Here is a 56,145-nt window from a genome sequence, read left to right as displayed (position 1 = left end):
TCGGATGCAGGATGCGGCTGCGCGGGCGCCCGTCGGCGTCGACAGTGGCGGCCGACGCCCACACGATCGAATGGGCCATCTCGACGAAGGCAGGCGCGATGCGCTCCAGTGAGGTCACACGAGCGAGGTTATTACCCGTCGTCGCCCTTGTCGGCGTCTTTACCGGCCTCCTTGTCCGTCTCCTTGTCGGCTTGGCCGTAGATGGGCTTGCCCTCATCGTCGAGCCAGTCGTTGACCGCAGTACCTGAGACCGTGCCCCCGGTTCCGGGCATGGTGACGGTGGGCCGGGTGTCGTCATACGACTTCATGACCTCTTCGGCCTGTCTGTGGTTCTCCTCGGTGATGTGGAGCTTTTTCTCGGTAGTCATGGGGTAACGGCTGCCCGCAAAAGCCGATAACCAAACGGCTCAGGCCGAGACGGTACGCACCGCGGCGGGCAGGCTGGGCAGGAAATGCCGGGCCGCGAACGCCCGGATCTCCTCGGCGGTCTGCACCGGTTGGACGCCGGGTAGCAACAACACCATCGCCGCGTAGCGCAGGATGGTGTCCGCCAGGTCGTTGACTGCCTGCGGCCCGATGCGGTCGGCGAATCCGTCCGGGAAGATCACCCGCAGCGCGGCGGCCATCCGCTCGATGGCCGCACCGTAATGCCGGTGCATCAACTCCAGCACCAGCGCGGGCTCGTCGACGATCATCTGGTTGAGCACGTGGTGTTTACGGAATCTCAGGATCGACAGCGTGAACGCTTCGACATAGTAGTTCGATTGCGGCCCAGCATCTTTGAGTTCGCGCGCGATGTCGGCGAACAGTGCCACGTTCTCCCGCTCGATGACGGCGGCCACCAACTCGTCACGGTTGGCGAACCTGCGGTAGATGGTGGTGCGGCTGACGCCGGCGCGGCGGGCCACGTCGTCCAGCGCGACGCGGCGGAAACCGTGCCGTTCGAATTCGACCAGGGCCGCGTCCAGGATCCGCCGCGTCGAAGAAGACCCCGTCGCGTCAGCCGCGGGCATAGCCCCTCTGCGCGAACCGGTTGTAGCGCACGCTCATCGGCAGATGGTCCCACACCCAGTTGACCGGGGCCGACCGCCAGAACGCGGCGAACCGCTGATAGTTGCGCTCCTGACGCTCCGACCACGGCAGCTGCAGCAGCTCCCGGGCGCGGGGCGGCAGGCCACCGGTGGTCAGGAAGGCCGCGACCGGATCGAACACCGTCGCCACCACCCGCCACACGACCGGGTGCACCGCCTTGGGGCACGGGAACCCCTTGGTGACGTAGCCGACGCCGTAGCGCGCGCTCTTGTGGGCGACGGCGACCTCGTTCATCATCCGGTCCCAGTACCGTTCGAACTCGGCATAGTCGGCGGGCATCGGCCGGTCGCTGACGCCGTAGCGGCGATACCAGGTCTTCGATTCCAGGTAGATCTGTTCCTTCTCCTCGCGGGTCAGTCGCTTGACGAAGGTGTCGGCGAAGTACAGCACCTGCTCGACGAATGTCGCGTGCGCCCAGAAGTAGGTCTCGGGGTCCAGCGCGTGGTAGCGCGAACCGTCGGGCATATCGCCCTTGACGTGGTGGTGAAAGTCGCGGACCTGGGTGCCCGCGTTATCGTCCTCGGCCCCGTACACGGTCCGGAAGATCGGCGGCACAGTGCGTTTGAGCCGCTCTGCGGTATCGGAGAAGAACGTCGAATGATCCAGCACGCCCTGGCCGAGCTCGGCGAGCATGTTCTGCAACACCGCGGGCCGAGGACCGATCAGGTACATCCGGTTGTCGCCGAAGTACTTCCACACCAGCGATTGCGGGCCCAGCGGCAGGGCGTCGGCCCGCTGCGACGGTTCGGCCAGTTCGGTCATAGGAACAGTGTTACAAATTTTGAACTTTGTTCCAAGGCGTGTGGTGCAACTCACGGCAGGCTTCCACGAGGTTTCTCATCGCCGCACTCCAGCGGGCCTGGCTCACTACGATGAGTGCACGTTTGCGGGGGGCGGAAGGAACGGTGGCCGTGACCGCTCCGGTACTCGACCTCGACGGCCGCGTCGTCGGACGGGCCGCGGAGTCGACCGCGCTGCGCGCCGCCATCACCGACGCCGAACGCAACGGCGGCCGGTGTGTCCTGGTCAGCGGTGCCCCCGGGGTGGGCAAATCGACCCTCATACAGGCCTTCGGTGTCGAGCTTGCCGACCGCAACTGTGTCTTCGCCTACGGCCGGTGCCGCGACGGCGCCCCGGCGCCCTATGCGGCACTGGGAGACGCCTTCAGCTCCATCGTGCACACCATGGAGACCACCGGCCCGGCCGAACGGGACAGCTGGCGGGCCGACCTCGCCAACGGAATGGCCGCGCTGTCCGGCGTCCTGTCCGAGCTCGTCCCCGACCTGGGGCAGGTGCTCGGGCAGCCGCCGGCAACCGGCGACCGCGAGCCCTCCGATCCTCGCCGCCGGCTGCACCGCGCCGCCATCAGGTTGATCTCCGAAACCGCCTCCTACCGGCCGGTGGTGCTCGCGGTCGACGATCTGCAATGGGCCGACCACGATTCGCTGCTGATGCTCTCCGAGCTACTCGCGGTGTCGTTGCGCAACGTGCTGGTGCTCGGCGCGCACCGGGCCGGCGAATTCGATCCCAACGGCGCCGGCCTGCCCACGGCCGGGTTGTCCAGCATCCGGCTCGCGCCGCTGTCCCGCGACACCGTCGAAGAGCTGCTGGCCGCCGTCTGCGGCCGCGGCGTCGAACTCGGCGACGTGGCCGCCGAATTCCATCACCGCACCGGCGGCAATCCGCTGCAGGTGCGCCAGCTGCTGTATCGCGCCCAGCGCGAAGGTGCGCTCACCCCGGTCGGCGCGAGCGGGCGACCGAGCTGGGACCTGCGGGTGTTGTCCTCGATCGAGGTGACCGACTCCGCCGCCGAGTTCCTCAACCGCTACCTCGACCAGCTGCGCCCGGCAGACCGCGCCGTGCTGAGCACGCTGACCTGCATCGGGGGTGAGTTCGACCTCGCCGACGCGACGACGGCAGCCGCGCAGCCCACCGACGTCGTCGCGCAGGCACTGTGGTCGGCCCTGGAGCTGAGACTGCTCGAAGCCGTCGACAGCCGCGGTCAGCGGATCGCCAACACGATCAGCCACGACGCCCGCTACCGGTTCAGCCACGACCGCGTTGCCGAGGCGGCCCGCGAAAACCTCTCCGACGATGTCGCACGCGAGACGCACCTGCGGATCGGTAGGCAACTCGTCGAGCTGGGCGACGCGCGCCTGTTCGAGGCCGCCCGGCACCTCGGCATCGGCGGACACGCGCTGGCCGACGACGCCGAGCGCATCCGGTTCGTCGACGTGCTGCGGCGCGCAGCGCGCAAGGCCCGGGCGCAGGCGTCATTCCCCTTGGCGTTGACGTACTGCCGCAACGGGCTCGATCTCCTGGGCGACGAGCGTTGGACCCGGCACTTCGACATCGCGCGGGAACTGCAGCTCGAGGCGGCCGAGGCCGCGCTGCTGGTCGGCGACGTGGCAGCGCTGCACACACTGCTCGACGAGGCCGAGACCGCCTTGCGCGAACCGGCCGATCGCAGCCGGCTGGCCTACCTGCGGCTCAAGGGACGGATGGCGCAGAACAGGCTGCAGGAGGCGCTCGACACCGGGTTGCAGGCACTCGACGAGCTGGGTGAGCCGCTGCCGCGTGACGCGGGCAAACCACGAATGGCCAACGCGCTCTTGCGGATGCGCTTCACGGTGCGGCACTGGAGCACCGACCAGCTGCTGCAGTTGCCCCGGTGTGCGGACCGGCGGGTGGTGGAGATCCAGCGCATCCTCGCCGAACTGCGCAGCCTGTCCTACATCGCGCGGCCCAACCTGTTTCCCCTCATCGTGCGCAAGCAACTGGACCTGACCCTCGCGCACGGCCACACCCCGTCACTGCCCCTGGTGCTCGTCAGCTACGGAGTGCTGCTGGTGCTGACCGGGGACCGCGCAGGCGCGCAACGGTTCGGTGAGACCGCACTGCTGCTCACCGAAAGACCCGAGTTCCGCGACGCCCGGCCGGAGACGTTGTTCATGCACCTGAACTTCATCCGGCACTGGCGCCACCCACTGCGCGACGGCTTCGGTCAACTACGCGACGCGGTGACCGAGGCACTCGACCACGGCGACCAGGAATACGCGGGATTCCTTGGCGCCGTACTACTTTCGCAGTACTTCTGGATCGGCCGGCCACTGGCGGAGATCGACGAACTCGCCCAGACCCTGATCCCCGAGATCTGGTCGCAGCCGGTCCCCCGTGGCCTGTGCCAAGCCGTCCAGCAGATCTGCCTGAACATGATGGGGCGCAGCGAGGATCCGTTCCTGCTGGCCGGCGAGAGTGGTTACGACGAGCGGGTGGCCCTACCCGCGGCCCGCCGCGAAGGCGACGAGGTGGCCCTCGGGGCGGCCGCGACGATGCGCCTCGGCCTGCACTTCTGGGCCGGTGACTACGCCGGGGCCGTCGAGGTCGCCGACGACGCACTGGCACACATCGCAGGCATGGAGGGCACCGCCATCATGCAGCTCGTACACCTGACGAGCGCGCTGAGCCGCATCCACGTCGCACCGAACGCCCGGTCGACCCGCAGCTGCGCACACCGCGCCCTGGCACTGCATCGCAAGTGGGCGGCCGAATCCCCCGCCAACTACGCGGCGCCCTGCGCGCTGATCGAAGGCACCTGGGCACACGCCCGCGGCAGGCACCAGACCGCCGAACTCGCCCTGCACCGCGCCATGGAACTGGCCGACGAGCACCAGCTGCCGCTGATCGCCGCGGCGGCCCACGAGGAAGCCGCCATCCTCTACGCCGACACCGGCCGCAACCGGCTCAGCGAGCACATGCTGCGCACGGCATATCAGCGGTTCTCGACTCTGGGGCTCACGCTGCGCACCGAGCGGCTGGCCCACGCCCATCCGTGGCTGCTCAGCCGCGACCTCGTCACGCCGGATTCGGCAGGAATCGATCCGGCCGGCGCCCACCATCTGGCACGGGCCCTGTCCGCGGCGCGCAGCGCGGACAGTCTGGCCGATATCGTGCTTCGGACCGTCGCCGACACCACCGGTGCCCACCGCGTCCTGCTGCTCACCGGTGAGCCGGAGCATCTCAGTGTGCGGACCGTGCTCGACGGCGGCGAGATCACGACCGTCGACGGGCCATGGACCGAAGTGGCCTACGACCGCACCCTGGTGCGCCGCGTCGTCGACTGCGGCACGCCGCTGATCGTGGCCGCCGACTCGAGCCGGCGGCCCGGGCCGAACGGCATGCGCCGCCCGGTGCCGTCGGCACTGGCCGCACCGATTCGCCTGCAGGACAACATCATCGGCATGGTCTATGCCGAACATGGCGACCCAGCACAACATTTCGGCGCACATCACGAAGAAGCCGTCTCGTTCGTGTGCGACCAGGCCGCCGCGCCCATGTGGAACTTCCAGCTCGAGGCGCAGCTGCAGGCCGCCGACGAATACCGCCGTTCCCTGATGGATGCGCAGTCCAAGTTCGTGCCCAACGAGCTGCTGCGCATCCTCGACATCGACGATCTGCGCCGCGTGCACAGCGGCTACCGCGTCGAGCGGGAGATGACCGTGCTGATCTCCGACATCCGAGGCTACACAACCCTTTTGGAGGACATGAACGTCTCCGACGCCAGCAATCTGGCGATGGGGTTCCTGCGCGCCGTCGAGCTGCCGATCATCAGCTGCAACGGCATGATCCAGGACGTCCGCGGTGACGAGATCGTCGCGGTGTTCGAATCCGAAACCGACGCCGTCCGAGGCGGCCTGGCGATGCTGCGGTCGCTGCGTGAGCACAACCGCGACCGGCTCGCGCACGGATCGGAAGAGCTGCAGGTCGGCATCGGCATCAACACCGGGCCGGTCGGGGTGGGCCTGGTCGGCGGCGTCAACCGCATGGTCCTGACCATCATCGGCGACGCCGTGAACGTCGCCGCACGTATCGAGAGCACCAACAAGCGTTACGGCACCGCGCTGCTCATCTCCGACGCGACCTACGCGCGCCTCGCCGCGCGAGGCCAGTTCGCGATCCGCCGGATGGAGCGCGTGATGGTGGTCAACCGGCGCCGGCCGGTGACCATCTACGAGGTGTACGACGAGGATCCGGCCCCGCTGCGGGACGCGAAACGCGCGGCGGCACCGATGTTCGACGAGGCGTTCGGCCTGTTCGACGCGGGCGACGCGGCGCGGGCGCGGGCCGCGTTCGAAAAATGCCGCCTGCTGCTGCCCGAGGACACCGTCGCCACGCTGCACCTCGCGCACTGCGATGCCGTCGCCCGCGGCGACATGTCCCCTGGTCAGGACGTCGCACTCGCGCAGAAGTAGCTGCGTCAATCGGCCCTCGACGGCCCGGGTCCTCTGCCATGATTTGGACCACACTCGTCGAGGGGGTCGCAGCCCATGTACCTGAGCGCCGAGCGGTTGGCCGTGGCCGACCGGGCCGTACGCGAGACGTTCGAACAGACCAGCGTTGCCTGGCAGGCGATCCCGCACTGGGACACCGGCGATCCCGGGCAGACCTGGGTCCGCAGCGACACCATTCCGCCGGGCTTTCTCGAGGTCGACACCCTCAACGAGAAGTTCGCGGTGACACTCGCGCAGGCGGGCGCGCCGACGCCGGATCCGCTGCTGGCGGTCCTGATGGCGAAGACCGTCGAGCTCGCCGCGAGGATCGACACCGCGGTCCTGGCAAAGCTACGAGCCGAGAACCCCAAACCGCTGAAGACGGCAGGCACCACCACGCAGGACTTGTTGGACACCCTCGTCGACGCCCGGGCCAAAGTCGAGACGGCCGGGTACCGGGCACCGTCGTGCTTGTTCCTCAGCACCGACGGCCTCAAGCGGCTCAACCACATCGAGAGCGGAGAGGACATCGCCGAGGCCGTGCTCAAGGCGGCCGCTGTCACCGGCGTCTACCGCGTCGACGGAACCAGGATGATCATGCTGGGCCGTCGGCAACGCATCGCACAGGGGGCGGCCGCGACGGCGTCTCCTGGCGAGGAGCCGGTGGACCTCGCCGTCGCCGTCGCGCCCAGCCTTGAGGTCATCGGCGAGAACGCAGACGGCGCGATCGAACTGGCGGTGCGGATCCGGTACGTGCTGCGGATCAAGGATCCGCGCGGCGTCGTCGGCATCGCTTTCTGATCCGCCCATGCCTGCCGTCGCTGAACTGCCGCAGACATCGGGACTCGACGACTACCTCGCCCGGTGCAAGCAGGCGTGCGACGGAGAGATCGAAAGACTGTACGGCCCAAGCGATCACGGCACGAGCGGACTGCGGGAGCTGATCCTCGACTACCCGTTGCGCGGTGGCAAGGCCCTGCGGCCTGCCCTGAGCATCGCGACGTGTCTCGGGCTCGGCGGCCATCTCGATGCCGTCCTGCCGACCGCCGCGACCTTGGAGCTCTACCACAACGCCTTCCTCATCCACGACGACATCGAGGACGATTCGTGGCGCCGGCGCGGCCGTCCCACCCTGCACATCGACCACGGCATCCCCATCGCCGTCAACGTCGGCGACGCCATGCTGTCACTGTCACTGCAACCGCTCCTCGACAATGTGGAACGCATCGGGCTCGGCCCGGCGCTGCGGGTCCTGCGGGCCGTCGCCCACATGACCCGCCAGACCGTCGAGGGCCAGGCCATCGAGCTGGAATGGGTACGGTCCAACGTCTGGCGCTTGGACGACGCCGACTACCTGCGCATGGTGGAGCTCAAGACCAGCTGGTACTCGTTCATCACCCCGCTGCAGGCCGGGGTGATCGCCGCAGGCGGCGGTGGCGACCGGCTGGCACCGCTGGAAGTCCTGGGCCGCCATCTCGGTGCGGCATTCCAGATCACCGACGATCTGCTGAACCTGCGGGCCGATCCGCAGGACTATGGCAAGGAGATCGGCGGCGACCTGTGGGAGGGCAAGCGGACGTTGATGGTGCTGCACGCGTTGCGTCGCGCCGACGCCGAGGACCGCGAACGCGCCGTGGCCATCCTGTTCAAGCGCCGCCCGAGCGCCGCCGGGGGTGAGCTGGGGCTGGCCGAACTGCTCGACCGGCTCACCGCCCGCGGCGAGCTGTCCCGCTTCGGGCGTGACGCGATCGCGGCGCAAGTGCTGGGCCGCCGCGATGCAGAGGCCAAGACGCTCGACGACATCCGGTGGCTGTACCGCCTGCTACACCAGACCGGGTCACTCGCCCACGCCCGCGACGTCGCGGCAGGCCACGCGCGCGACGCCGCGGCCGTGCTGGCCGGCCTCGACTGGTTGCCGCCGAGTCAGCACCGCGACATGCTCACGGACCTGGTCGCCTACGTGCACGGGCGCACGCGATGACGCCCGAAACCCTGGTCGGCATGCTTGCCGAGTTGGACCGGATCCGGGCCCTGACGCTGGACCTCGTCGAGCGCAGCGCTCCGCAGCTGCTGCCCGCCCCGCCGCAGAACGCCTGCGGGCACGAGCGGGCGGTGTACGAGCTGCTGCTCGGGGCGCGGCGTGCGGTGCTCGGCAACCCCGCCGCCGCCCGCGGTGTGCACGACCTGCTGGTGGCCGAGGGGGTTCGTTACGCGCAGACGCCGGAAGGGGCGCGGCTGCGTGACGCACTGACCACGTCCGCGGCCGTCGAGAACCTGCGGCGGGTATGGGAGACCGTGAGCCTCAACGTGCTCGACGGTCCGGCGTCACCTGCCGCCGCGCCGACCGCCTGGATCGAGCTGCTCGCCGACGCGATCATCGGGGCCTCGCGCGCCGACGATCCGGTGCTGGCCCGCTTGCGCCCCGAGGGGTTCGCATGACGAGGCTGGACGATGCGCGTCCCGCACTGGCCGAGAACGCCGGCCTGATCGACTATCTGGTAGGCCTGGCGGGCCTGGGCCGACTCGTCCGCACGCTGGGCACCGGCGGCAGCGAACGGCGGGACGCCGACGACTTCGTGCACGTGCTACTCGGATTGGCAGCCCTGGGCGCTCGGGTGGAACGGCTCGCCCCGCCCCTGCCGCCGGCGCGGGCCGGTGCGGCACCCGACTCCTCAGCGAGGTGGCTGCGATGACGCTGGCGGCCAGTGATTTCCTGCGGGCCCCGGTGCTGGCCGCCGCCCAGCCCACAGGCTTCAAGGAGTGGCACCACTTCGTGGTCCACGGACGCACCGGCCGCTTCCTGATCAACTTCAGCTTGACCTGCGAAGAAACCCCGAACGGGTGCACCCGCATGGTGCCGCGCGTCATCGTCATCGCCCACGACCGCCAGTGGACCGGGGCCGTCGAACGCTTCGCCGAGACGGACCTGGACATCTCCGCCGATCTCGGGGCGTGCGCCATCGGCGCCAACCGCATGACCGTGCGGCCCGACGGCTACGAGGTGCTCGTCGACCTGCCCGGTGTCAGCGGGGAGGTGCGTCTCACCCCGGTCAGCCGACCGTTCGCCGTGAACAACCAGCCCGTCGGGCAGGGCCGGATGTCGTGGCTGTTCGTGCCAAGGCTGCGGGCCGACGGGTGGCTGCACATCGCTGGCCGGGAGCATCGGCTGGATTCCGACCTGGCGTATCACGACCACAATTGGGGCCGGTTCCGGTGGGGCGACGACTTCGGCTGGACGTGGGGCACCATCCTGCCGGTCGAGCCCGGCGACCCGTGGTCGGCGGTGTTGCTGCAGATGACCGACCGGCACCGGTTGCGGTTCCTGTCGCAGGCGCTCTACGTGTGGCGCCATGACGAGCCCGCCGTGATCTTCCGGCATGCGGAGGTGCGCATCCGCACGTCGGGGCGGCTGGGCCGGGCGCCCGACTGCACCCTGCCCCCGCCGATGCGGCTGCTGATCGACGGTGACGTGCCGGGCGTCCCCGAGCAGGTCGAACTCGGCGCCACCCGGGCGGGCGACACCATCCACGCCGAGTTCCGACCCCAGTCCTACGCCCGGCTGGCCCACCCCAGCGAGGTCAGCCTGGAGAGCTCGACCGTGCTGTGCGAGGCGAGCGGCACCACCCGGATGACCGGGTCCGTCAACGGCGAAGCCATCGACTTCACCGGCACCGGCGTATTCGAGTTTCTTCATGGCTGAGCCGGTGGCGGCGCTGCTGCGCCGGTCGGTCGGGCATCTCGCGGACGAGGTACCCGAGAGCTACCGCCTGGTGCTCGACCGGCTCGGGGCGCTGGTGGTCGCACTCGACGTCGACGGCGAACAGTTCGTGCTGCGCGGTGGGCCCCGCCTCGAGGTGGCCGACGGCCCGGTGTCCGGCGGCCCGCGGATCACCACGTCGCGCGGCGCGATCCTCGACGTGCTCGACGCCCGCATCGGGCTGCACGACGCCGTGCAGGCGGGCACGGTGACCGTCGACGGCTCGCTCGACGACATCCTGCAGGTGCACGACACCCTGCTGGCCTACGTGCACGCCGCCGTCCGGGCACCGGCACTGCCGGGGCTGCTCTCCGCGCTGAGGGAGGCGGTGCCGTGACGAGCGAGGTCATCACCACACCCGCGTCGTGCCCACGTCGCCCGACGGTCGCGGTCTTGGGCGCAGGCATCGCGGGCCTGACCGCCGCGCACGAACTGGCGCAGCGCGGTTTCGACGTCACGGTGTACGAGCCCCACGTCGACGAACGCGCCGGACTCGGCACGGCACCAGCCGACACCTACCCGCCCGTCAAGCTCGGCGGGCTGGCCGCCTCGCAGTACTCGACCGTGGGCACGCACGACGGCAGCGCCGCCGAGCTGCGGCCCTTCCCCGGCCGCCGCGGCGACCCGCGTCCACCCGCGCGGGCCGTCGCCGGTGAGCACGGCTTCCGCTTCTTCCCCGCGTACTACCTGCACACCTGGGATCTGTTCCAACGGATCCCCGTCTACCAGCGCATCGACGGCCCCGGCGGCACAGTCGACTGGGTGCCCACCGCCCGGACCATCATGGACAACGTCCGGCGCGTGGTCACCCAGGGCACCACCGTGGACGGCAAGCCGTCGCTGGTCTTCCCGCGCGAAGCGCCGCGCACCCCGGCTGAATTCCTCACCATCGCCGGCCAGTTGACCCAGCTGGGTTTCACGGCGTCGGACATCGACCGGTTCGTCAGCAGGCTCCTGCGTTACCTCGTCACGAGCCCGCTGCGCCGGGCCAGCGAACTGCAGAACCTGTCGGCCTACGACTTCTTCGTCGGCCGCGACGACACGGCCGAACAGCCCCGGTTCGCCTACTCGCCGCGGTTCGACTCCCTGCTGCTGGAGATGCCCCGCGTCCTGGCCGCCTTCGACACCCGCTGGGGCGACGCCCGCACCAACCTGACCACCTACCTGCAACTGCAACTGCAGATGGACCGCCGCGACAACAAGGCCGACGGGGTGCTCAACGGCCCCACCACCGAATCGTGGTTCGACCATTGGCACCGCCACCTCGTCGAGCTCGGCGTCCGCTTCGTCCGGGCCGGCGCGGGCCGCCTCGAACCGCCCGCGTCGGATCCGGGACAGCAGCCGCACCTGCGGCCGCGGGTGCAGGTGACGCTGGCCGACGGCACCCGGCTCACCCCCGACTACACCGTCGTCGCGGTCGACGCCCCGGCGGCCGAACAGATCACCGCGGCGTTGCGCGCGGCGGGCACGGGCGGCACCGTGGCCGAGCTCGACGGGTTCACCACATCGGCCCCGCCGAACGACGGCCCTCTGGAACCGGGCCACACCCGCCCGCAGACCCGGCGCGACCCGTACGCCATGGACGAGATGGGTCGGGTGCCGTGGGACCGGTTCCAGACACTCGGCGGCATCCAGTACTACTTCGACACCGAATTCCAGCTGCTGCGCGGCCACATGTACTACTCGGGCACCGAGTGGGCGCTGTCGTCGATCAACCAGCACGGGCTGTGGGAACGCCGTCCGACCCTGGCCCGCGACGGCCACGTCTCGGTGCTGTCGGTCGACATCGGCGACTTCAACACGCCCTCGCGGTACCTGCTCGACGAGTCCGGGCGCGGCAAGGCGGCCCGCGACTGCACGGCCGACGAGATCGCCACCGAGGTGTGGCGCCAGATCGTGTGGGCCCTGACCAGCGACGTCGACAACGTCGCCGAAGCGCTCATGCCGTGGCCCACCTGGTATGCGCTCGACCGGGGGCTGGTCATGGGCGACGGCCCCGGCCAGGGGCACGGCAAGGCCGTCCGCAACGAGACGCCCTACCTGGTCCCGATCGTCGGCGACTGGGAGAACCGGCCCGGCCCGGACCCGTGGAATCCACACGGCGGATCCTGGGGCACCCGGCCGACCGAGGAGACCTGGCTGCAGGACCTGCGGCAGCGCAACGTCTGGCAGGCCCGGCACGGCGGCTACCAGGTGCACCACAACTCGGTGGTGTTCGCGGGCACCTGGACCAAGACGTTCACCCGCATGACGTCGATGGAGGCGGCCTGCGAATCGGCCCGCCATGCGGTCAACGCGATCCTGGACCACTACATCTGGGTGGCCTCGGGAGGCACCGATCACCGCGAGAACACCACGCTGGACTGGCGCTTCCCCTACGACTTCCTCGACCAGGGCTACTCCAGCCCCGTTCGGATGCCGTCCCCGGCCGGGGACTACTGCTACGTCTTCGACATCGAGAACCGCGAACCCGCCGACGCCCGTCCCCTGCGCACGCTCGACGGCCAGTACTGCCGGGAGGCGCTGCCCCACCCACTGGACACCGCGGCCCCGCTGCTGCTCACCGCCGGAGGAGGCCTATCCATGACCCAGCCGATCATGCCGCCCGAACCCGGCCTGCAGCTGCTGACCTACCTGCAGTCCTGGCGGCAGTACCTGCAGCAGGCGGGGCTCGGGGGCCTGGGTGGTGCACTGCTGACCCCGCCGGGCACCCCGGTGACGACCGCGCCCACCGACTACGCCGAGCAGCTGCTCACCTATCTGCAGGCGTGGCGGCACTACCTGGAGCAGACCGTGGGCGAGGCGACGGGCCGACCCAGTGAGGGCGACGGACCGCCGGGCCGGCCGCCTTATCCCGGGGAGGAGGTCATCGCACCCGCCGACGACTACGGAATCCAGACCACCGCGGGGGCTCGGCCGCGGCGCGAACCGCAGCCGGACCGGCCCAAGCAGGAGCCGGCCTCCCCACCACCGCCACCGCGACAACCGGCAGGTTCGGCTCATCGCCGGTTCACCGAGACCGAGAATGCGCCGCCGTCCACGCCTGCGCCCCGCTCGCTCTACGCCAGGACGCCCGAACCTGGGGCAGCGCCGTCGGCGTATCCGGAGATCACCGAGCCGGACTGGCTCGACCCGCAGCGTTAGCCGCGGCGCAACCGCGCGATGCCCAGCACGGCGAGCACCCCGGCGACGGTCGCCAGCAGCAACGACAGCACCAGCAACGGGGCGGAATGCACGACCGACGTGGTCGACGGTTCACCGGGCAGGATCGGCGCGACGTCCACGGTGGTACTGGCGGCCAGCCAGCTCACCACACACCCCGCAGCCGCGCAGACGGCCAGCACCAGCTCGATCACGGCACGGATCTTCATGGTGTGCGCTCCTCGATCAACGCATCCAACTGCTCGCGCAGCTGCCGATGCCTGCGGGCCCACGCCTGCACGGTGCGGTCGCCCTTGAGTTTGAGGCCGATACCGGTCCGGCCGCGGGGCACCCCGGTCAGCTCACCGAGCGCCCGGGCGGACTGCCATCTCGGCATGTCGGCGCCGCTGGCCTCGGGATAGAGCTTGACGACATCGTCCAGGTCGAGCTTCTCGGTGCCCTGCCGCAGCGTGTCCCTCGTCAGCTCCACCGAGGTGTGAATCCTGGCGGCCTTGATCTGGATGGCGACGAAACCCGACACCAGGACCAGGAACAGCAGCGGGATCCACGGGTCACGTCCGTAGCCGCCGGTCATCTGCAGCAGCGCCATGCCGATGCCGGCGAACGGCCCGAGCAGTAACCACAGCCACCTGCCGCCCGGTTCGTAGAACAACCGCTGCGGCGTGGATTCGTCAGTCACCGGCCCCCCTGGCGATCTGTGCGTTCAGCACGGTCCCGGCGATCAACAGGATCACCCCGGCCAGCGTCAGCATGTGCACCGGAACGAGGCTGAACGCCGCCGCTATGGCGATCAGCACGGCAGCGGCGAGCGCCAACGCCATCGCGGCCCGGCGAAATCTCGGGTCACCGCCGCGGCTGCGACCGGCCAGGAACGCCATCACGACCCCCACGATCACGGTCAGCACCCCGAACCGCGGTACAGGGTGTTGACGGTGCCGGGCCAGGACACCGTCGCGGCGATCAGGCCACCGACGATCAACAACACGGACGCGGCCAACCAGCAACTGAAGGCGATGGTGGCGCGCAGCGACCGCGGCGACGGCTGCTTTTCGGACGGCGACGACGGTGCAGGCATTGCCGGGAAGCCTAGAGGGTCGCGGGTCAGGCCAGCCATCCGGCCACGTCGGCCGCCCAGTAGGTGAGCACGATGTCCGCACCGGCGCGCCGGATGCCGACCAGCGATTCCAGCGCGGCGGCCTCCAGGTCGATCCAGCCGTTGGCGGCCGCGGCACTGATCATCGCGTACTCGCCGGAGATCTGATAGGCCGCAACGGGCACCGGCGAGATGTCGGCGGCCGCGCGGACCACGTCGAGGTAGCTCATCGCGGGCTTGACCATCACCATGTCGGCGCCCTCGTCGATGTCGAGCTCGATCTCGTGCACAGCTTCGCGGATGTTGCCCGAATCCTGTTGGTAGGTACGGCGATCGCCGCTGAGGCTGGAGGACACCGCCTCGCGGAACGGGCCGTAGAACGCCGAGGCGAACTTCGCCGCATAGGCCAGGATCGCGACATCTGTGTGCCCCGCCGCGTCGAGTCCGTCGCGGATCGCGGCCACCTGCCCGTCCATCATGCCGCTCGGCCCCACCACCTGCGCACCCGAATTAGCTTGCGCCACAGCAAGTTCCACATACCGGAGGTTGGTGGCGTCATTGTCCACCCGGCCCGCGGAGTCAAGCACGCCGCAGTGGCCGTGATCGGTGAACTCGTCGAGGCAGGTATCGGCCATCAGCACCGTGGCGTCGCCGAGATCCTTGGCGAGGTCGCGCAACGCGACGTTGAGGATGCCGTCCGGATCGGTGCCGACCGAGCCGACGGCATCCTTGGACTCGTCACGCGGTACCCCGAACAGCATCAGACCACCCACGCCCGCGGCGACCGCGGCGGCGGCGGCGCGGCGCAGCGAGTCCCGGGTGTGCTGCACCACGCCCGGCATCGACGAGATGGGCCGCGGCTCCGAAAGACCGTCGGCGACGAACATCGGCAGAACCAAATGCCTTGGCTCCAGCGAGGTTTGCGCCACCAGCCGGCGCATCGCCGGCGTGGTGCGCAGCCTGCGGGGCCGGTGCCTGGGGTACCCCATCTAACGCCGGCGGCTCTTCTTGCGCGGCGGGGGCAGCGCCCCCTCGGCACGCAGCCGGGCGGCGTGCTCGGCGAGCGCCTCGACCAGCGGTCCCACCGCGGCGGTCTCGGGCTGCACGTCCACGCGCAACCCGAATTCGGCGGCGGTCTCAGCGGTTTTCGGCCCGATGCAGGCGACGATGGTGCGGGCGTGCGGCTTGCCCGCGATACCGACCAAGTTGCGCACCGTCGAGCTCGAGGTGAAGCAGACCGCGTCGAAACCGCCGGTCTTGATCATCTCGCGGGTGTGCGCAGGCGGCGGGGCCGCGCGCACCGTGCGGTAGGCGGTGACATCCTCGATCTCCCAGCCACGTTCGCGCAGCCCCTCGGCCAGCGTCTCGGTGGCGATGTCGGCGCGCGGAAGCAGCACGCGGTTCACCGGATCGAAAATCTCGTCGTAGGGCGGGAATTCGTCGAGCAGGCCGAGTGAGGACTGCTCACCCGACGGCACCAGCTCGGGGTTGATACCGAACGCACGCACCTTGTCCGCGGTGGCCTGACCGACGCAGGCGATCTTCACGCCGGAGAACGCGCGGGCGTCGAGGCCGAACTCGCTGAACTTCTCCCACACCGCACGCACCGCGTTGGTGGAGGTGAACACGACCCACTGGAACCGGCCGTCGACCAGACCCTTGACCGCACGCTCCATCTGCGCGGGGCTGCGTGGCGGCTCGACCGCGATGGTCGGCACCTCGATCGGCAGGGCGCCGTGGCCCACCAGCTTCTCGCTCATCTCGCCGGCCTGGTCCTTGGTGCGCGGCACCAGCACGGTCCAGCCGTACAGGGCGCGGCTCTCCCACCAGTTCAGCTTGGCCCGGTTGGCGACGGTCTTGCCGATGGTGACCACCAGCGGGCCTGCCAGCGGACCGGCCGGGTCCGAGGCGGCGTGCTTTTCCAGCATGCCCTTGTCGATCAGCCCGCCCAGGGTCGTCTCGACCGAGCGCTGCTGGCACGTGGTGCCGTTGGCGGTCACCACCGCGGGGGTGGAATCGGCCAGGCCGTACTCGATCAGCGTGCGGGCGGCGTCCGGCAGGTGCGACGTGGTCGCGTGCAGGATCAGCGGGCCCGGTGCGGCCGCCAGCGCGGCCCAGTCGACGTCGCCACGCACATCGGCGACGGTGTGCGACGAGCCGAGCGGCAGGCCGGCGTAGGTCGGCACCGCCGTGGTGTCGGGCAGGCCCGGCACGATCTCGAAGTTCAGGTGGGTCTTGGCCAGCGCACCGATCTCGGTGATCACAGCATCGACCGACAGCGGATCACCCGCGACGAGTCGCACCACGTCGAACCCGTGGCGTGCCTCCGCGGCCAGCGTCTTGGCCACCTCGGCCGGGTCGCCGAGGGCGGGCCGGATCTCGGGGCCGCCGGGGATGACGGCCGATGCGGCGTCAGCCTGGCCGGCGTCGGCGCTCGCGGCGTCAGCATCGGCACCGTCAGCGGATTTGGCCGGTGCGGCCGGAGCCGGACCGGAGGCCGGCGGCAGATCGGTGCCGACCATCGCCAGCACGGCTTCGGGCACATCGGGGTCGGTGAAGACCATCTCGGCGTGCGCCAGCACGGACTGCGCCCGCGCCGTCAACAAACCTGGATCCCCGGGGCCCGAACCCACGAAGGTGATGCGGCCGGGCTTTGCCTTGCGGCCTCGCATGGTCATGTTTCACTCCCGCGCTCTACCAACAGCTCGCGTGCCCCCAGTTCGAAAAGCTCCGTAGCCACCGAGACGCCGAGGTCGGCGGCCCGTTCCGGAGTCCCGATGCCGGACGCACGGATCACGTCGGATCCGTCCAGCGTCGCCACGCAGCCGCGCAACGACAGCTCCTCGAAGACATTGCCGTCCTCATCGATCGACTCGACCACCTCAGCGATCGCGCCCACCGGTGCGGAACAACCCGCCTCCAGTTCGGCGAGCAGGACCCGTTCGGCGGTGACCGCGGCACGCGTGTCGGCGTCATCCAACTGCGCAAGCACCGCGATCAGCTCGGTGTCGCCGGCGCGGCATTCCACCGCAAGCGCACCTTGAGCCGGCGCTGGCAACATCTGCACCGGCTCGAGCGTCTCGGTGACAACGCCTAGCCGTCCGATGCGGGAGAGACCCGCCCGGGCGACCACGATGCCGTCGAGATCACCGCTCGTAACCCTGTTCAACCTGGTATCTAGGTTGCCTCGTAGGGGGCGGATTTCCAAACCGAGACCCAGTGCTCTAAGCTGCGCCTCCCGCCGCGGGCTCGAGGTGCCGATCACCGAGCCGGCCGGCAACTCTCCGAGCACCAGTCCGTCGCGGGCCACGAGCGCGTCGCGGGGGTCCTCACGGGGCGGTATCGCGGCAATGACGAAACGCTCGTCGGCCGCGGTCGGCAAATCTTTGTAGGAGTGGACGGCCATGTCGACCCTGCCGTCGTGGATGGCTTCACGCAGTGCTGCGGTGAACACGCCGACGCCGATCTCGGCAATGGGGGCACTGGAGCGGTCCCCGTCGGTGGAGATGATCACCAACTCGCAGGGATGACCTGCGGCCAGTAGAGCGTCTCTGACGTGTCCGGCCTGGGTGGTGGCCAGCAGGCTACCGCGGGTGCCGATCCGGATTACTGTGTCGCGAGCTTCAGGAGAGATGGGCAAGCTTTACTCAGACTTATCGAGTTCTGTTGTCATAAAGGGCAGTTCACTGGCTGCGACGGCGTCGACAGCCTGCGGGTCGAGCTCGAAGAGCTCACGCAGCGCCTCGGCGTAACTGTCTCCGCCGGGGGCGCTGGCCAGCTGTTTGACCCGCACCGTGGGGGCGTGCAGCAGCTTGTCGACGACGCGGCGCACGGTTTTGGCCACCTCGTCGCGGTGAGCCGCCTCCAGGCCCGGCAGCCGGTTGTCCAGCCGCAGCAACTCCGCCTCCACCACGTCGGCGGCGCGTTGCCGCAGTGCCGTGACGGTCGGGGTGACCTCGGCCATCCGCTGGCCGGCCAGGTAGTTGGCAACCTCGGTGGCGACGATGTTGCGGGCCGCGTCGGCGTCGGTCGCCGCGGCCCGCGCGGTGGGTTCGCGCTGGATGCGGTCCATGTCGACCACCCAGACGCCGGGCAGCCCGGCGACCGCGGGATCGACGTCGCGGGGCATGCCGAGGTCACAGATCACCAGCTGGTGTTCGGGCCCCGCAGCATTGCGCTGGGCGAGCGCGTGGTGCACGTCGGCCAGCGACACCACCGGACGCACGGCGCCGGTGCTGCTGATGACGACGTCCACGTCGGCCAGTGCCCCGGACACGTGGTCGAGGGTGAAGGCACGGGCCTGGACACCCTGTTCGATCAGTTTCTTGGCCAGCCGCTGGGCGCGCGGCAACGACCGGTTGACCACGTGCACGCGGTCGATGCCCGCGCGCACCAGGTGGGCGCCGGCCAGCGCACCCATCGATCCGGCGCCGACGACGGCCGCGGTGCGGCCCGTCAATCCGCCTGCGAGTTTCGTCTCGGCCATGTCGAGTGCCACCGAGACCACCGACGCGCCTGCGGCGTCGATCCCGGTCTCGGAATGCACCCGCTTGCCGACGGACAGCGCCCGTTGCGCCAGCTCGTGCAGCGTGCGGCCTGCGGTGTGATTGGCCTCGGCAGAGGCATACGCGCGGCGTACCTGGCCGAGCACCTGCTGTTCACCGATGACGGCCGAGTCCAGGCCGCTGGTCACGGCGAACAGATGCTCGACGGCGGCCTCGGCGTAGCGCACATAGGCGTACTTGGTGAGGTCCCCGAGACCCATCCCGGAATGCTCGGAGAGCACCTGACCGATCACCGACAGACCACCGTGGAAGGCCTCCACCACCGCATAGACCTCGACGCGGTTACAGGTGGAGAGCACCATGGCCTCGGTCACCAGCGACGACTGAAGGATCTGGTCGATGATCTTGGCCTGCTCAGCCTCGTCCGTGCTCAATTGCTCCAGGACGGACACCGGCGCGCTGCGGTGCGAAACTCCGAACAGCAACACGCTCACGGCTTCATCACCACGTCATCTAAGGTAAACGTTTTACCTCTGGCCACCAAATTTCTCCTAGTCAGCGCACTGCTGGCCGGTTCCGCCGTGCGCCGACTCACCGGAGACTCACAGGGTGGCGAGGTCGTCGCGCAGCTGCGCCTCGTCGACCTCCCAGTAGCCGTGCTCGACGCCGTTGAGCAAGACCACCGGCAGCAGGTCCCCGTACTGGGCCCGCAGGGCGGTGTTGCCCGCGGCGGCCTCGCTGTCGACGTCGGTGGTCAGCAGCGTGAAGCCGAGCTCGTCGCGCAACGCGGCCAGCTGTTCGGCGGCCCGCGCGCACAGGCCGCAGCCGGCCCGGGTCAGCAACGTCACGGTGTGCCGGCTGCCTGCGCCGGGCTGCGGATGCTCCACACCGCCAGTATCCGGGCGCGGTGACCTAGGGTGAATCCGTGTCCGAAACCGGTAGTGCCGATGCGCCAGATCAGGAGCTTGCCGCCGAGGCCAGCGCCGAGGTGGCGGTCGCCGGCCTGCAGGCCGAAGCAGCCGAATCCGGCACGGGCGCCACACCTGCCCCGCCTCCGCCCGACCTGACCGCGGCGGCGTTCTTCGACGTCGACAACACCTTGGTGCACGGTTCGTCGCTGGTGCACTTCGCCCGCGGGCTGGCCGCACGCAAGTACTTCACCTACACCGACATCCTCGGGATCGTCTATGCGCAGGCCAAGTTCCAGTTCACCGGCAAGGAGAACAGCGACGACGTCGCGGAGGGCAAGCAGAAGGCGCTGGCGTTCATCGAGGGCAGGTCCACCGCCGAGCTGACCGAGCTGGGCGAGGAGATCTACGACGAGATCATCGCCGACAAGATCTGGCCCGGCACCCGTGCGCTGGCGCAGATGCACCTCGACGCGGGCCAGCAGGTCTGGCTGGTCACCGCGACGCCCTATGAGCTGGCCGCCACGATCGCCAAACGCCTGGGGCTCACCGGCGCGTTGGGCACCGTCGCGGAGTCGGTCGACGGGGTGTTCACCGGCAGGCTGGTCGGCGACATCCTGCACGGCACGGGCAAGGCCCACGCGGTGCGGTCGCTGGCCATCCGGGAGGGTCTGAACCTGCGTCGCTGCACGGCGTATTCGGACAGCTTCAACGATGTGCCGATGCTGTCGCTGGTGGGCACCGCGGTGGCCATCAATCCCGATGCCGCGCTGCGCGACGTGGCCCGCGAACGGGGCTGGGAGATCCGCGATTTCCGCACCGCGCGCAAGGCCGCCCGGATCGGGGTGCCGTCCGCACTGGCCCTCGGCGCCCTCGGCGGTGCCCTGGCCGCGGTCGCCTCCCGGCGTCACGACATTCGCTGAGCAACCCGGACGCGCTGATAGGCTTCTCACCCGCCAGGCACGTTTGAGCGGAGAGCGCAGATACATGAGCATCGCCAGCGACATCATCGGGACCCATTTCCGGTACCCCGACTATTTCGAGGTCGGCCGGGAGAAGGTCCGTGAGTTCGCCAAAGCGGTGAAGGACGACCATCCCGCTCACTACAGCCAGGAGGCGGCCGAGGAGCACGGGCACGACGCGGTGGTGGCGTCTGTGACCTTCCTGGCAGTTGCCGGGCGGCGGGTCCAGCTGGAGCTGTTCGACAAGTTCGACGTGCCGATCAACCTGGAGCGCGTGCTGCACCGCGATCAGAAGCTGATCTTCCACCGCCCAATCATGGTGGGCGACCGCCTGTGGTTCGACTCGTACCTGGACTCGGTCATCGAGTCGCACGGCACGGTGATCTGCGAGGTCCGGGCCGAGGTCACCGACGACGACGGCAAACCTGTGGCCACCAGCATCGTCACCATGCTCGGCGAGGCCGCGCACCCCGAAGAGGCGGGCGAGATCAGCTCGCAGATCGCTGCGGCGCGCGATGCCGCGATCGCCAAGATGATTGCTGGGCAAAACGCCTGAGCGCGCCGGTTTCTTTGCGCGAACAGTCCCCCGCAAGCGGGAGGGGCCCCCAACTTGAGTACGCGACACGCCGGTTTTCCGGTACCGCTATGTCTGCTCAGCGAGCGAAAACTCAGCCGAAGAACATGTTCCGGCGGCCCGCCAGCAGCTGGTAGAGCGTCTGCTGGATGGTCTCGCGGACCTGGTCGGTCAACTCGAAGGTGACCATCGGGTCGTCGGCCGCGGTCTCGTCGTAGTCCGCGGTGTCGATCGGTTCCCCGAACTGGATGTGCCACTTGGACGGCAGCGGGACCAGCCCGGCCGGGCCGGCCAACGGGAACAGCGGCGTGATCGGGAAGTACGGCAGACCCAGCAGCCGGGCCAGCAGTTTGACGTCGGCGACCATGGGATAGATCTCCTCGGACCCCACGATCGAGCACGGCACGATGGGTGCTTTGGCCCGCAGCGCTGCGGAAACGAAGCCGCCGCGGCCGAATCTCTGCAGCTTGTAGCGGTCTTTGAAGTTCTTGCCCAGGCCCTTGAAGCCTTCGGGGAACACCGCGGTGAGCTCGCCGTTGGCCAGCAGGCGGTGCGCGTCGGTGGTGCAGGCGACGGTATGGCCGGCCTTGCGGGCGAGCTGCCCGACCATGGGCAGGTCGAAGACCAGGTGGGCGGCCAGCAGGCGCAGGTCGCGGTGTGCCGGGGTGTGATCGTGGACGGCCACCTGGGTCATCAACCCGTCGAAGGGCAGGGTGCCCGCGTGGTTGGCGACGACGAGCGCCGCACCGGTCTCGGGCAGGTTCTCGATGCCGGAAACCTCGACCCGGAACCATGACCGGAAGAGCATTCTCAGCAAAGGCAGGAAGATAGCGTTGTTGAGGTGCTCGTCGAACCCGAACTCGTCGACCGAGTAGTCGCCGGCCATCCGTTTGCGAAGGAATTCACTCGCCGCGGCGATCTGCTTGGCAAGCTCCGTGGGGGTGTTGTCGACGGTCGCGGACCCCGATACGGCACCGCGCCGCTCGTCGATTTCGCGCACCACCGCCGCGATCTGTTCCGCGGATGCGCGGGTACCCGGATCGGCCAGCAGCGACGGGTGCCGCCGTGCGCTCTCGGAGCGTTGGGCTGCCCGCCGCGCTGATGTTGCGCGATTCGAATTGCCATGTAGCGGAATGACTTTGGCTTTAGGTTCGCCCGCCACGTCGATACCTTCTCCCCACCCCGGTAAAGCTGATTCTTATCGTCCCCAACGCTGCGCCATCGCCACGGCGCTGCTCTCCATTGAGCGTACCCATCGCGGATCGAGGATCGGCGTCAAACCACGACCCCGGACGTAGTCGTCGAATGCCTCGGCAGTCGTCCACTTTGGACTGTAGCCCAGATCCCTGTGCATGCGCGTGGTGTCCATGACGCGGCCGTAACTGAGATAGTTCAGCTGTTCGCGATCGAGTTCGGTGGAGCGGGTGGCCCGGCTCAGCGAATCCACGGCGGCCAGCGCCGAACGTGGTACGGGTAGCCGCAGCCGGCCCGATCGACGGATGGCCTGGCTCATCATGATGATGCCCGAGCCACCGATGTTGAAGGTGCCGGGTTTGCCGGCGACGGTCGCGCGTTCCAACGCGCCCAGGGCGTCCTGCTCATGCAGCAACTGCAGTCGCGCGTCGTGCCCGACCACCGAGGGCACCACAGGGCCCGCCAGGTACCGCGAGAGCGCGGTGTCCATCGCGGGGCCGATCATGTTGGCCAGCCGCAGGATGGTCACCGCGATGTCGGGACGACGCCGCGCCAAGCCGCGGGCGTAGCCCTCGATGTCGATACTGTCCCGGGCGAATCCTTCGCCCGGGGGTCGGCGCGCGCTGCTGTCCTCGGTGAACATCACCGGGTCACGCGAGCTGGCGCCGTACACCTCGGAGGTGGACTTGAGCACCACCCGGCGTACTGACGGCGTCTTCTGACATGCCGCGAACAGCTGGATGGCGCCCATCACGTTGAGTTCCTTCAACGTGGCCCGCCCGCCGGAGCGGGGCGCGTACGACGCGGCGGCGGCATGCACCACGGTGTCGACGTCCCCGTTCCGGATCACCTTGGCGATGAACGGGTTGCGTATATCGGCCCGAACGAACTCGGCCCGGCCCATCCGACGGAGCAGATCCTTGCTCGGCGTGATCGCGTCAACCGCGATCACATGGTTGATCAGGGGGTTCTGCGCCAGCCGAGCGGTCAGGTAACCGCCCAGGAACCGGCAGGCCCCCGTGACCAGTACCACTTTGGGGTAGGGCGCCGCGTCGGTGGATTCTGAGCCACCTGAATCACCGGTGCTGCCTGGCGAGCGCCCTGGAGAACGACCATCAGAATCCATCTGGCAAGCCTAACGGCCGGGGCTGAAAGCTACTTGCCGAGCTTTCTACGCTGCACCCGGGTGCGTCGAAGCAGCTTACGGTGCTTCTTCTTCGACATGCGCTTACGACGCTTCTTGATGACTGAACCCATGAATCCCGGTGACTCCGCTACCTAGACAGCAATTGGTTGACCCGGTCACTTTACCCGGGCCCGCCAGTGAAACGGAAAACGGCTGCCGCTTAGCCCGCGTCGAAGTAGGAGGTCTCCAGCAGATCGTGCACGGCCTTGGCGTGCACGCGGAACGAGCGACCCACCCGAACGGCGGGCAACTCGCCGTTGTGCACCAACCGGTACACCGTCATCTTCGACACCCTCATCAGGTTCGCCACCTCGGCGACTGTGAGAAATTGAGCTCGGGGCTGGCCGTCGCCAGCCGAATCCCGCGCCGATGGCCCGTTCATAGACGTCATCGCAACCCAATCAATCAGGCACGGACAGTTCCAGCGGCTTCCCCACCGCTGGCACCGATCCGCGCATACAAAGGGAGAATAGCGTGGCGGGTGGGGTTACTGCGACGGGTGTGGGCTAATCGGTCAGAAATTATCTAATTACTCTGATGTGATTCCTAGCTGCTCAGACCGCGTTTTCGCAGCCTCGACGGCGTTGCCGAGCGCGGCCCGGAATCCGCCACGCTCCAGTTCGCGCAGCCCAGCGGCGGTGGTACCGGCCGGAGAGGTCACCATGGCGCGCAGCGCCGCAGCGGTGGTGTCCAGCGCGGCGTCGCCCGCGGCGGTCACCTCATCGAGGCGTTCCAGCAGCATCGCGGCCGACCCGGCCATCGTCTGCACCACCAGATCGGTGGCCACAGAACGCGACAATCCGGCCGCCACGGCCGCATCCACGAGGGCCTCGACCATCAGGAAGAAGTACGCGGGCCCGGAACCCGAGACGGCCGTGACGGCGTCCAGTTGCGCCTCGGCGACCGTGATGACACCGCCGACGGCATCGAAGATCCCCGAGACCTCCTTGAGCTGTTCGGGGGTCGCGAACCGGCCCGGGGCCACCGCGCTGATGCCACCACCGACGAGGATCGGGGTGTTGGGCATGACGCGGATCACCGGCGCCCCGGCCGGCAGCTTGGCCTCGTAGTACGCGGTGCTGACACCCGCGGCGATGGAGACGAACACCTGCTCGGTGTCGCTGTCGGCGGCCGCCGCGGCACCGGCGACCTCGTCGACGACGTACTCCACGTCGCTGGGCTTCACCGCGACGATGACGTAGGCCGCATTGTCCGCGGCGTCGGCGACCGACGTGACCAGCACGGAGTACTTCTCCGCCAGGTATTTGGCCCGATCAGGGTGCTTCTCGGCGACCACCAAATCCTTGACCTGCCTGCCGGCCCGTAACAAGCCGGACAGCAGGGCCTCGCCCATGCTTCCGCCACCGATGATCGCGATTCTCGACATGCGCCACAGCATTGCACGAGCCGGCGCGGGGACCGAACCGGCGCCTCAGCGCATCAGGTGCGCCCTGGCAAACTTCAGCGCTTCGGTCAGCAGCGCGTCGCGCTCGGTGGCCGTCCGGGCGCTCGACGTGGTGATCTCCAGGATGACGTGGCCCGAGAAGTTCCCGGCCGCCAGCATCTGGCACACCTGGGCGGTGGGCTGGGTGCCACGGCCGGGCACCAGGTGCTCGTCGGTGGACGCACCGTTGCCGTCGCACAGGTGCAGATGCGCCAGCCCGTCGCCCATCCGGCGGGCCATGTCCAGTGCGTCGGTGCCCGCGGTCGCGGTGTGGCTGAGGTCGAGCGTGTAGTGGGCGTGATTGCCGTCCAGCGGGTCGTAGGACGGCGCGAACGCGGATATGCCGGGTCCTGGCCTACCGCCGCGCTTTCGCATCCTCTCGATGGATGTCTCGCCCGCGCCGAAGAAGCGGTCGGCGCGGAACGGGAACATGTTCTCGACCGCGACCAGCACGTCGCTACCGGCCTCGAGCTCGGCCACCTGCTCGCCGAATCCTTCGGCGTAGCGGCGCTGCCACCGGAACGGCGGATGCACCACGACCGTCTGGGCGCCCAGCTGTTCGGCGGCCCGCACGCTGCGTTCCAGCTTGGGAATCGGGTTGGCGCCCCACACCCGCTGCGAGATCAGCAGGCACGGCGCGTGCACCGACAGCACGGGCATGTTGTAGCGCTTCGACATCGCCGCGACAGCATCGATGTCCTGGCTGACCGACTCCGCCCACACCATGAGCTCGACGCCGTCGTAGCCGAGCCGGGCCGCGTGTTCGAAGGCGGCCTCGGTCCTCAGCGGATAGACCGAGGCAGTGGACAGGCCGACCTTGATGGCTGGGCGCACGAGGTAACTGTCTACCGCGTAATCAGCTCGCCTGCAGTAGAGCCAACGGCCCGAACGTCACCAGCGCACCCACGGCCACCGCGGTCAGGGTGCTGCCGATGTCCTCGGTCTTGCGGACCACCCGCACTCCCCCGGCCAGGCCGAGGATGACCAGGACACCGAGGATCAACGCGACGATGGTGTTCCACTTCCACAGCTGGTCGAAGGCGATGAACAGGCCCGCCCCGAAGGCGACGGCGATGACGCACTGCCCGACCACCCACAGGCCGTGCATCAGCGAGGTACCGCCGACGCGGGCGCCGGATCCGGCGGCTTTCTCGTGCTCGTCGAGCTCGTCGGCCTGGTCGACCTCGTCGGCTTCGTCGCGGTCGGTGTGCTCATCGTGCTCGTCGGGGTCCCGGTCTTCGAGGTCGATGTCCTCGGGCCCGGGCCTGCCACGTCGGCGGGCCACGTCGTCGGCCACCGACTGGCCACCGAACAGCGGTCCGAGCGTCGAGCCCAGGTACGCCGGACGCTCGTCGTCGGCCGCGGACTCGTCGTCGTCGGTGTCCTCCAGCAGGTCCGGGCTCATGCGCTCGGCCCCGGTACCCGACGGCTGGTAGTCGCGCAGCGGTCGGGTGTACTGCGGACGGCGGGCGCTCGGCTTGAATTCGACCGGCTCCGGGTCGGCGTCACGGGCATCCAGGTGGGCCTGGTAATCGGCTTCCGCGTCGGTGACGTCCCCGGCGGTGTCCTCGGCTTCGGCCTCGGTTGTGTCGTCGGTCACCGGTGCGCCGTTGGTCGGCGCGGCCGGTACCACGACGTCGGTGTCATCCGGCCGGGTCGGGCGCGCCGGCGCGGCCGGCTTCTCGGCCTTCTCGGCGGGCGCTTCCTCCGGCTCGTCGGCATGGTCGGAGACGATCGGGATCTCGCCGGTGAGTTCGGCGACGGTCACCGCGTCGCTGTTGCCCCGGCGCCGCCTCCGGCGACCGCCGACGGGAGGGGCGCCGATGGTGCCGTTCTTTGCCAGCAGTTCCGCAACCGAGATCGGCCGGGTGGCGGCGTGGCTATCTTCTGGTCCAGTCATGTCCTGTATTGCCTTTGGGGCTAGCTATTCCTACCGTGCAGCATCCCGCGTCGATGTCTGCACCAGGGCGGTGCCATCGGCCTCGCTGTCGAGTTTCCGCAGAATCAGCCCCTCCCGCAACGCCCAGGGGCAAATATCGACTGATTCGACTTCGAGGGCTCGCATGCTGGCCTCAGCTACCAAAGCTCCGGCCACGATCTGTGGCGCCCGCTCGGCACTCACCCCTTCCAGTTCGGCACGGTCTGCCGCCGTCATCCTAGAGATGAAAGCTATGAGCTGTCTTAAACCCGCCGCGGTGAGCGTCCGCTTGACCCGCGGACCCGATCCGGAGGGCGCCGCGCCGGTCAGCCTGGCCAGTGACCGGAACGTCTTCGAGGTGGCCACAGCCAGGTCAGGGCTGCCCGTCGAGCGCATGGTCGCGCCGGCGTCGGACAGCTCGGTCGCCAGCCAGTCCCGCAGCATCGCCACGCGCCGCCGCCCGGGAGGATCGTCGGGCAACCACTCGCGGGTCAACCGGCCGGCACCCAGCGGCAGCGACAGTGCTATCTCGGGCTCCTCGTCGACACCGCTGGACAGCTCCAGCGAACCGCCGCCGATGTCGATGTTGACGATCCGCCCTGCGCTCCAGCCGTACCACCGGCGTACCGCGAGGAAGGTCAGCCGGGATTCGTCGACCCCACTGAGCACCCCGAGGGAAACGCCGGTCTCGGCCCGCACCCTGGCCAGCACGTCCTCGGAGTTGGTGGCATCGCGCACCGCCGACGTGGCAAACGCCATCAGCTCGGCGCAGCCCGAACTGGTGGCGATCTTGGCGAACTCGTCGACGGTCTCGACCAGCTTGTCGGCCCCACGCCGGCTGAGCTTGCCGGAGGGTTCGATCGCCTCGGCCAACCGCAAGGCCGCCTTGGTGGAACTCATCGGGGTCGGATGGCCGCCGCGACGAGCGTCCACCACGAGTAGATGGACCGTGTTACTGCCCACATCGAGCACGCCTAACCGCACGCCCACAACCTATCCGGTGAGCAGTCCAGTTCTGTGCCCGGACCACCCGCTCGACGCGAGTGCGAAATAATTCGGGTTCAGCCGGATGCGAGTACCGTTTCCCCCCGTGACAGACGTGCATCCCGGGGAAGTCGAGCTGGACTTTGCCCGCGAGTGGGTGGAGTTCTACGACCCCGACGACGCGGAGCATCTCATCGCGGCCGATATGACCTGGCTGCTGTCCCGCTGGACGTGCGTGTTCGGCACGCCGGCGTGCAAGGGCACCGTGGCAGGACGGCCTGACGACGGGTGCTGCTCGCACGGTGCTTTCCTGTCCGACGACGACGATCGGGCCCGGCTCGACGATGCAGTCAAACAGTTGACCGACGAGGACTGGCAGTTCCGCGACAAAGGCTTGGGCCGCAAGGGTTATCTCGAAGACGACGAATACGACGGCAAGCCGAATCTGCGCACCCGCAAATACAAGGGCGCCTGCATCTTCCTGAACCGGCCCGGGTTCCCCGCGGGCATCGGCTGCGCACTGCACAGCAAGGCGCTCAAGATCGGTGTCGAACCGCTGACCATGAAGCCGGATGTGTGCTGGCAGTTGCCGATCCGGCGCAGCCAGGACTGGGTGACGCGGCCCGACGGCACGCAGGTGCTGCGCACCGTCATCACCGAGTACGACCGGCGCGGCTGGGGCGAGGGCGGCGCGGACCTGCACTGGTACTGCACGGGTGATCCGGCCGCCCACGTCGGCGAGAAGCAGGTGTGGGAGTCCTACGCACCCGAACTCACCGCGCTGCTCGGCGAGAAGGCCTATGCGGAGCTGGCCGCGATGTGCAAGCGGCGCAGCAGTTTAGGGCTCATCGCGATCCACCCGGCGACCCGGGCCGCGGCGACCGGCGGGGAGGCCGGCTAGCCCTCCAGCTTGTATCCCAGCCCGCGAACGGTGACCAGGTGCACCGGGTTGGCGGGATCGGCCTCGATCTTCGACCGCAGCCGCTTGACATGCACGTCAAGGGTTTTGGTGTCGCCGACGTAGTCCGCGCCCCACACCCGGTCGATGAGCTGACCACGGGTGAGCACCCGCCCACTGTTGCGCATCAGGTACTCGAGCAGGTCGAACTCCTTGAGCGGCAACGTGATCTGCTCACCGTTGACGCTGACCACGTGGCGTTCGACATCCATGCGGACCGGGCCGGCCTCCAGCACGCCGTCGCCGGCGCCGGTGTCGTCGGAGTCGGATCCCCGGCGCAGCACCGCCCGGATCCGGGCGATCAGTTCCCGCGCCGAATACGGCTTGGTGACGTAGTCGTCGGCGCCCAGTTCCAGTCCGACGACCTTGTCGATCTCGCTGTCGCGGGCGGTCACCATGATCACCGGCACGCTCGAGCGGGACCGCAGCTGCTTACAGACATCGGTGCCGCTCATCCCCGGCAGCATCAGGTCCAGCAGCACGATGTCGGCACCGGAGCGCTCGAATTCGGCCAGAGCTGAAGGGCCGTCGGCCACCACGGTGGCCTCGAAGCCTTCCTTGCGGAGCAGGAATGCCAGTGGATCGGCCAGCGACTCCTCGTCCTCAACGATCAACACGCTGGTCATCGTTCTCGCTAATCCTCTCGTTCGTACGAATCATCTGATCGGTCGTGATGGGGATACGCCGGGATCGACAACGTGAACGTCGACCCGGTTCCCGGCTGACTCCACAGCCGGATGGTTCCGTTGTGGTTGGCCGCCACGTGTTTGACGATCGCCAACCCGAGGCCGGTGCCGCCGGTGGCCCGCGAACGCGCCTTGTCCACCCGGAAGAACCGTTCGAACACCCGCTCCTGGTCGGCCTTGGCGATACCAATACCACGGTCGGTCACCGCGATCTCGACGCTGCCGCCGCGGCGACGACGGCTGACGGAAACTCCGGATCCGTTGGGCGAGTAGGCAATTGCATTGGAGACCAGGTTGGCGATGGCGGTGACCAGCAGCGCCTCGTCGCCGAGCACCCGGTAGCCCGTCGGCGCGTCGGTGGTGACGACGATGTCGGCGTTGTCGGCGGCCACCTTGTGCCGCGACAGCGCTTCGGCGACGACGGCGTCGACGTCGACTTCGTCCAGATCGGGCAGCCGCTCGCCGCCCTGCAGCCGGGACAGCTCGATGAGCTCACCGACCATGTCGGCCAGCCGGTGCGATTCGGCGACCATCTTGTCCGCGAAGTGCCGCACGGTGTCCGGGTCGTCTGCCGAGGCCAGCAGCGCTTCGGCCAGCACACCCAGCGCGCCGACCGGCGTCTTCAGTTCGTGACTGACGTTGGCGACGAAATCGCGCCGGGTCGCTTCCATTCGCGCGTGCTCGGACTGGTCGTCGGCGTAGACGACGGCGAACCGGCGGTCGTGGTCGGTCAGCAGTTTCACGGTGCCCCGCACCGAGATGCCCGACCGGCCGGGGTTGGCCACCTTGAGCGGCGACAGGTCGACCTCGACGCTCTGACCGGTCGCGAACACCTGCTCGGCGGCACGCCAGGCACGTTCGTCGAGCAGCCGGTCACGCACCACGCCCAGCTCGTCGGCCCGGTCGTTGGTGTAGACCACGTCGTTGAACATGTCGACGACCACGATGCCCACCGGTGAGAGCGACACGATGTGCTGCAGCATCTGCGACACGGTCAGACCGGCCTCGTCGGCCGCCCGCCGCTCCTGTCTAGCCCTGATCCTGGGCATCAACCCAGCACCGACGCCCAGGCCGACAGCCAGCGCAAGCACTGCGACGATCACCGTCAGCAGTAGCGCCGACACAACACTCACGCGAAAAGCGTACGCATCGGGTGAACGTCATCCCAGCAGCGTGCGGCCAAATTGGGACAAGTCACACAGGCAAACACAGGAGTTCGGCCTGCGTTTACCCAGGTTCACCGGTTGTTTGCCGAATGTCCGGACTTACTTCTTGGCGCCCTGCGCCGCGACGGCCGCCGCACCCGCGGCCGCGGCCTCGGGGTCCAGGTACTCCCCGCCCACCACCAGCGGCTTGAGGTTCTCGTCCAAGTCGTAGCGCAGCGGAATGCCGGTGGGGATGTTCAACCCGACGACCTCGTCGTCCGACATGCCGTCGAGGTACTTCACCAGCGCCCGCAGCGAGTTGCCGTGCGCGGCGACCAGGACGGTCTTGCCTGCCTTGAGGTCCGGCACGATGGCCTGCTCGTAGTAGGGCACGAACCGGGCCACGACGTCGGCGAGGCATTCGGTCAGCGGGCCGCCGCCGATGTCGGCGTAGCGCGGGTCGGCGTCCTGGCTGAACTCGCTGCCCTTCTCGATGGGCGGCGGCGGCGTGTCGTAGCTGCGCCGCCACGCCATGAACTGCTCTTCGCCGTACTTCTCCTTGGTGGCGGCCTTGTCGAGGCCCTGCAGCGCGCCGTAGTGCCGCTCGTTGAGCCGCCAGTCCCGGTGGACCGGGATCCAGTGCCGGTCGGCCTTGTCCAGCGCCAGGTTCGCGGTGTTGATGGCGCGACGCAGCAGCGACGTATAGACCACGTCGGGCAGCACACCCTGCTCGGCCAGCAGTTCGCCACCGCGGACCGCCTCGGCACGGCCCTTCTCGGTGAGGTCGACGTCCACCCATCCGGTGAACAGGTTCTTCTGGTTCCAGTCGGACTCACCATGGCGGAGCAAGATCAGCGTCGGCATGACGCTCATCCTGTCACAGCGGGTCAGCCGTCTGCGTCGTCGATCAGATGCTCGAAGGCCTTCAGATTCTTCAGCGACTCACCGCGGGACACCCGCCATGCCCATTCCTTCTGGATGGAGCTGCGAAAACCCAACTCCAGCAACGTGTTGAAGTCCGAATCGACTGCTTCGAGCACCTGCCCGAGCACGCGGTCGATCTCGTCGGGCGTGACCGCATCGAGCACCATCCGGCCGACCAGATAGATGTCGCCGACGTTGTCGAGGGTGTAGGCGACGCCGTAGAGCCTGCGGTTGCGTTTGAGCAGGAACCGGTAGACGCCCTCGTGGTTCTCATCGGGCTTACGGCATACGAACGCCTCCACCCGCACCGAGTGCTCGCCGATGCTCAGGATGGTGTTGGTCTTGAGCTTGCGCTCCCCGGGGAGCGCCACCACCAGGCCCGGCAGTCCGCCGTGCGATCCGGGGTGGTGACTGTATTCCAGACCGTGCTCGTCGAGGGTGTCCTCGATGACCTGCTGAACCGCCGTCATGCCCGCACCCCCCTGCGCATCGAGAACCTGCGGCCGGACCGGCGCACAGGGGGCCGGGCGTGCCGGGCCCGGTAGTCGGTCATCGCTGTGGCGTAGCTGTCCAGCAACGCGTCGACGGTGTGGGCCCAGGAGAAGCCGTCGGCGTGGGCCACCGCTGCGCGGCTCAGCGCGACGGGATCGCGCTGCAGCACATCGTCGATGGCCGCGGCCCAGTCGTCGATGTCATGACCGTGGACCAGAGCCCCGGTGACGCCGTCGCGCACGGCGACCGGCAGTCCGCCGACGGCGGCGGCCACCACGGGTGTCCCGCAGGCCTGGGCCTCGATGGCGACCAGCCCGAAGGACTCTGAATAGCTCGGCACGGCAACAAGATCGGCAGCGCGGTACACGTTGACCAGATCGGCCCGCGACTGCGGCGGCAGGAACGTCACCCGGTCGGTGATACCCAATTCGTCGGCGAGCCGAACCAACGTCTCGGGCTCCTCGAGGCCACGCCCGGAGGGGCCACCTGCCACCAGCACCCGCAGGCCGGGCAGCTTGGCGGCGGCCCGCAACAGGACGTCGGGCGCCTTGAGCGGCTGGATCCGGCCGACGAACGCCACCACCTGCTCGTCGGCGGGCAGTCCCAGTACGGCCCTGGCCGCGCGCCGATCGCCCGGGCTGAACAGTTCCAGGTCCACCCCAGGGTGCACCACGTCGATCCGCGAACGGTCGGCGTGGTGCAGCGAAACAAGTTGCTGCGCTTCATGTTCGGTGTTGACGATGAGCCGGTCGGCCTCGTCGACCACCTGCTGCTCCCCGACCGCACGCAGCGGCGGCTCAGGGGCGTCCCCCTCGGCGAGCGCCGCGTTCTTGACGGCGGCGAGGGTGTGGGCGGTGTGTACCAGCGGCACCGCCCAGCGGTCCCTGGCCAGCCAGCCCACCTGGCCGGAGAGCCAGTAGTGCGAATGCACGACGTCGTAGTAGCCGGGTTCGTGGGTGGCCTCGGCGCGCAACACCCCGGCGGTGAACGCGCACAGCTGCGTGGGCAGATCGTATTTGTCGAGGCCCTCGAACGGGCCTGCCACCACGTTGCGCACCAGCACGCCGGGAGCCACCGCGACGGTCGGTGCGTCGGCCGACGAGGTGGCCCTGGTGAAGATCTCCACCTCGACGCCGCGGCGGGCCAGTTGCAGTGCCGTCTGCAGCACGTAGACGTTCATGCCGCCGGCGTCACCGGTGCCAGGCTGGGCCAGTGGCGAGGTGTGCACGGACAGCACCGCGACGCGACGCGGCCCGTCGGGCCGCTGCCGTTCCGCAGCGGCGTCGGAACCGTCTGAAGTTAGGCGCACATCGTCATGTCTACACCGCGGCAGATCGGCGGGTCTGAGCGCGCCGCATCGCACCGATCGGATCGGCGTACAGCCCGCCCAGGGAAACGATCCCCGCGCCGGCCTCCTGGACCCGGTTCCCGAATGCCGTGACCCGAATGTCGCGCGCGGCGAGCACCGACCGCCTGGCGAACGCGGACTCCACCGCGGCCATGCCCTCGGGGTACTCGGTGAACGCCTGGCCGCCGACGATCAGATCGTCGGGGTTGAGCATGTCGCGCAGCAGGGCGACGGCTTCGCCGAGCACCCGGGCCCGGTCGGCCAACAGTTCGGCGGCCTGAGCGTTACCCGCGCGAGCGGCGCGCAGCACCGCGGGCAGGGTGGACGCCGCCCCCTCGGCGGGCACGATGCGCAGCTTGCGGGCCGCGGTCAGCACCGCCTCGTCACTCACCGTCGACTCCAATTGCCCTGTGCCGCCGAGCAATTCGGACTGCGCGGGCAGGCCCGCGATGGTGCCCGGCCCGCTGGCCGGGGAATGCACGCGGCCGTCGATGGACAGCGCGTAGCCCACGGTCTCGCGGGCGTAGACGTACAGACTGGTCCTGGCCTGGCCCGCGTCGGCACCTGTCCGGCGACCACCCAGCAGCAGCTCCGCACCCGCCATGGCGTCGACGTGCGAGGCCAGCGACACCGGCAGCCCGAGCGCCTCGGCGAGCACCGGCCCCACCGGGGCGTCGTGCCAACCCAGCCGGGGGTGATCGAGGTAGCCCGTGGTGCTGTCGACGACGCCACCGGATGCGACGCCCACCCACAGCGGGCGACGGCGGTGCCAACGGCTCAGGTAGCGGCGCGCACTGGCGGCCAGCGTCGCCAACGCCGCGGCCTGTGCGCCGGACGGCGTCGGCGTCTCGACCACGTCGAGCGTGCGGCCGAACAGGTCGGTGGCCACGATCGAGGTGGTGCGGGCGCCAATGTGGATGCCCAGGGTGAGGAACGGCTCGTGGTTGACCTCGACGGGCACCCGGGGGCGTCCGATCGCACCCGATACCGCGAGGTCGGCGCGTTCCCGCAGGATGCCGGCCTCCAGCAGGGCGGTGACCTGGCGGTTCACCGTGGCGATGCTGAGCTGGGTGTGCTGCGCGATGGCGTCACGTGCGATCGGGCCGCGCGTGCGTGCGGCGCTGAAGACCGATGCGGCGGCCGCATCGGCGACCTTGAGCGACGGCGCGACGATGTGCAGCAGTCGCGACTGCGGGTAGCGGGCACTGGCGGGGGTGAGCACGCGCTTGTTGTGCGCGGCGCCAGCGCGGGTGGGACGACGCAGCGGTGCGGCGGGGGCGGTGCTGACGGCGGTAGCGGTGGTCACGTGAAAGGTCCTTACTGGAGGTCGGCCGGTGGATGGGGGCCACACCTGGCGACTCAGCAGGACAGGAAAACGGTGTCCGGGTACGAATCAGGCGCGGCGGGGTGCGCGACAACAACACGCACGCCGCACGAAGGCAGCCTGAGAACTCCGAGACACACGATGAACTTAGCACGCCAATTAAAGTTGGGCAGATGACGACACCACACAACGACCGCCGGGTGGCAGTGGTAACCGGCGCCAGTGCCGGCATCGGTGCAGCGACCGCCAAAACCCTTGCCTCCCTTGGATTTCACGTGGTCTGCGTGGCCCGCAGAGCCGACCGGATCGAGGCCGTCGCCGCCGAGATCGGCGGTACCGCAATTGTGGCGGACGTCACCGACGACGACGCGGTCGACGCCCTGGCGGCCGGCCTGGATCGCGTCGATGTGCTGGTGAACAACGCAGGCGGCGCACGCGGTCTGGAGCCCGTGGCCGCGGCGGATCTGGATCATTGGCGCTGGATGTGGGAGACCAACGTGCTGGGCACCCTGCGGGTGACCAAGGCGTTGCTGCCCGCGCTGGAGGCCTCGGGTGACGGGCTGATCGTCACGGTCACCTCGATCGCGGCGTTCGAGGTCTACGACAACGGCGGCGGCTACACGTCGGCCAAGCACGCCCAGAGCGCACTACACCGCACCCTGCGCGGCGAACTGTTGGGAAAACCGGTGCGGCTCACCGAGATTGCGCCGGGGGCGGTGCACACCGACTTCTCGCTGCTGCGCTTCGACGGTGATGCGGCGCGCGCCGACGCCGTCTACGCCGGGCTCACCCCGCTGGTCGCCGAGGACATCGCCGAGGTCATCGGTTTCGTCGCGACCCGCCCGAGCCACGTCGACCTGGACCAGATCGTGATCCGGCCGCGCGATCAGGCCTCGGCCACCCGGTACAACCGGCGGACGTGACTAGCCGCCCGGCCCCCGGGCCGGCGGCGGCGTCGTGGTGGTCGGCGTGCCCGACAGGGTGGGCGCATCGGTGGGCGTCGCGGGGGCGCTCACCGGGATCTCCGGCGGCTTCTTGTTGTTGATGGCCGACATGGATACCCACTCGTCCCAGCTGATCGCCCAGTCCCAGATGTCGCCGTCGGCGTAGGACAGCTGGATGGACGTTCCGGTCACCTCGACCGGATCGCCGTACATCGCGGTGTGGAAGTACTGCTCCGCATCGCCGGTGGACAGGTTGATACAGCCGTTGGTGACGTTCGTGTTGCCCTGGGCACCCGAGCTGGCGGGGTTGGCGTGGATGAACTCGCCGTTGTTGGAGATGCGCACCGCCCAACGCTCGTGGACGTTGTTGTAGCCCGCGGCCGGGTTGGACATGTAGAAGTCGGCGTACTTCTCGGTGACGACGTGGGTGCCGCTGCGGGTGACGTTGCGGGGCAGGTCGGCCTCGCCGTAGCTGCACGGGAAGTCGAACAGCACGCCGCCGTCGTTGATGACCTGGATGCGGTGGCTGGTCGCGTCGGCCTTGACCACCTGGCGGCGGCCGATCTCGATGCTGAGCGTGGAATCGGCGGCCCCGTAGGCATCGTCGCCGAACTTCACGCCGTAGAGCGGTGCGTTGACGTTGACCTTGGTTCCGGCCGGGTAGTACTCGCGGGTCCGCCAGTGCACCCGTGAGCCTGCGGACTCGTCGGGCAGCCAGGCCCAGGCGCCTTCCACAGGCGGATCCGTGGTGACCTTGAGTGCTTTTTCGACGGTCACCTTGTCGGCGTCGCTGATCGCGGCGTCGAACTGCAGGATGATCGGCGCGGCCACCCCGACCACCTGGCCGTCGGCGAGCTGGAACTGCCCGTTGACCTGCTTCTGCGGATCGATGGTCTTGAACTTGGCCTGCAGCTGCTCGGCCTTGCCGTCGTGCCCCACCACGGACCCGGACCACTTGTAGGTCATGCCGTAGCCGAGCGGTTCGGTGACCGTGTAGGCGGTGCGGTCGCGGTTGAGCGCGCCGGCCACGATCTTGCCGTCCGGATTGGTCAGGCTGACGGTCTGGAACCAACCGTCGGCGACCTGGACTCCCACGGCAGCGGTCGGGATCACGTCGGACGCGTCGGCACCGGGCTGGTACGTCACCTTCGGGGCCGCCGGGGCGGCCTCCGGTGCCGACTTGGGCGTCGAGTTACCCGCGCATGCTGCCAGCACACTTGCGCCGACTCCGACAGCAAGCGTGGACAGGGCCCGGCGCCGGTTCATCACCGGCGCCGGGACCTGGAAAAAACCGGCTGAGCTCACGTGGACCTAGGGTACCGATAGCGAGCTTCCAATCAGAATTGGTTCGGGTGTGAGATCTATCCCGAACACCTCGCGAACACCTGCCTGCACCCGCCTGGCCAGCGCAATCACGTCGGTGCTCGTGGCCCCGCCGCGGTTTGTCAGCGCCAGGGCATGCTTGGTCGACAACCGGGCCGGGGCGCCGTCGCCGGGGAAACCCTTGCCGAAGCCCGCATGCTCCACGAGCCAGCCTGCCGCGAGTTTCACGCCGTCGGGCGCCGGGTAATGCGGCACGTCGGCCGATTTCCGCAACGCGTCGAACTGCGCCTGCGACACCACCGGGTTGGTGAAGAAGGAACCGACGCTCCACGTGTCGTGGTCGTCGGCGTCGAGCACCATGCCCTTGCCTGCCCGCAACTTGAGCACGGTCTCCCGGACCCGCAGCGGATCGGCCCGCTCGCCGGTCTGGACACCGAGCGCGTTGGCCAGTTCCCGGTAGCGCAGCGGCGCGCTGCGGCCATGCGCGTCGAGCTCGAATTCCACCTCGAGCACGATGACGGCATCGGAGTGCTTGAGCACACTGGTCCGGTAGGCGAAACCCAGTTCTTCCGGTGCGGCCCAACGTTCTTCGCCACTGCGCCGGTCGAGCAGCCGGACCCGGCGGATGGTGTCGGCGACCTCGGTCCCGTAGGCGCCGACGTTCTGCACGGGCGTCGCCCCGGCGGAGCCGGGTATCCCGGAGAGGCATTCCAGCCCGCCCAATCCGTGCGCCAGTGCAGTCACCACCACGTCGTCGAACACAGCGCCTGCCTCGGCGCGCAGGATGTTGTCCTCGACGGTGATCTCGGTGTTGGCCACTCGCACCACGGTGAGCTCGGGTTGGGTGTCGGCCAGATCGTCGGCGAGCACCACGTTGGAACCGCCTGCGAGCACCAGGATCGGGTCGTCGAGTGCGCGCAGCACGCCGACGAGTTGTTCGGTGCTGGTGCAGGTCAGGACCCGGCGCGCGACCGGCCCGACGCGCAGCGTGGTCAGCGGCGCCAGCGGAACCGACTCGGCGACCGCCACCCCGGCGACATACGAAGTGGCCACGGCCGGTAACGGTAGCGTGGCCAGCTATGCCGCGATCATTCGACATGGCCACCGAATATCCCGCCACGGTCGAACAGGTGCATCAGGCTTTCCGCAGCGAGCAATACTGGCGGGCCCGGCTGGCCAATTTCGGCGCCGACGACGCCACGCTGGACGAGTTGACCGTGGCCGACGACGGGCACGTCGACGTCATCACCAGCCACGTGCTGCGCGCCGACGGACTGCCCGCGCTGGTGTCGCAGTTCCACCATGGCGACCTGCGGATCCGGCGGGAAGAGCATTGGCAGCCGGTCCGCGACGACCGGTCTGCCGTGACCGTCAGCGGCGTGATCGCCGGGGCACCGGTGACGTTGGACGGTGGCGGGGTGCTGGCGCCGGCCGGTGGCGGTGCCCGGCTGACGGTGACGCTCAGCGTCGAAGTCAAGGTGCCATTGGTCGGTGGCAAGATCGAGAATTTCATCGGCGGGCAGCTGGTGGATCTGTTGACCGCCGAACAGCGGTTCACCACGGTGTGGATCACCGAGAACAGCTGAACCCGGCGGTAGCGTCGAGAGCCATGAGTCGGCCCGTCGGGGCGATCACGCGGGGCACCACCGGGTACAACCGGCTGCGCCGCAGCGATCGTTGGCTGGTGCACTCGGCGCGCGTGCGCACCGCGCTGAGTGCGGCGTCCGACCCGCTGGTGGTCGACCTGGGCTACGGCGCACTTCCGGTCACCACGCTCGAGCTGGCGGCCCGACTGCAGTCCGTGCGGGCCGACGCCCGCGTCGTCGGCCTGGAGATCCACCCGGAGCGGGTGGCGACGGCCCGGGCCCTTGCCCTGCAAGCAGGACACAAGGCGTCGGGCAGGCACCGGTCGGTGGAGTTCACCCTCGGCGGGTTCGAGCTGGCCGGGCTGCGCCCGGTGCTGGTGCGGGCGTTCAACGTGTTGCGCCAGTATCCGGTCGAGGCGGTGCCCGACGCGTGGGCGACGATGCAGCACCGGTTGGCCCCGGGCGGGTTGATCATCGACGGCACGTGCGACGAGCTGGGCCGGTTGAGCTGCTGGGTGCTTCTCGACGCCACCGGACCGGTGAGCCTGACCCTGGCGTGCGACCCGTTCAGCATCGAACGGCCGTCGGATCTGGCCGTGCGCCTGCCGAAGGTGCTCATTCACCACAATGTGCCGGGCCAGCGCGTCCACGCCCTGCTCAGCGCCGCCGACCTGGCCTGGGCCAGTGTGGCCGGGCACGGGGTGTTCGGGCCTCGGGTGCGCTGGCGGGCGATGCTGGAGTTGCTGCGCGACGAGAACTTCGGAGGCTTCCCGGTCGAGCCGCCGCGGCGCCGGATGCGCGACGGCGTGCTGACCGTGCCGTGGGCGACCGTCGCGCCACTATCCTGAGGCCATGCGAGTTGCCCTGGCGCAGATCACCACCGGCACCGATCCGGCGGCCAACCTCGAGCTCGTCGATGCCTACACGCGCCGAGCCGCAGCCGTCGGGGCCCAGCTGGTGCTCTTCCCCGAGGCCACCATGTGCCGCTTCGGGGTGCCGTTGGCACCGGTCGCGCAGCCGCTGGACGGTCCGTGGGCCAACGGAGTGCGCGACATCGCCGCGGCCGCCGGGGTCGTGGTGGTGGCCGGGATGTTCGTGCCGGCCGACGCCGGCCGGGTGACCAACACGCTGCTGGCCACCGGACCCTCGGTGGCTGCGCACTACCACAAGATCCATCTGTACGATGCCTTCGGTTTTGCCGAATCCAAAACTGTCGCACCGGGTTTCGAGCCGGTGACCATCACCGTCGACGGCGTCACGGTCGGGTTGACCACGTGCTACGACATCCGCTTCCCCGAACTGTTCGTCGAGCTGGCCCGCCGCGGGACCCAGCTGATCACCGTGCACGCGTCCTGGGCGTCGGGGCCGGGCAAGCTCGAACAGTGGACGCTGCTGGCCCGGGCGCGGGCATTGGACACCACAGGGTTCGTCGCGGCGGTGGATCAGCCCTATCCGGGCGACGAGCTCGCCAAGGCCGGGCCGACCGGCGCGGGCGGCAGCATCGTCGCCTCCCCCACCGGTGAGGTGGTGGCTGCCGCCGGTACGGACACGGAGTTGCTGATCGCCGACATCGACCTCGACGCCGCCCGGCGTGCGCGCGAGAGCATCGCGGTGCTGCAGAACCGCTCAGAGCTCGCTCAGATCGGTAGGGCACAATCGGCGGGGTGACCGATCCCTGGGCTCGCCCCACCGACCAGTCCCCTCCCGTGCCGTCCGAGAGCGCCTCGGAGCCTCCCCAGGCCCCGCCGCCCGGATACCCGGCGACCCCGCCCCCGGCGGCGTCAACACCTCCCGACGCGCCGAAACCGCCGTCGTCGGCGGCATCGAAGATCAAGAACCTGCTGTCCGACCCGCTCTCGATCGTGCTGGTCGTGGTCATCGTGCTGGCACTGGTCGCCGCGGGGCTGCTGGGCGGCGAACTGTATGCCCGCAAGCGCGCCGACAGCATCGTCGCGGGTGTCGTCGCATGTGTCGTGCAGGACGACGCCAAGGCATCGTTCGATCCGCTGCCGCCGTTTTTGTGGCAGCACGCCACCGGGCACTACACCAACATCAACATCGAGACGGCAGGCAATCAGATCCGCGAGGCCAAGGGCATGAAGGTGGTGCTCGGCATCAAGGATGTGCAGATCCAGGACACCGCCGATTCCAGCGGCACCGTCGGATCGCTGACGGCCGATATCACGTGGTCCCTCGACGGCTTGCGGCAGACAGCCGCCAACATGGTCCAGCTGCCGTTCATCGGCTCGGCCATCACCGATGTGTCGACGAATGCCGCCGCGGGCACCGTCCAGCTCAAGAGCATGCTCGGCACCATCACCGCCAAACCGATCGTGGCGAACAAGGGCATCGCCCTGCAGATCACCGAACTGAACGCGATCGGGCTGTCGTGGCCGCGCGAGATGATCCAGCCGATCCTGGACAGTTTCACCAGCCAGCTGACCGACAACTACCCGATGGGTATCCACGCCGACAGCGTGCAGGTCACCGACAACGGTGTGAAGGCGCAGTACTCGACGCAGAACGCGTCGATGCCGAAGGCCTCCGAGGACCCGTGCTTCGCGAAGCTCTGAGTTCCTAGCTCAGGGCGTCGAGCACCACGCGGGTCCCGGACAGACCCAGCCGGGTGGCACCGGCCTGCAGCATCGCGATGGCCTGCTGCGCAGTGCGGATGCCGCCGCTGGCCTTGACCCCCAGGCGCCCGCCGACCGCGCCGGCCATCAGCTCGACCGCCCGCACCGAAGCACCGCCGCTGGGATGAAACCCGGTGGAGGTCTTCACGAAATCGGCTCCGGCGTCCTCGCTGACGCGGCACACGTCGAGCAGCAGCCGCTCGCCGGAGAACTCCAGCAACGCCGCAGACTCGACGATCACCTTCAGCGTCGCCGCGGGCAGGGCGGAGCGGACCGCGGCCACGTCGGCGGCCACCGCGTCGAGGTCGCCGGCCAGGGCCGCCCCGACGTCGATGACCATGTCGACCTCGGCGGCACCCGCCTCGGCCGCCAGGGCCGCCTCGTTGGCCTTGACCGCCGACAGGTGTTTGCCCGACGGGAACCCGGCCACTGTGGCGACGGCCAGACCGTCCGGGCAGGCGGCCCGGGCAACCGGCACGAAGCTCGGCGACACGCACACCGCGAACACGCCCAGCTCGGCTGCATCGGCCACCAGCGCCGCCACATCCGCGGCGGTGGCCTCGGGTTTGAGCAGGGTGTGGTCGACTAGCGCGGCCACCTGTGCGCGGCTGTAGTCAGTCATCAGAAGGGTTCCTCCGTACCGCCGGGATTACACCGGGTCGCCACCATCTGCTCGGGCGGCACCTCCGGACGCCACGGCTCCAGGTTCCAGCTGGTCTTGCCCGGCTCGATGATCTCGGCGAACGTCCAGTGGCACAGGAATTGTTCGCGCATACCGGGCAGATCGGCGTCCGGCGACAGGGTCAGCACCTCGGCCCACGCCTCGTCGGCCTGCGCCGTGGTGCCGGGTTGCGCGGCCAGCTGGCGCGCGACGGCGGTGGGATAGACCCGAAGGCTCGACAGATCACCCCACTTGGCCCACTCGACGTGATCGACGTACGGATGCGCGGGGCCGGGATCAGGTTCGGCGCCGGCCACCGGCGCGAAGGTGATCAGCCCGGACAGCGCCAAGCCGGCCGCACCGAGTGCGGCCTTCGGTGAGCGCATCGACTACCGCGACTTTCCTTGGATCTCAAGCAGTTTGGGGCGCACATCGACCAGGTAGACGCCGGTGGCGCAGGCCGAGATGGCGGCCCCGAAGGCGTCGCGCATCAACAGTTCCAGGAGTAGCCCTACTCCGAGGATGGCCAGCCACACGGGCTTGGTGAGCTTGCCCGTGGCTGTGTAGGCGTCGGGCCGCTGGATGGCCGCGTGCACGAAGGCGTAGACACCGACGACGAACACCGCGACGACGATGACAGCAACAATGACGCCCGCAAGGTTGGCAAGTATCACCTCACCACCCTATGCGGGCGTCATCGTCAGTGCGAACGACCCGGCGCCGAATCATGCGGCCGCCGGTCGAGACCGGATTACTTCTGGGTCACCTTCTTGGCCGGGGTGGCGGCCTTCTTGGCGGCCGGGGTGGCCGGAGCTGCCTTCTTGGCGGCCGGAGCGGTCGGGGCAGCCTTCTTGGCCGGGGCGGCCTTCTTGGCGGGGGCGGCCTTCTCAGCCTTCTTCGGCAGTTCGACGCCCACGAGCTTGGCGGCGCGCTCACCGACGGCGCGAGTCTGCGACGCGACGGTGCCCAGCGCTTCCTGGGTCAGCTCGGTGACCTGGTCGGTGTATCCCTCGACACGGCTGGCGGCCTCTTCGATCGCCGGCTGGCTGCGCAGGCGCTCCAGGGCGGCCTCGCCGCGCTCGACGAGCTTGTTGTAGGTCGCGGTGGCCTGATCGGCGTAGCCTTCGGCAGCCTTGCGCAGTTCCTCGGAGGTGAACTTCTCGCGGAACTCCCCGAACTGGCCCGGCAGGTCTTCCTGCAGCTTGTTCAGGCGGGCACGGCTCTCCTCGACGCGGGTGTTGGCGTCGGTGCGGGCCTCTTCGGCACGCTCACGCAGGCTCGCGATGATCTCGTTCACGGTGGCCAGGGCCAGATCGGCGGCGCCGACGGCGGCGAACAGCGGAGCCTTGAGATCCTCGACGTTGGGCTGATTCTTATCGGTCATGTCGAATTTCCTTTCAGATGCTTGCAGTTGATGACGGGGGTGTGTGCGGTATTTCGGGAGGCGTTGCCGGCACTGATTCCTGCGGCGCCGCCTCTGCCGTGTCTTCGCTGCCCTCGTTCTGCTGACAGAAAGACGTGTATATGTCGAGCAGCACCTGCTTCTGCCGCTCGGTGATCGCGGTGTCGCCGACAATGGCGTCGCGGACCCGGTTGCCCTCGGTGGGTTCGAGGATCCCGGCCCGCAGGTAGAGCACCTCGGCAGAAACCCGCAATGCCTTGGCGATCTCCTTGAGCACATCCGCTGAAGGTTTGCGCAGTCCCCGCTCGATCTGGCTGAGGTAGGGATTGCTGACGCCGGCCTTCTCGGCGAGTTGACGCACGGACACCTGAGCGGCTTCACGCTGGCTGCGAATGAAGCTGCCGATGTCCGAAGCCGCGTTGCTCACCACGGCTGCAAGATTCTCGTCCTGCGACATGTTGAGCCTCTTCCGTTGGGCTTGCGCTGACAAAACCCACGGTACGACCTAGTGCTAACAATTGCAAGCACCTGCTAGCGCAGGTCAGAACAGTAGTTGACCGATCGTGTAGATGATCAGGCCTGCCAGCGCACCTACCACGGTGCCATTGATCCGGATGAATTGCAGGTCACGGCCCACGTGGAGTTCGATCCGGCGGCTCGCCTCATCGGCGTCCCAGCGCTCGATGGTCTCCGTGATGATCGCTGTGATCTCCGTCCCATACTCGCCGACCAGGTGTTTTGCGGCCCGCACGATCCAGTTGTCGACCTTGTCGCGCAGCTCGGCGTCGTCGCGCAGGGACTCCCCGATGCGCATCACCGAATCCGCGATCCGGGTCCGCAGCGCCGACGACGGATCGTCGACCGACTCGCCGATGATGCGTTTGGCCGCGTTCCACGCGGTCTCGGCGGCGCGGGCCACCTCGTCGCGGGCCATGATCTGCTCTTTGACGTTCTCGGCGCGCTGGATGGTGGCGTCGTCGTTCTGCAGATCGTCGGCGAACTCGAACATGAACCGGGTGGCCGACCGGCGCAGCTCATGGTCGGGATTGCGACGCACCTTGTCGGTGAAATCCATCAGCTCGCGATGGATCCGGTCACCGACCAGATGGTCGACCCACCGCGGCGACCAGGTCGGAGAGTCACGTTCGATCACCCGCTCGATGACCTCGCCAGCGTTGAGCGACCACTGGAACGCCCGGTCACACAACAGCTGGATCAGCGCCTCCTGCCGGCCCTCGGCCAGCAGCGTGGCCAACACCCGCCCGATGGGCGGGCCCCACTTGGGCTCGGCGATGCGCTTGACGATCATCCGGTCCAGCACGTGCTGCACGTCTTCGTCGCGCAACAACTCCACCCCGACCCGCAGCACGGTCGCACTCTCGGAAGCCACGCGTTCGGCATGGGAGCGGTCGCTGAGCCACTTGCCGAGCCGGCCGGCCACCTGCGCGTCGCGCACCTTGGTCTCGATGACCTGCGGTGACATGAAGTTCTCCCGCACGAACGTGCCGAGCCCTTCGCCGAGCTGGTCCTTCTTGCGCTTGATGATCGCGGTGTGCGGGATCGGGATGCCCAGCGGATGCCGGAACAGTGCCGTGACAGCGAACCAGTCGGCCAGCGCGCCGACCATGCCCGCCTCGGCCGCCGCGCGCACATACCCGACCCAGGTCGGCGCCGCGGCGCCGCGGGACTCCGCCCAGGTGCACACCAGATAGACCACAGTGGCGCCCAGCAGGAAACCGAGTGCGACAGCCTTCATCCGCCGCAAACCACGCCTACGCTCGGCGTCGGCCGTCGGATCGGCACCGGCCAGTGTCTCGGCGAAACTCGCTCGCGGAGCAGGAAGCGCACGCAAACCTGCTTCGGATCTATGTGCCACGCCTCCATCATCCACAAAGGCATGCCCGAGGGCTCGGTCCCACGGGCAGACGGGGGTTGTTTCGCCGTACTATCAAGTGGAACTAGGGAATGGGACTACCGCGACAGTGGCACAGCAGACTCCGCCGGCGACGGTGAAGACCGATGGGCGAAAGCGGCGCTGGCACCAACACAAGGTGGAGCGACGCAATGAGCTGGTAGACGGCACCCTCGAGGCCATCCGCCGACTCGGCAGCAACGTCAGCATGGACGAGATCGCAGCGGAAATCGGCGTCTCGAAGACCGTGCTCTACCGCTATTTCGTCGACAAGAACGATCTGACCACCGCCGTCATGATGCGGTTCGCGCAGACCACGCTGATTCCCAACATGGCCGCGGCGCTGACGTCCAACCTCGACGGCTTCGACCTGACCCGCGAGATCATCAAGGTCTACGTCGAGACGGTGGCCGCCGAACCCGAGCCCTATCAGTTCGTCATGACGAGCAACTCGGCCAGCAAGAGCAAGGCGGTCGCCGATTCCGAGCAGATCATCGCGCGCATGCTCGCGGTAATGCTGCGCCGTCGGATGGCCGACGTCGGGATGGACACCGGCGGCGCCGAGGCGTGGGCGTTCCACACCGTCGGCGGCGTGCAGCTGGCGACCCACTCGTGGATGTCGAACCCGCGGATGACCTCCGACGAGCTCATCGACTATCTGACGATGCTGTCGTGGAACGCGCTGTGCGGCATCGTCGAGGTCGGCGGTTCCCTGGAGAAATTCAACTCGCAGCCGCATCCTTCCCCGGTATTGCCGCCGTAGCTGCTTGACTAGGCCGCGTGACCACCAGCGACAAGTCCGACGACGATCTACCGGCGCAGTGGAGCCACGAGCCACACCACCATCTGGAGTTCCGGGCCGGCGCCTTGGTCGTCGACATCGATCCCGATGCCACGCCGGGATTCACGGGCTCCAAGAGCGACGCCCCCGATCTTCAGGCCGAGCGCAATGAGCGGTTCGCGGGGCTGCAGGAGATGCTCTACGCGGGCAGCCGGGCCGGCGACACCCGCTCACTGCTTCTGGTGTTGCAGGGCATGGACACCGCAGGTAAGGGCGGAATCGTCAAACACGTTGTGGGAGCCGGTAATCCACAGGGCATCAGGTATGCCAGCTTCGGCAAGCCGACCGATGAGGAGCTGGCGCACCACTATCTGTGGCGGGTCCGCCGGGCGCTGCCGCCCGCCGGGCACGTCGGCGTCTTCGACCGGTCGCACTACGAGGATGTGCTGATCGTCCGCGTGCACAACCTGGTGCCGCCGGACGTCTGGGAAGCCCGCTACGACGAGATCAACGCGTTCGAGAAGGAACTCGTCGACTCCGGCACCAAGATCGTCAAGGTCGCGATGTTCGTCTCCCTCGACGAGCAGAAGCAGCGGCTGGCCGAACGCCTGGAGCGCCCCGACAAGTTCTGGAAGTACAACCCGGGCGACATCGACGAACGCATGCTGTGGCCGCAGTACCAAGAGGCGTACCAGGCAATGCTGGACCGGACGTCGACCGACTACGCACCGTGGCACATCGTGCCCTGCAACCGTAAGTGGTACAGCCGGCTGGCCATCCTCGAGCTGCTCATCGAGGCCCTCAAGGAATTCGACTTGTCCTGGCCCCCAGCTGATTTCGACGTCGAAGCGGAGAAGCGCAGGCTCGCGTCGGCGTGATTTTTTTCCGCCGACACTACGGTTTTTGGCGCGAAATCCGGGAAATCGCGCCATAAACCGTAGTGTCGCGAGAAGGGAACCGGGCGCGCACCCTGTGCGTCGAATATCGGTGTGGGGGACATCATCGTGGGGAGCGAGGCGCTCGCCGCCGGCGCAGTGACCCGCTACGCGCTTCGGACCGGCTATCGCAAGCTTTACCAAAACATCTACATACCAAAAGATTCCGTGCCCGACGCGTCGTCGAGGGCAGTTGCCGCGTGGCTGTGGTCCGGCCGCAGCGCAACCCTGGCCGGGTACTCCGCGGCCGCAGTGCTCGGCAGCCATTGGCTACCCGACGATGCGCCCGCGGAGCTTGCCCGCGTCCGTCAACCATCTCCCCCGGGCATCCTCGTCCACACCGGTGCTATCGCCGACGATGAAGTCGACATCGTCGACGGCATGACCTGCACCAGCGTCGCCCGCACCTGCTACGACATCGGGCGGCGCCGACCACTAGACACTGCGATCATCCAGATCGATGCGCTGCTCAACGTGACCAACGTGGGGGTGGTGCGGGTCAAGAGCATCGCCGAGCGCTACCCGGGCGCCCGCGGCATCCGGCGGCTGCGGAGCGCACTCGATCTGGCCGACGCCGGAGCCGAATCCCCGCAGGAGACCCGGCTGCGGCTACTGCTCGTCCGCGGCGGAGTCCCCCGTCCCGTCACTCAGATCCCGGTTGCCGACGGGCGGGGCCGGGTGCGCCGGCGGATCGACATGGGCTGGCCCGAATGGACGGTCGGCGTCGAGTACGACGGAGGACAACACTGGACGAACCCCGAGGACCATGAGAACGACATCGTCCGGCTGGAATTTCTGGCCTCGCGCGGCTGGACGATCGTGCGGGTGAGCGCCCGGCAACTGCGATATCGGGGCCCGGAGATCATCGCCCGTACCTGGGATGCGCTGTATCGGGCGGGATATCCCCGCTGAATGCGTCGAGGCTACGGTTCTTGGCGCGAAATCCGAGAAATCGCGCCAAGAACCGTAGCCTCGGCGAAGAGAACTACTTGACGAGCGTGAACTGCCCGATGTTGGTGATGCCGCGACGGAAGAAGTCGGCGCAACCGGTCAGGTACTTCATGTACCGGTCGTAGACCTCCTGGCCCTGCATGGCGATGGCCTCGTCCTTGGCCGCCTCCAGGTTCGCCGCCCACATGTCCAGCGTGCGCGCGTAGTGCGGCCGCAGCAGGTGGGTGCGCTCCAGGGTGAAGCCCGAGTCCGCGGCGAGCTTCTCGATGTCCTCGACCGCAGGCAGCTGCCCACCGGGGAAGATCTCCTCGCCGATGAACTTCATGAACTTCAGGTCGCTGATGGTGAGCTTGATGCCGTTCTCACGGAAGAACTGCTGGGTGTGCGCCAGGATCGTGTGCAGCAGCATCCGGCCACCGTTCTCCGGCAGGATGCTGTAGGCGCGCTCGAAGAAGATCGGGTAACGCTCGGCCTTGAAGGCCTCGAACGCGCCGATAGAGACGATGCGGTCGACGGGCTCGTCGAACTCTTCCCAGCCCTGCAGCCGGATGTCGACGGTGCGGTTGGTGTCGATCTTGGCCAGGCGCTCCCGGGCCCACTCCGACTGCGCCTTGCTCAACGTGATACCAATGACGTTGACGTCAAATTTGGTCACGGCGCGCTCCAGCGCACCGCCCCAGCCGCAGCCGATATCGAGGAGGGTCATGCCCGGCTTCAGGTCGAGCTTGCCCAGTGCGAGGTCGAACTTGGCGTTCTGCGACTCATCGAGCGTCATGTCCTCGCGCTCGTAGTAACCGCAGGTGTAACCCATGGTCGGCCCGAGCCACAGGGCGAAGAACTCGTTGGAGATGTCGTAGATCGACTGCGACTCCTCGTAGTACGGAGCAAGATCGGAATCGGCTTGTGACATGCGACGGTAACCCTTTACGTTTCTCTGCTGACAAGTAACCGGCCCAGCCGGCGCACGGCGCCGCACGGACTCAAGACCGAGCCAGCAGGCCCTACTGAAGGTAGGGTAGCTAAGCGCGGCCTTGAGTGCCAGCGCGGGTCCGCTCAGTAGGTGTAGAAACCTTTGCCGGACTTCTTGCCGAGCTGCCCGGCCTCGACCATGCGTAGCAACAGCGGCGGAGCGGCGTACAGCGGCTCTTTGAACTCGTCAAACATCTTGTCCGCGATCAGCTTTAACGTGTCGAGGCCGACCAGGTCAGAGAGCCGCAGTGGTCCCATCGGATGGGACAGCCCGGCAACCACAGCCTTGTCGACGTCCTCGATCGTGGCGAACCCGCCCTCGACCATCCGGACCGCTGCCAGCAGGTACGGAACCAGCAACGCGTTGACCACGAAACCGGACCGATCGGCGCACCGCACGACCTGCTTCCCGAGCACCGAACTCGCGAATTCCTCGGCTCGCGAAGCGGCATCGTCGCTGGTGACGAGCGTGGGAACGAGCTCGACCAGGGGCAGCACCGGCACCGGGTTGAAAAAGTGCAGGCCCAGCACCCTTGCGGGATTCTGGGTAGCTGCTGCGAGTTTCATGATCGGGATGCTCGAGGTGTTCGACGCCAGCACCGCGTCGGGGTCCGTGATCACCCGGTCGAGCTCGGCGAAGATCTTGGCCTTGATGTTCTCATCCTCGATCACCGCCTCGACGACGAGTTGCCGGTCGGCGAGATCGGCCATGCTGGTGGTGAATTTGAGGTTTGCCAGAGCGTCGTCTTTCTCCCGCTCGGTCACCTTGCCCGCGCTGACGCCGCGCTCCAATGACTTGGTGATGCGGTTGCGGCCGGCGGCCACCAGGTCGTCATTGGTCTCGAAGATCAGGACGTCGACGCCGGCCCGGGCCGATACCTCGGCGATGCCCGCGCCCATCTGCCCGGCGCCGATAACACCCACACGTTCTACTTGATTGCTCACGTCTTCACTTTCGTCTCAATATGCGGACACGCGACAGGCCCCGCCCAAGAATTCTGAGCGGGGCCTGCTGCTGTCAACTCTTAGCGCCGAAGATCAATGGCTCAGTGGAACTGACCCTCTTCGGTCGAGCCCGCGAGCGCGGTGGTCGAGCTGGTCGGGTCCACGGTGGTGGCGATCCGGTCGAAGTAACCGGCGCCGACCTCGCGCTGGTGCTTGGTCGCGGTGTAGCCACGCTCCTCGGCGGCGAACTCTCGCTCCTGCAGCTCGACGTAGGCGGTCATCTGGTTGCGAGCGTAGCCGTGGGCCAGATCGAACATCGAGTAGTTCAGCGCGTGGAAGCCGGCCAGCGTGATGAACTGGAACTTGAAGCCCATCGCGCCGAGCTCCTTCTGGAACTTCGCGATGGTCGCGTCGTCCAGGTGCTTGCGCCAGTTGAACGACGGCGAGCAGTTGTAGGCCAGCATCTGGTCGGGGAATTCGCTCTTGACGCCCTCGGCGAACTTCTTGGCGAGCTCCAGGTCCGGGGTGCCGGTCTCCATCCAGATGAGGTCGGAGTAGGGCGCGTAGGCCTTGGCGCGGGCGATGCAGGGCTCCAGGCCGTTCTTGACGCGGTAGAAGCCCTCGGCGGTGCGCTCACCGGTGATGAAGGGGCGGTCGCGCTCGTCGACGTCGCTGGTGATCAGGGTGGCGGCCTCGGCGTCGGTACGGGCGATGACGACGGTCGGCACGTCGGCGACGTCGGCGGCCAGGCGAGCCGAGGTCAGGGTGCGGATGTGCTGCTGGGTGGGGATCAGCACCTTGCCACCGAGGTGGCCACACTTCTTCTCCGAGGCGAGCTGGTCTTCCCAGTGCGAACCGGCGACACCGGCGGCGATCATGGCCTTCTGCAGCTCATAGACGTTGAGCGCACCACCGAAGCCGGCCTCACCGTCGGCGACGATCGGGGCGAGCCAGTTCTCGACGGAGGTGTCGCCCTCGACCTTGGCGATCTCGTCGGCGCGCAGCAGCGCGTTGTTGATGCGGCGGACGACCTGCGGCACCGAGTTGGCCGGGTAGAGGCTCTGGTCGGGGTAGGTGTGGCCGGAGAGGTTGGCGTCACCGGCGACCTGCCAACCCGACAGGTAGATGGCCTTGAGGCCGGCGCGCACCTGCTGCACGGCCATGTTGCCGGTCAGCGCGCCGAGCGCGTTGACGAAGTCCATGTTGTGGAGCTGGTCCCAGAGCACCTCGGCGCCACGGCGGGCCAGGGTGGCCTCCTCGACGACGTGGCCCTGCAGCGCGACGACGTCTTCCGGGGTGTAGGTGCGGGTGATGCCCTTCCAGCGGGGGTTGTGATCCCAGTCGTGCTGGATCTGTTCCGGTGACTTGGGGGTGCCCACGGTCGACATAGGACTGCTCCTTCGGATTTGAGACGCTGCGGCGGCGCCGATCTTGTTAACGCCGCAGCAGCTTCACTGATGTGCTAATCCGACGATGGCACAGGCCATATCCGCAGGTCCACCTGTTTCAGTTGCCAATTTTCGCCAAATGGCAGCGTTAACTTGCAAAGTCTGCGAAGAAATATGATGGCTGTACCGGTTCAGAAGCTACCCACCGGTAACCGATTTGCGCAGGTCAGTACGTCCGTACTGTTAAACCGGGGGTGATCAGAGGGAGAACAGTGCGGCGATGGCTTTGGCCTCGTCACCGACCACATATGTGAGCGTTATAACAGTCCGATCGGACAGCTCCGGGCCGAACTTGTCCGTCGACCCCGCCGGGTACACGTGCGAGAGGATCTCCAGCTTCTCCCCGAGAGCCACCGCCGCGTCGTGCTCGATGGCCACCCGCAGCGGTCCGGCCAGCAGCTCCGGGTGCGAGTACAGGTAGTCCTCGATGACGGTCCAGTAGACCGAGTTGTTCATGTGGTCGAAGAGGTCGATGTCCGACACCCGGACCGGATACTCCTTGACCTCGAGGGCGTCCTCGCGGCTGCCCGGCTTCAGGTAGGGCTTCCACCGCAGCCGGGATTCGTCCGTGGTCCGTCGCAAACCTTCGAGGAAGTCGTCGGAGATGCGGGCCGGCCCCTGGGTCTCGCGGTTGATGTTGATCCAGAACGCCTCGGATTCCATGAGGCCGCCCTTGCGGCCATCGATGCGTACGCGCATCTCACACCACCGGTTCGACGTCCCCGAACACCAGCGCCGCATCCGCAGCATGTCCTGGAACTCGACGGGACGGATCAGGTCGATCATGGTCCGCCGCACGATCCACAAAGGGTGGGTCTCCTCGAAGCCCATCTCCCGCAGCTGATCGGATCCGATGTCCTGGATGTGGCGGCACGCGGCGTCGAACCGCAGCCGGCCCACGCGGTCGATGTCGCCGACCCGCAGCGGCCACTCCCTGTCGAAGACGTCGGGATGCGGATCCGGTACCGGCATCATGACCTTGCCCAGTCCAGCCGTCGGCTTGTCTGCGGAACCCGTCATCTCGATCTCCCCAATCGCTCGTCCAGACCGATCATGCCAGGCAGCGCGAGGCAGTCCCAAGGACCGTTCTGCCAAGAATGCGAAGCTGGGCTTCACAGCGTTGTTACGCTGGTTGACGTGGCAAAAACCTTCGTCGGCTCGCGGGTGCGGCAACTGCGCAGCGAGCGCGGTTTCAGCCAGGCCGCGCTGGCGCAGATGCTCGACATCTCCCCCAGCTATCTCAACCAGATCGAGCATGACGTGCGGCCGCTGACGGTGGCGGTGTTGCTGCGCATCACCGAGGTGTTCGGCGTGGACGCCACGTTCTTCGCATCGCACGACGACACCCGGCTGGTCGCCGAACTGCGCGAGGTGACGATGGACCGCGACCTCGGCATCGATGTGGACGTCGCCGAAGTCGCCGACATCGTCAACACCCACCCGACGCTGGCCCGGGCGATGGTCAATCTGCACCAGCGCTATCGCCTCACCACGACGCAACTGGCCGCCGTCACCGAGGGCCGGTACTCCGACAGCAGCGGCACCGGCGCGATCACCATGCCCCACGAGGAAGTTCGCGACTTCTTCTACCAGCGGCAGAACTACCTGCACGAACTCGACACCGCCGCAGAAGACTTCACCATCCGGATGCGCATGCACCGGGCCGAGCTCTCGCGCGAGCTCTCCGAGCGACTCACCATGGTGCACGGCGTGCGCATCATCAGGCGAATCGACCTCGGCGACAACGTGATGCACCGCTACGATCCGCAGACCAAGACCCTCGAGATCGGTGGGCATCTCTCGTCGGGGCAGTACGTGTTCAAGCTCGCCGCCGAGCTGGCCTATTTGGAGTTCGGGGATCTGATCGACGCGCAGGTCACCGAAGGCAAGTTCACCAGCGACGAGTCCCGCACGCTCGCCCGGCTGGGGCTGGCCAACTACTTCGCGGCCGCCACCGTGCTGCCCTACCGGCAGTTCCACGATGTCGCCGAGAACTTCCGCTATGACGTCGAGCGCCTCTCGGCGTTCTACTCGGTGAGTTACGAGACGGTGGCCCACCGTCTTTCGACGTTGCAACGACCGTCGATGCGAGGCGTACCACTGTCGTTCGTCCGCGTCGACCGGGCAGGCAACATGTCAAAACGCCAGTCCGCCACCGGTTTTCACTTCTCCTCGTCGGGTGGCACCTGCCCGTTGTGGAATGTCTACGAGACGTTCGGCAATCCGGGCAAGATCCTGGTGCAGGTCGCCCAGATGCCCGACGGACGCAACTACATGTGGGTCGCCCGCACCGTGGAGCGTCGCGCGTCGCGATATGGCCAGCCCGGCAAGACTTTCGCGATCGGCCTCGGATGCGAACTGCGCCACGCCAACCGGCTGGTCTACTCCGACGGCCTGGACGTCTCCGGCGAGGTCAGCACACCCATCGGATCCGGATGCCGGGTGTGCGAACGCGACAACTGCCCGCAGCGCGCGTTCCCCGCGCTCGGCAGGGCCCTGGACATCGACGAACACCGCTCCACGGTGTCGCCGTATCTCGTCAAGAAGTCCTGATCGCGCACGCTCTGCGCCGAGACTACGGTTTATGGCGCCAAATCGTCGAAATCGCACCACAAACCGTAGTCTCGCGAGGTGTGCCAGACTCGGCTGGGTGAGCACACTTGAGCCTGCCCGCATCGCACCGGGGGGATTCCGGGAGCTGGGGCCGATCAACTGGGTCATCGCCAAGGCAGGAGCGCGGGCCATCCGGGCGCCGCGGTTCACTCTCTTCAATGTGCTGGGTCAGCACAAGCTGCTGTTCCTGGCGTGGCTGCCGTCGGCCGGCCTGCTGCTCGGACCGCTCGGCAAGCTGCCCCGCAAGGATGCCGAACTGGTGATCCTGCGCGTCGCGCACCTGCGCGACTGTGAGTACGAGCTGCAGCAGCACCGGCGGCTGGCCCGCAGCCGCGGGGTGGACCGCGAAACCCAGGCCCGCATCTTCGAGGGTCCCGACGCCGCCGGGCTCACCGACCGGCAACGCGTCCTGATCACCGCTACCGACGAATTCGTCGTCACCCGCTCGATGTCATCGGAGACCTGGGCCGCGCTCTCCGCGTTCCTCAACCGCACCCAGCTCATCGAATTCTGCATGCTGGCAGGACAATACGACGCGCTGGCCGCGACGATGGCGACCCTGCGGATCCCGCTGGACTTCCCGGACTGACGCGGGGCCTACAGGTACGTCACCCCGAGCACGGCGATCGAGAACAGCACCGGCGAGACCGGCAGCAACCACAGGAACGCCGCCCACACATGGGACTTCTGCTGGTACTTGCGAAAACCGAGCAGGCCCGCCGCCACCGCGATCAGGAACGACACCGCAGCGACAACCAGCACCCACTGGTTGACGTAGCCGCTGTCGGTGGCCAACGAAATGGCCGTCAACCACAGAATATGGCCGACGACCAATCCGCCGATCCCGGCAATGATCTCGTTTCTCAAAAGTTGATCATGTGGCCGGTGAGGCCGTGGAAGCATTCCTGTAGTGCTTCGGACAGGGTCGGGTGGGTGTGCACGTTGCGGGCCAGCTCATGGGCGGTGAGGTCCCACTTTTGGGCCAGGGTCAGCTCGGGTAGCAGTTCGGAGACGTCGGGGCCGATGAGGTGCCCGCCGAGCAGTTCGAGGTGTTTCTTGTCGGCGATGAGTTTGACGAACCCGGTCGGGTCGGCCAGGCCGTGGGCCTTGCCGTTGGCGGTGAACGGGAACTTGGCCACCACCACGTCGTAGCCCTCGTCCTTGGCCTGCTGTTCGGTCAACCCGAAACTGGCCACCTGCGGCTGGCAGAACGTCGCGCGCGGCATCATCCGGTAATCCCCGAGCGCCAACGTCTCGGCACCGGCGATGGTCTCGGCGGCCACCACGCCCTGGGCCTCGGCCACATGCGCCAACTGCAGCAGCGCCGTCACATCCCCGATCGCATAGATACCCGCCACGTTGGTGCGCATGTACTCGTCGATCGCGATGGCCTTGCGGTCGGTGAGCGCCACCCCGGCGGCCTCCAGGCCGTAGCCCTCGACATTGGGGGCGAACCCGATGGCCTGCAACACCTTGTCGGCCTTGAGTTCCTCGGTCTTACCGTCCTTGCTCACGGTGACCTTCACGACCGAGCCATCATCGGCGATGCCTTCGACCTTGGTGCCGGTGAGGATCTTCACCCCGAGCTTCTTGTACTGCTTTTCGATCTCCTTGGACACCTCGGCGTCCTCGTTGGGCAGCGCGCGGGGCAGGAACTCGACGATGGTGACATCCACGCCGTAGTTCTTGAGCACGTAGGCGAACTCCATGCCGATCGCGCCGGCGCCGGCGATGATGATCGACCCGGGCAGCTCGCGCGAGAGGATCTGGGTCTCGTAGGTCACCACGTTGTCGGACAAGGTGGTGCCCGGGACCAGGCGGGTCGAGGAGCCGGTGGCGATGATCGCGTTGTCGAAGGTGACGTTCTCGGTGCCGCCGTCGTTGAGTTTGACCGAGATCGACTTGGGGCCGGTGAAGGTGCCGTAGCCGTGGATCTCGGTGATCTTGTTCTTCTTCATCAGGAAGTGCACGCCGGCCACCCGGCCCTCGGCGACCTTGCGGCTGCGGTCGAACGCGGCGCCGTAGTCGAAGCTGGCCTCACCGCTGATGCCGAAGGTCTTGGCTTCCTTGGCGAAGATATGGGCCAGCTCGGCATTGCGCAGCAACGCCTTGGACG

Annotated in this window: 62 protein-coding genes (2 of these 62 only partly in view); 21 read left to right on the top strand and 41 right to left on the bottom strand. The window is 68.2% G+C overall.

Going from position 1 to position 56,145, the window contains the following annotated elements:
- The 4 genes in view from BTO20_RS05165 to BTO20_RS05150 are tightly spaced (at most 39 nt apart) and all read right to left on the bottom strand, a layout consistent with a single transcriptional unit that may run on beyond the window.
- A protein-coding gene (locus BTO20_RS05165; RefSeq protein ID WP_087073939.1) for a pyridoxamine 5'-phosphate oxidase family protein crosses the window boundary here: on the bottom strand, positions 1-118 show its start. The gene continues 362 nt to the left of window position 1, outside the view; the window shows 118 of its 480 coding nt (coding positions 1-118); the start codon lies at positions 116-118; its stop codon lies off the left edge, out of view.
- Between the two features lie 13 nt (positions 119-131).
- A complete protein-coding gene (locus tag BTO20_RS05160; protein WP_087073937.1) occupies positions 132-368 on the bottom strand; it encodes a hypothetical protein in 237 nt (78 codons plus the stop codon).
- A gap of 39 nt (positions 369-407) precedes the next feature.
- Positions 408-1,013 (bottom strand): TetR/AcrR family transcriptional regulator, encoded by a 606-nt coding sequence (locus tag BTO20_RS05155; RefSeq protein ID WP_087073935.1) that lies wholly within the window; start codon positions 1,011-1,013, stop codon positions 408-410.
- Positions 1,000-1,854, bottom strand: a complete 855-nt coding sequence (locus BTO20_RS05150; protein WP_087073933.1) for an oxygenase MpaB family protein — start codon at positions 1,852-1,854, stop codon at positions 1,000-1,002. Before BTO20_RS05150 ends, BTO20_RS05155 begins: the two co-directional genes overlap by 14 nt.
- Positions 1,855-1,964: 110 nt before the next feature.
- Here BTO20_RS05150 and BTO20_RS05145 point away from each other — a divergent pair, with 110 nt between their 5' ends.
- The 8 genes from BTO20_RS05145 (at position 1,965) to BTO20_RS05110 (ending at position 13,263) form a co-directional block, all read left to right on the top strand.
- Positions 1,965-6,344: an AAA family ATPase gene (locus BTO20_RS05145; protein WP_087073931.1), complete on the top strand. Its 4,380-nt coding sequence runs from the start codon at positions 1,965-1,967 to the stop codon at positions 6,342-6,344.
- Between the two features lie 75 nt (positions 6,345-6,419).
- Positions 6,420-7,163 carry a hypothetical protein gene (locus BTO20_RS05140; protein ID WP_087073929.1) on the top strand — a complete coding sequence of 248 codons (744 nt, stop codon included), beginning with the start codon at positions 6,420-6,422 and terminating at the stop codon, positions 7,161-7,163.
- 7 nt (positions 7,164-7,170) lie between these two features.
- The gene (locus BTO20_RS05135) at positions 7,171-8,343 is read left to right on the top strand and encodes a polyprenyl synthetase family protein (RefSeq protein ID WP_087073928.1); all 1,173 of its coding nucleotides are present in this window, start codon (positions 7,171-7,173) and stop codon (positions 8,341-8,343) included.
- Complete coding sequence (locus BTO20_RS05130) at positions 8,340-8,801, top strand: hypothetical protein (protein ID WP_087073925.1); 462 nt, start codon at positions 8,340-8,342, stop codon at positions 8,799-8,801. The genes BTO20_RS05135 and BTO20_RS05130 overlap by 4 nt, the downstream gene beginning before the upstream one ends.
- Positions 8,798-9,055: a hypothetical protein gene (locus tag BTO20_RS05125; RefSeq protein WP_087073923.1), complete on the top strand. Its 258-nt coding sequence runs from the start codon at positions 8,798-8,800 to the stop codon at positions 9,053-9,055. Before BTO20_RS05130 ends, BTO20_RS05125 begins: the two co-directional genes overlap by 4 nt.
- Positions 9,052-10,062: a hypothetical protein gene (locus tag BTO20_RS05120; protein ID WP_087073921.1), complete on the top strand. Its 1,011-nt coding sequence runs from the start codon at positions 9,052-9,054 to the stop codon at positions 10,060-10,062. The genes BTO20_RS05125 and BTO20_RS05120 overlap by 4 nt, the downstream gene beginning before the upstream one ends.
- Entirely contained in the window at positions 10,055-10,456 is a 402-nt protein-coding gene (locus tag BTO20_RS05115; RefSeq protein WP_087073919.1) for an SCP-2 sterol transfer family protein, read from the top strand. The genes BTO20_RS05120 and BTO20_RS05115 overlap by 8 nt, the downstream gene beginning before the upstream one ends.
- On the top strand, positions 10,453-13,263 hold the full coding sequence (locus BTO20_RS05110; protein WP_087073917.1) for an FAD-dependent oxidoreductase: 2,811 nt from the start codon (positions 10,453-10,455) through the stop codon (positions 13,261-13,263). The genes BTO20_RS05115 and BTO20_RS05110 overlap by 4 nt, the downstream gene beginning before the upstream one ends.
- Here BTO20_RS05110 and BTO20_RS05105 read toward each other — a convergent pair.
- From BTO20_RS05105 to BTO20_RS05070, 9 genes are all read right to left on the bottom strand, one after another.
- A complete protein-coding gene (locus BTO20_RS05105) occupies positions 13,260-13,490 on the bottom strand; it encodes a hypothetical protein (protein WP_087073915.1) in 231 nt (76 codons plus the stop codon). The genes BTO20_RS05110 and BTO20_RS05105 overlap by 4 nt on opposite strands.
- Complete coding sequence (locus BTO20_RS05100) at positions 13,487-13,960, bottom strand: DUF3093 domain-containing protein (RefSeq protein ID WP_087073913.1); 474 nt, start codon at positions 13,958-13,960, stop codon at positions 13,487-13,489. Before BTO20_RS05100 ends, BTO20_RS05105 begins: the two co-directional genes overlap by 4 nt.
- The gene (locus BTO20_RS40235) at positions 13,953-14,177 is read right to left on the bottom strand and encodes a hypothetical protein (RefSeq protein WP_232491041.1); all 225 of its coding nucleotides are present in this window, start codon (positions 14,175-14,177) and stop codon (positions 13,953-13,955) included. Before BTO20_RS40235 ends, BTO20_RS05100 begins: the two co-directional genes overlap by 8 nt.
- A 2-nt stretch (positions 14,178-14,179) precedes the next feature.
- A complete protein-coding gene (locus BTO20_RS40230; RefSeq protein WP_232491040.1) occupies positions 14,180-14,356 on the bottom strand; it encodes a hypothetical protein in 177 nt (58 codons plus the stop codon).
- Between the two features lie 26 nt (positions 14,357-14,382).
- Positions 14,383-15,363, bottom strand: coding sequence for a porphobilinogen synthase (gene hemB, locus BTO20_RS05090; RefSeq protein ID WP_087073911.1), 981 nt, complete (start codon positions 15,361-15,363; stop codon positions 14,383-14,385).
- Positions 15,364-17,052, bottom strand: a complete 1,689-nt coding sequence (locus BTO20_RS05085; protein ID WP_087073910.1) for a bifunctional uroporphyrinogen-III C-methyltransferase/uroporphyrinogen-III synthase — start codon at positions 17,050-17,052, stop codon at positions 15,364-15,366.
- A complete protein-coding gene (hemC, locus tag BTO20_RS05080) occupies positions 17,049-18,008 on the bottom strand; it encodes a hydroxymethylbilane synthase (RefSeq protein WP_087081629.1) in 960 nt (319 codons plus the stop codon). Before hemC ends, BTO20_RS05085 begins: the two co-directional genes overlap by 4 nt.
- A 9-nt stretch (positions 18,009-18,017) precedes the next feature.
- Complete coding sequence (locus tag BTO20_RS05075) at positions 18,018-19,373, bottom strand: glutamyl-tRNA reductase (RefSeq protein WP_087073909.1); 1,356 nt, start codon at positions 19,371-19,373, stop codon at positions 18,018-18,020.
- A 108-nt stretch (positions 19,374-19,481) separates the two neighbouring features.
- Positions 19,482-19,766: a glutaredoxin family protein gene (locus BTO20_RS05070; protein WP_232491039.1), complete on the bottom strand. Its 285-nt coding sequence runs from the start codon at positions 19,764-19,766 to the stop codon at positions 19,482-19,484.
- A 38-nt stretch (positions 19,767-19,804) separates the two neighbouring features.
- Here BTO20_RS05070 and BTO20_RS05065 point away from each other — a divergent pair, with 38 nt between their 5' ends.
- A complete protein-coding gene (locus BTO20_RS05065; RefSeq protein WP_029369565.1) occupies positions 19,805-20,710 on the top strand; it encodes an HAD family hydrolase in 906 nt (301 codons plus the stop codon).
- A 64-nt stretch (positions 20,711-20,774) separates the two neighbouring features.
- Positions 20,775-21,305, top strand: coding sequence for an FAS1-like dehydratase domain-containing protein (locus tag BTO20_RS05060; protein ID WP_083169643.1), 531 nt, complete (start codon positions 20,775-20,777; stop codon positions 21,303-21,305).
- Between the two features lie 112 nt (positions 21,306-21,417).
- Here BTO20_RS05060 and BTO20_RS05055 read toward each other — a convergent pair whose 3' ends face one another.
- The 8 genes from BTO20_RS05055 to BTO20_RS05020 form a co-directional block, all read right to left on the bottom strand.
- Complete coding sequence (locus BTO20_RS05055; RefSeq protein ID WP_232491192.1) at positions 21,418-22,491, bottom strand: lysophospholipid acyltransferase family protein; 1,074 nt, start codon at positions 22,489-22,491, stop codon at positions 21,418-21,420.
- 30 nt (positions 22,492-22,521) lie between these two features.
- Entirely contained in the window at positions 22,522-23,643 is a 1,122-nt protein-coding gene (locus tag BTO20_RS05050; protein ID WP_198344262.1) for an SDR family oxidoreductase, read from the bottom strand.
- Between the two features lie 29 nt (positions 23,644-23,672).
- Complete coding sequence (locus BTO20_RS05045; protein ID WP_003402602.1) at positions 23,673-23,774, bottom strand: 30S ribosomal protein bS22; 102 nt, start codon at positions 23,772-23,774, stop codon at positions 23,673-23,675.
- A gap of 89 nt (positions 23,775-23,863) precedes the next feature.
- The gene (locus BTO20_RS05040; protein WP_026256699.1) at positions 23,864-24,094 is read right to left on the bottom strand and encodes a cell division/environmental response transcriptional regulator; all 231 of its coding nucleotides are present in this window, start codon (positions 24,092-24,094) and stop codon (positions 23,864-23,866) included.
- A 138-nt stretch (positions 24,095-24,232) separates the two neighbouring features.
- On the bottom strand, positions 24,233-25,090 hold the full coding sequence (gene proC / locus BTO20_RS05035; protein ID WP_087081625.1) for a pyrroline-5-carboxylate reductase: 858 nt from the start codon (positions 25,088-25,090) through the stop codon (positions 24,233-24,235).
- Between the two features lie 45 nt (positions 25,091-25,135).
- Positions 25,136-25,981, bottom strand: coding sequence for a sugar phosphate isomerase/epimerase family protein (locus BTO20_RS05030; RefSeq protein WP_087073903.1), 846 nt, complete (start codon positions 25,979-25,981; stop codon positions 25,136-25,138).
- Between the two features lie 22 nt (positions 25,982-26,003).
- Positions 26,004-27,047, bottom strand: coding sequence for an FUSC family protein (locus tag BTO20_RS05025; RefSeq protein WP_087073901.1), 1,044 nt, complete (start codon positions 27,045-27,047; stop codon positions 26,004-26,006).
- Between the two features lie 30 nt (positions 27,048-27,077).
- Positions 27,078-28,049 (bottom strand): Ppx/GppA phosphatase family protein, encoded by a 972-nt coding sequence (locus tag BTO20_RS05020; protein ID WP_198344261.1) that lies wholly within the window; start codon positions 28,047-28,049, stop codon positions 27,078-27,080.
- A gap of 106 nt (positions 28,050-28,155) precedes the next feature.
- Between BTO20_RS05020 and BTO20_RS05015 the strand changes: the two genes are divergently transcribed.
- Positions 28,156-28,950 carry a hypothetical protein gene (locus tag BTO20_RS05015; protein WP_087081623.1) on the top strand — a complete coding sequence of 265 codons (795 nt, stop codon included), beginning with the start codon at positions 28,156-28,158 and terminating at the stop codon, positions 28,948-28,950.
- Here the strand turns inward: BTO20_RS05015 and regX are convergent.
- The 6 genes from regX to BTO20_RS04985 form a co-directional block, all read right to left on the bottom strand.
- Positions 28,947-29,633: a two-component sensory transduction protein RegX gene (regX, locus tag BTO20_RS05010; RefSeq protein ID WP_064945260.1), complete on the bottom strand. Its 687-nt coding sequence runs from the start codon at positions 29,631-29,633 to the stop codon at positions 28,947-28,949. The genes BTO20_RS05015 and regX overlap by 4 nt on opposite strands.
- An 8-nt stretch (positions 29,634-29,641) precedes the next feature.
- Positions 29,642-30,826 (bottom strand): sensor histidine kinase, encoded by a 1,185-nt coding sequence (locus tag BTO20_RS05005; RefSeq protein WP_232491038.1) that lies wholly within the window; start codon positions 30,824-30,826, stop codon positions 29,642-29,644.
- Between the two features lie 132 nt (positions 30,827-30,958).
- Entirely contained in the window at positions 30,959-31,711 is a 753-nt protein-coding gene (locus BTO20_RS05000; protein WP_198344260.1) for a phosphoglyceromutase, read from the bottom strand.
- A 14-nt stretch (positions 31,712-31,725) separates the two neighbouring features.
- A complete protein-coding gene (locus tag BTO20_RS04995; protein ID WP_087073898.1) occupies positions 31,726-32,232 on the bottom strand; it encodes a type III secretion system chaperone family protein in 507 nt (168 codons plus the stop codon).
- Complete coding sequence (mshA, locus tag BTO20_RS04990) at positions 32,229-33,563, bottom strand: D-inositol-3-phosphate glycosyltransferase (RefSeq protein WP_087073896.1); 1,335 nt, start codon at positions 33,561-33,563, stop codon at positions 32,229-32,231. Before mshA ends, BTO20_RS04995 begins: the two co-directional genes overlap by 4 nt.
- Positions 33,564-33,573: 10 nt before the next feature.
- A complete protein-coding gene (locus tag BTO20_RS04985) occupies positions 33,574-34,824 on the bottom strand; it encodes an ROK family protein (protein WP_087081617.1) in 1,251 nt (416 codons plus the stop codon).
- A 275-nt stretch (positions 34,825-35,099) separates the two neighbouring features.
- Here BTO20_RS04985 and BTO20_RS04980 point away from each other — a divergent pair, with 275 nt between their 5' ends.
- Entirely contained in the window at positions 35,100-35,849 is a 750-nt protein-coding gene (locus BTO20_RS04980; RefSeq protein WP_087073894.1) for an SDR family oxidoreductase, read from the top strand.
- On the opposite strand, the gene BTO20_RS04975 is transcribed toward BTO20_RS04980, so the two are convergent.
- Both BTO20_RS04975 and BTO20_RS04970 read right to left on the bottom strand, forming a co-directional pair.
- On the bottom strand, positions 35,850-37,136 hold the full coding sequence (locus tag BTO20_RS04975) for a L,D-transpeptidase (protein ID WP_198344461.1): 1,287 nt from the start codon (positions 37,134-37,136) through the stop codon (positions 35,850-35,852).
- 45 nt (positions 37,137-37,181) lie between these two features.
- On the bottom strand, positions 37,182-38,246 hold the full coding sequence (locus tag BTO20_RS04970) for a UDP-N-acetylmuramate dehydrogenase (RefSeq protein ID WP_087073890.1): 1,065 nt from the start codon (positions 38,244-38,246) through the stop codon (positions 37,182-37,184).
- A 26-nt stretch (positions 38,247-38,272) separates the two neighbouring features.
- Between BTO20_RS04970 and BTO20_RS04965 the strand changes: the two genes are divergently transcribed.
- The 4 genes from BTO20_RS04965 to BTO20_RS04950 are packed head-to-tail and all read left to right on the top strand — an operon-like array spanning position 38,273 to position 41,352.
- Positions 38,273-38,779: a DUF2505 domain-containing protein gene (locus BTO20_RS04965; RefSeq protein ID WP_087073889.1), complete on the top strand. Its 507-nt coding sequence runs from the start codon at positions 38,273-38,275 to the stop codon at positions 38,777-38,779.
- A gap of 23 nt (positions 38,780-38,802) precedes the next feature.
- Positions 38,803-39,627 (top strand): class I SAM-dependent methyltransferase, encoded by an 825-nt coding sequence (locus BTO20_RS04960; protein WP_087073887.1) that lies wholly within the window; start codon positions 38,803-38,805, stop codon positions 39,625-39,627.
- A 4-nt stretch (positions 39,628-39,631) separates the two neighbouring features.
- Positions 39,632-40,447, top strand: coding sequence for a carbon-nitrogen hydrolase family protein (locus tag BTO20_RS04955; protein ID WP_087073885.1), 816 nt, complete (start codon positions 39,632-39,634; stop codon positions 40,445-40,447).
- Positions 40,444-41,352, top strand: coding sequence for an LmeA family phospholipid-binding protein (locus tag BTO20_RS04950; RefSeq protein WP_087073883.1), 909 nt, complete (start codon positions 40,444-40,446; stop codon positions 41,350-41,352). The genes BTO20_RS04955 and BTO20_RS04950 overlap by 4 nt, the downstream gene beginning before the upstream one ends.
- A 4-nt stretch (positions 41,353-41,356) precedes the next feature.
- On the opposite strand, the gene deoC is transcribed toward BTO20_RS04950, so the two are convergent.
- The 6 genes from deoC to BTO20_RS04920 all read right to left on the bottom strand — a co-directional run bounded on the left by deoC (position 41,357) and on the right by BTO20_RS04920 (position 45,366).
- A complete protein-coding gene (gene deoC, locus BTO20_RS04945; RefSeq protein ID WP_087073881.1) occupies positions 41,357-42,034 on the bottom strand; it encodes a deoxyribose-phosphate aldolase in 678 nt (225 codons plus the stop codon).
- The gene (locus BTO20_RS04940) at positions 42,034-42,459 is read right to left on the bottom strand and encodes a DUF2599 domain-containing protein (RefSeq protein ID WP_087073879.1); all 426 of its coding nucleotides are present in this window, start codon (positions 42,457-42,459) and stop codon (positions 42,034-42,036) included. Before BTO20_RS04940 ends, deoC begins: the two co-directional genes overlap by 1 nt.
- A gap of 3 nt (positions 42,460-42,462) precedes the next feature.
- Positions 42,463-42,747, bottom strand: a complete 285-nt coding sequence (locus BTO20_RS04935; RefSeq protein ID WP_083167464.1) for a DUF2516 family protein — start codon at positions 42,745-42,747, stop codon at positions 42,463-42,465.
- 77 nt (positions 42,748-42,824) lie between these two features.
- A complete protein-coding gene (locus BTO20_RS04930; protein WP_087073878.1) occupies positions 42,825-43,457 on the bottom strand; it encodes a heparin-binding hemagglutinin in 633 nt (210 codons plus the stop codon).
- Between the two features lie 13 nt (positions 43,458-43,470).
- The gene (locus tag BTO20_RS04925) at positions 43,471-43,932 is read right to left on the bottom strand and encodes a helix-turn-helix domain-containing protein (RefSeq protein ID WP_087073876.1); all 462 of its coding nucleotides are present in this window, start codon (positions 43,930-43,932) and stop codon (positions 43,471-43,473) included.
- Between the two features lie 84 nt (positions 43,933-44,016).
- Complete coding sequence (locus BTO20_RS04920; protein ID WP_408632155.1) at positions 44,017-45,366, bottom strand: DUF445 domain-containing protein; 1,350 nt, start codon at positions 45,364-45,366, stop codon at positions 44,017-44,019.
- Positions 45,367-45,457: 91 nt separating this feature from the next.
- Between BTO20_RS04920 and BTO20_RS04915 the strand changes: the two genes are divergently transcribed.
- The 3 genes from BTO20_RS04915 (at position 45,458) to BTO20_RS04905 (ending at position 48,015) form a co-directional block, all read left to right on the top strand.
- Positions 45,458-46,150 carry a TetR/AcrR family transcriptional regulator gene (locus BTO20_RS04915; protein WP_064945276.1) on the top strand — a complete coding sequence of 231 codons (693 nt, stop codon included), beginning with the start codon at positions 45,458-45,460 and terminating at the stop codon, positions 46,148-46,150.
- Between the two features lie 17 nt (positions 46,151-46,167).
- Positions 46,168-47,046 (top strand): polyphosphate kinase 2 family protein, encoded by an 879-nt coding sequence (locus BTO20_RS04910; protein ID WP_087073872.1) that lies wholly within the window; start codon positions 46,168-46,170, stop codon positions 47,044-47,046.
- A gap of 111 nt (positions 47,047-47,157) precedes the next feature.
- The gene (locus tag BTO20_RS04905; protein WP_087073870.1) at positions 47,158-48,015 is read left to right on the top strand and encodes an endonuclease domain-containing protein; all 858 of its coding nucleotides are present in this window, start codon (positions 47,158-47,160) and stop codon (positions 48,013-48,015) included.
- Positions 48,016-48,088: 73 nt separating this feature from the next.
- Here BTO20_RS04905 and BTO20_RS04900 read toward each other — a convergent pair whose 3' ends face one another.
- The 4 genes from BTO20_RS04900 to BTO20_RS04885 form a co-directional block, all read right to left on the bottom strand.
- Positions 48,089-48,964, bottom strand: coding sequence for a cyclopropane mycolic acid synthase family methyltransferase (locus BTO20_RS04900; protein ID WP_087073868.1), 876 nt, complete (start codon positions 48,962-48,964; stop codon positions 48,089-48,091).
- 143 nt (positions 48,965-49,107) lie between these two features.
- On the bottom strand, positions 49,108-49,968 hold the full coding sequence (locus tag BTO20_RS04895) for a 3-hydroxybutyryl-CoA dehydrogenase (RefSeq protein ID WP_087073866.1): 861 nt from the start codon (positions 49,966-49,968) through the stop codon (positions 49,108-49,110).
- Between the two features lie 101 nt (positions 49,969-50,069).
- Positions 50,070-51,356 (bottom strand): isocitrate lyase, encoded by a 1,287-nt coding sequence (gene aceA / locus BTO20_RS04890; protein WP_064945281.1) that lies wholly within the window; start codon positions 51,354-51,356, stop codon positions 50,070-50,072.
- Between the two features lie 258 nt (positions 51,357-51,614).
- A complete protein-coding gene (locus BTO20_RS04885) occupies positions 51,615-52,436 on the bottom strand; it encodes an acyl-[acyl-carrier-protein] thioesterase (RefSeq protein WP_087073864.1) in 822 nt (273 codons plus the stop codon).
- A 117-nt stretch (positions 52,437-52,553) separates the two neighbouring features.
- On the opposite strand from BTO20_RS04885, the gene ramB reads away from it, so the two are divergent.
- Entirely contained in the window at positions 52,554-53,969 is a 1,416-nt protein-coding gene (gene ramB, locus BTO20_RS04880; RefSeq protein WP_087073862.1) for an acetate metabolism transcriptional regulator RamB, read from the top strand.
- A gap of 97 nt (positions 53,970-54,066) precedes the next feature.
- Entirely contained in the window at positions 54,067-54,618 is a 552-nt protein-coding gene (locus BTO20_RS04875) for a carboxymuconolactone decarboxylase family protein (RefSeq protein WP_087073860.1), read from the top strand.
- 8 nt (positions 54,619-54,626) lie between these two features.
- Here BTO20_RS04875 and BTO20_RS04870 read toward each other — a convergent pair whose 3' ends face one another.
- Together BTO20_RS04870 and lpdA are read right to left on the bottom strand one after the other, a co-directional pair.
- The gene (locus tag BTO20_RS04870) at positions 54,627-54,896 is read right to left on the bottom strand and encodes a hypothetical protein (RefSeq protein WP_087073858.1); all 270 of its coding nucleotides are present in this window, start codon (positions 54,894-54,896) and stop codon (positions 54,627-54,629) included.
- On the bottom strand, positions 54,893-56,145 hold the 3' portion of the coding sequence (gene lpdA / locus BTO20_RS04865) for a dihydrolipoyl dehydrogenase (protein WP_087073856.1). Its footprint extends 142 nt past the window's final position; 1,253 of the gene's 1,395 nt are visible here — the last part of the coding sequence; the start codon falls outside the window, past its right edge; the stop codon is at positions 54,893-54,895. Before lpdA ends, BTO20_RS04870 begins: the two co-directional genes overlap by 4 nt.

This window comes from Mycobacterium dioxanotrophicus, from assembly GCF_002157835.1.
GTDB lineage: Bacteria > Actinomycetota > Actinomycetes > Mycobacteriales > Mycobacteriaceae > Mycobacterium > Mycobacterium dioxanotrophicus.
This window is presented reverse-complemented; position numbering and strand designations above follow the sequence as displayed.

Bases quoted from the DNA above. Each gene is read 5' to 3' on its own strand.
- BTO20_RS05120 (WP_087073921.1), top strand. From the start codon at position 9,052: ATGACGCTGGCGGCCAGTGATTTCCTGCGGGCCCCGGTGCTGGCCGCC.
- BTO20_RS05130 (WP_087073925.1), top strand. From the start codon at position 8,340: ATGACGCCCGAAACCCTGGTCGGCATGCTTGCCGAGTTGGACCGGATC.
- BTO20_RS05115 (WP_087073919.1), top strand. From the start codon at position 10,055: ATGGCTGAGCCGGTGGCGGCGCTGCTGCGCCGGTCGGTCGGGCATCTC.
- BTO20_RS05160 (WP_087073937.1), bottom strand. From the start codon at position 368: ATGACTACCGAGAAAAAGCTCCACATCACCGAGGAGAACCACAGACAG.
- BTO20_RS05060 (WP_083169643.1), top strand. From the start codon at position 20,775: ATGAGCATCGCCAGCGACATCATCGGGACCCATTTCCGGTACCCCGAC.
- BTO20_RS05050 (WP_198344262.1), bottom strand. From the start codon at position 23,643: ATGGATTCTGATGGTCGTTCTCCAGGGCGCTCGCCAGGCAGCACCGGT.
- BTO20_RS04975 (WP_198344461.1), bottom strand. From the start codon at position 37,136: ATGAACCGGCGCCGGGCCCTGTCCACGCTTGCTGTCGGAGTCGGCGCA.
- BTO20_RS05125 (WP_087073923.1), top strand. From the start codon at position 8,798: ATGACGAGGCTGGACGATGCGCGTCCCGCACTGGCCGAGAACGCCGGC.
- BTO20_RS05045 (WP_003402602.1), bottom strand. From the start codon at position 23,774: ATGGGTTCAGTCATCAAGAAGCGTCGTAAGCGCATGTCGAAGAAGAAG.
- BTO20_RS04885 (WP_087073864.1), bottom strand. From the start codon at position 52,436: ATGACGGGTTCCGCAGACAAGCCGACGGCTGGACTGGGCAAGGTCATG.
- BTO20_RS05155 (WP_087073935.1), bottom strand. From the start codon at position 1,013: ATGCCCGCGGCTGACGCGACGGGGTCTTCTTCGACGCGGCGGATCCTG.
- BTO20_RS05140 (WP_087073929.1), top strand. From the start codon at position 6,420: ATGTACCTGAGCGCCGAGCGGTTGGCCGTGGCCGACCGGGCCGTACGC.
- aceA (WP_064945281.1), bottom strand. From the start codon at position 51,356: ATGTCGACCGTGGGCACCCCCAAGTCACCGGAACAGATCCAGCACGAC.
- BTO20_RS05085 (WP_087073910.1), bottom strand. From the start codon at position 17,052: ATGACCATGCGAGGCCGCAAGGCAAAGCCCGGCCGCATCACCTTCGTG.
- BTO20_RS05150 (WP_087073933.1), bottom strand. From the start codon at position 1,854: ATGACCGAACTGGCCGAACCGTCGCAGCGGGCCGACGCCCTGCCGCTG.
- BTO20_RS04955 (WP_087073885.1), top strand. From the start codon at position 39,632: ATGCGAGTTGCCCTGGCGCAGATCACCACCGGCACCGATCCGGCGGCC.
- BTO20_RS04995 (WP_087073898.1), bottom strand. From the start codon at position 32,232: ATGACGGCGGTTCAGCAGGTCATCGAGGACACCCTCGACGAGCACGGT.
- BTO20_RS04940 (WP_087073879.1), bottom strand. From the start codon at position 42,459: ATGCGCTCACCGAAGGCCGCACTCGGTGCGGCCGGCTTGGCGCTGTCC.
- BTO20_RS04900 (WP_087073868.1), bottom strand. From the start codon at position 48,964: ATGTCACAAGCCGATTCCGATCTTGCTCCGTACTACGAGGAGTCGCAG.
- BTO20_RS05145 (WP_087073931.1), top strand. From the start codon at position 1,965: ATGAGTGCACGTTTGCGGGGGGCGGAAGGAACGGTGGCCGTGACCGCT.
- BTO20_RS04980 (WP_087073894.1), top strand. From the start codon at position 35,100: ATGACGACACCACACAACGACCGCCGGGTGGCAGTGGTAACCGGCGCC.
- BTO20_RS05040 (WP_026256699.1), bottom strand. From the start codon at position 24,094: ATGACGTCTATGAACGGGCCATCGGCGCGGGATTCGGCTGGCGACGGC.
- proC (WP_087081625.1), bottom strand. From the start codon at position 25,090: ATGTCGAGAATCGCGATCATCGGTGGCGGAAGCATGGGCGAGGCCCTG.
- BTO20_RS05135 (WP_087073928.1), top strand. From the start codon at position 7,171: ATGCCTGCCGTCGCTGAACTGCCGCAGACATCGGGACTCGACGACTAC.
- BTO20_RS05025 (WP_087073901.1), bottom strand. From the start codon at position 27,047: ATGACTGGACCAGAAGATAGCCACGCCGCCACCCGGCCGATCTCGGTT.
- hemB (WP_087073911.1), bottom strand. From the start codon at position 15,363: ATGGGGTACCCCAGGCACCGGCCCCGCAGGCTGCGCACCACGCCGGCG.
- BTO20_RS04965 (WP_087073889.1), top strand. From the start codon at position 38,273: ATGCCGCGATCATTCGACATGGCCACCGAATATCCCGCCACGGTCGAA.
- BTO20_RS40230 (WP_232491040.1), bottom strand. From the start codon at position 14,356: ATGCCTGCACCGTCGTCGCCGTCCGAAAAGCAGCCGTCGCCGCGGTCG.
- BTO20_RS04925 (WP_087073876.1), bottom strand. From the start codon at position 43,932: ATGTCGCAGGACGAGAATCTTGCAGCCGTGGTGAGCAACGCGGCTTCG.
- BTO20_RS05000 (WP_198344260.1), bottom strand. From the start codon at position 31,711: ATGAGCGTCATGCCGACGCTGATCTTGCTCCGCCATGGTGAGTCCGAC.
- deoC (WP_087073881.1), bottom strand. From the start codon at position 42,034: ATGACTGACTACAGCCGCGCACAGGTGGCCGCGCTAGTCGACCACACC.
- regX (WP_064945260.1), bottom strand. From the start codon at position 29,633: ATGACCAGCGTGTTGATCGTTGAGGACGAGGAGTCGCTGGCCGATCCA.
- BTO20_RS04960 (WP_087073887.1), top strand. From the start codon at position 38,803: ATGAGTCGGCCCGTCGGGGCGATCACGCGGGGCACCACCGGGTACAAC.
- BTO20_RS05105 (WP_087073915.1), bottom strand. From the start codon at position 13,490: ATGAAGATCCGTGCCGTGATCGAGCTGGTGCTGGCCGTCTGCGCGGCT.
- BTO20_RS04930 (WP_087073878.1), bottom strand. From the start codon at position 43,457: ATGACCGATAAGAATCAGCCCAACGTCGAGGATCTCAAGGCTCCGCTG.